This is a genomic window from Vibrio sp. SSH13-20 (assembly GCF_040104475.1).
Taxonomy (GTDB): Bacteria; Pseudomonadota; Gammaproteobacteria; order Enterobacterales; family Vibrionaceae; genus Vibrio; species Vibrio harveyi.
The window spans coordinates 633,071-690,741 of the sequence record NZ_JBECOU010000003.1; the positions used below are offsets into that span (position 1 = coordinate 633,071).

A 57,671-nucleotide genomic window follows, 5' to 3' on the forward strand; every position below is an offset into this window, starting at 1 on the left:
ACCTTTAGGTGTCAGCCTAATTCCTCGCGAATGGCGTTCAAACAAAGTAAAGCCTAGTTGCTCTTCCAATTGGATAATTTGCTGGCTAATTGCGCCTGTCGTCAAGTGCAATGCCTTTGCTGCACTAGTAAAACTGTTGTGTTCCGCTACTTGGCTAAATAACCACAATCCACTTACGACACTACTTTTCATCCTGAGCCTATAGTTTTTCTAAACGCTGGATGTAATTTATATCGATTGTTAACAAAAGGTAAAGAAGACAAACTGCGCACATCGAAAATGTGTGGAGCACATCAATGGAAGTCATCGTATTAGGTAGTGGTGTTATCGGTTTGACCTCAGCTTGGTATCTAGCTCAAGCAGGTTATCAGGTCACCGTGATCGATCGCCAACCAAGCAGTGCGATGGAAACCAGCTTCGCCAATGCAGGACAAATCTCTTACGGCTACTCCTCACCATGGGCAGCCCCAGGCATTCCACTCAAAGCCGTGAGATGGCTAACCGAAGAGCATGCCCCACTCAAAATAAAACCTTCTCTCAGCCCAGAGCTTATCCGCTGGGCTACGAAAATGGTGTCTAATTGCACCTTATCTCGCTATCAGATCAACAAAGCACGAATGCTATCCATCGCCAATCACAGCCGCACTTGTTTAGAGCAGCTAAGACGTGATCATGCGATTGAATACCAAGGTCGCCAACTCGGAACGTTACAAGTATTTCGATCTCAACAGCAGTTAGACGCCATAGAAAAAGACCTTAAGTTGTTAGAACAAAGCGGTACACGTTTTCAGCTAATGAACGTCGAGCACTGCATCAAACAAGAGCCTGGGTTAGCGTTAGTAAAAGAAAAACTGGTCGGTGGGTTGTGCCTACCCGATGATGAAACCGGAGATTGTTTCCAGTTTTGTCAGCAGTTAACTAAGCTGGCGAAAGCTTATGGTGTCAGGTTTGAATTCAATACAGAGGTAAGTAATTGGGTTACCGTAGGCAAAAAGGTCATGGGTGTCCAAACGGATCGTGGTTTATTTAAAGCAGACCAGTTTGTACTTGCTTCGGGCAGTTACTCAACGGCGTTACTCAAGCAGCTTGAGATTGATATTCCGATCTATCCCGTCAAAGGGTATTCACTGACGGTTCCGATTGAATGTGAACAATTTGCACCGCGATCTACCGTCATGGATGAGACCTATAAAGTGGCAATGACACGCTTTGACGATCGCATCCGGGTCGCAGGGACCGCTGAACTTGCGGGCTTTGATCCTTCATTACCGCAAAAGCGCAAGAATACGATTGAAATGGTGATTCGAGATTTATTTCCGCAAAGTGCCGATTTCACTCAAGCCGAATTTTGGACAGGATTTCGCCCCATGACGCCCGATGGTACACCCATCATTGGTGCGACCCCTTACGACAATTTATTCACGAATACCGGACATGGAACGCTAGGTTGGACCATGGCTTGTGGGTCAGGACAACTCCTTGCCGACATTATGATCGGTGCAGAAAGCAAAGTAACAAATCACTCAGAATTGAGCCTAAGCCGTTACGCCTAAACACCTGCAAACCATTTCAAATAGAACATTACTCCACATGTTGAATAGCATTCAGAAGATATGACTTCCATATCTCGCAGCACATTTTCATGACAATATGCTGCATATTCAATCAATTCATTGTCATTTCCAATAAAAACCACACACAAACATAACAAGAACCAATTTTTAACAATATTTAACCATTCTGTGTTCACCATCACGCTACAAAGGATTTCTAGTCAAAAAGGTTAACAATTACATTACAAAAAAGGGTAATGTGTTGTACGAAAAACAACCACAACCATAACAAACAGGGAAAATACTCATGCAGTCATTAGTTGATTTTCTGAATGGAATTATCTGGAGTCCGGTACTGATTTATTTGTGCCTTGGCGCTGGTTTGTTCTACTCGATCATGACGCGCTTTGTGCAGATTCGTCACTTCTTTGAAATGTGGCGCTTGCTACTTTCTGGTAAGAGTTCAACCAAGGGGATTTCATCATTTCAGGCTTTGGCCGTTTCACTATCTGGCCGTGTAGGTACAGGTAACATTGCAGGTGTTGCAGCCGCTATCGGTTTCGGTGGTCCAGGTGCTGTTTTCTGGATGTGGGTTGTCGCCTTCTTTGGCGCAGCAACCGCATACGCAGAATCAACACTCGCACAGATTTATAAAGAAGAAGACGAAGGTGAATTCCGCGGTGGTCCAGCTTATTACATCGAAAAAGCAATGGGTCAAAAGTGGTACGCTTGGATCTTCGCTATCGCAACCATCTTTGCATGTGGTGTTCTGCTTCCTGGCGTTCAATCGAACAGTATTGGTAACGCAGTAGAAGCAGCATTTGGCTCAGGTGACATGATTGAAACCGCTATTGGTACCTTCAGTTTCGCTAAAATTTTCACTGGTACGGTTGTCTGTGTCATTCTTGCTTTCATTATCTTTGGTGGTGTGAAACGAATCGCGAACTTCACTCAAATCGTAGTTCCGTTCATGGCTCTGGCGTACATCATCACAGCATTCGTTATCATCCTACTTAACATCGGTGAAATTCCACGTATTGTTGGCATGATCATTGGTGATGCATTCACACCAATGGCGGGTATTGGTGCTGCGATTGGTTGGGGTGTAAAACGTGGTGTTTACTCTAACGAAGCAGGTCAAGGTACTGGTCCTCACGCTGCAGCAGCAGCAAGTGTTGATCACCCAGCACAGCAAGGTCTGGTTCAATCATTCTCTATCTACATCGATACACTGCTAGTGTGTTCAGCAACCGCATTTATGATTCTTATCACGGGTGCGTACAACGTACACGGTGCAGTCGAAGGTGCGTTCTTAGTACAGAACCTTCCAGCAGATATCGGTGCAAATGGTCCTGTATTTACGCAAATGGCGATTGAAAGTGCCCTTCCGGGTGTGGGTAAACCATTCATCGCGATTGCTCTGTTTTTCTTCGCCTTTACAACGATTTTGGCGTACTACTACATCGCAGAAACCAACATCGCTTACATCCGTCGCACAGTAAAAGTAAACGGTCTGATGTTTATCTTGAAGGTCATTCTGATCTCAGCGGTATTCTACGGTACGGTTAAAACAGCTAACCTTGCGTGGGCAATGGGTGACGTAGGCGTAGGTCTAATGGCATGGCTAAATATTGTCGGCATTCTGATCATCTTCTTCATGTCTAAGCCAGCACTAAAAGCTCTAGCTGATTATGAAGAGCAGCAAAAACGTGGGGTTACAGAGTACACATTCAACCCTGTTGCGCTTGGTATCAAAGGTGCTGACTACTGGGAAGAAAAGTACAAACGTAAAACAGGCAAGGCGCCTACAGCGGATAGTGACACGGCAGAAACAGTAGAACAACCATCTACCTAATGCCTCATTAACCTCCTCCCCCAGCAGGTTGGCGGGTATATAAGAAAAAGCAGTGGTCCGAAAAGGACATTAAAAAAGGGTTAGCCAGTGGCTAACCCTTTTCTTTTGCATTCAATTCGAAGCGATTATGCTGCGATTTCTTGCGTTGCAACTTGAGGCTTTTGCTTTTCGCCGATTGGAAGAACCGTGCGACCGTACTCGTTGTTTAGTACTTGAGCCATTGCGAAGTAGATTGCGCTTGCACCACAGAAGATACCTTCAAAGCCTGCGATAGTGCCGATCAGCTCACTACCAGTAAAGTCACGTGCAGCTAGTAGGAAGAATAGGATAGTAAGAGAACCAAATACGACTTGCTTCGCTACTGGGTAGCATAGAGAACCAATAAACATGAAGCCAGTGAAGATGCCCCATAGCAGTAGGTACCAACCCATAAAGTGTGCTGGGCTTGCAGGAAGACCCATGTAAGGCATTACGATTAGGCCAACCAGTGTTAGCCAGAACAGACCGTAAGACGTAAATGCAGTCGTACCGAAAGTATCACCACGTTTGAAGCACATCATGCCAACAAGAACTTGGCTAAGACCACCGTAGAAGATACCCATTGCTAGGATCATTGAGTCAATTGGGAAGAATCCTGCGTTGTGGATATTAAGCAGAATCGTGGTCATACCGAAACCCATTAGGCCTAGCGGCGCTGGGTTAGCCAGTTTAGTAGACATGTAAGCGTACCTGTTTTCAAAAATGTTGATAAAAATTGCGCGCGAATTTTAATGGACTAAAAAACAAAAGAGAAAAGACGTTATTGGAAACTTAGATTGCACAAATAGGCAATCAAATGAATAAAAAAAGACCCTACTAAAAAGCAGAGTCTTTATAGATACTTAGACTATTTATTGTTCAATCACTGGCAAGAGATCTCATCCCAGAACCAGTTACTCTGGGTTGGCGTTTCCCATACACCCGGACCGTTTTTCGCAATAAAACACTTACCTTGATAAGTCACTTTGTCACCATTGGCTACTTGAGTGACACCTGGTTCCCATGCGATAAAGTCCCCTGAAACAGGAGGCTCCGTCACCGGTGGTTCGGTTACTGGAGGCTCAGTTACTGGTGGCTCTGTCACAGGAGGTTCAGTCGTTGGTGGCTCGGTTGGCGTGCCCGAAACGAGCTTCCAAGGGTCACCTTTGGTCGGCTCATTGCCTTGTGACCACCACTTAGCTTCATATACCGCCCCCTTGTAAGAGACTTGGTCGCCTGTGTTATAAACCTTGCCAGCATCCCATGCAGCAACACCACCTACAGGTGGGTCAACCGGATCGACTGGGTCTAGTTTGTCGACAATGCGTACTTCAGGCCAACCCGCGTGAGATTGGTAGAAGTTGGTAACACATTTCTCGTAATCTCCTGCTACCAGAGCCGAATATGCGGTTTGGAAGCCAACCAATTCACACTCAAATGAATGACCCCCAGGGCGATCTGAGTAGTACTTCCAGTTACCATCCCAGTTGGTGTAAAGCACATCAGTCGCACCGTTAAGGTTTAAGCTACCGTACGGCGTTTGTTGCCAACAAGTATTGGTTTCATCAGCTTCGATAGGAATTTGATAATGCGCTGCTAAACCTTCCCAGTAACGAATACGGTTAACAGGCTGACCTTTGTCTTTGTTTTGCTCGCCACATTCAATACCGCCATTGATGACGTTGATAGTGGTACCAAAACCGTAACCAATGCCCGCATCGATCTCACGTTGCGATGGCACCCATGTACGATCAATTACGTGTAACATCGCTGGTTTTGGCGCTTGAGGGGTTAAGAAGAACCAAATTGCAGAAGCCAAGTTCAACCAAGAGTCAGCGACTAAACCCGGATTCTTCAGCAGCACCGATGCATCGCCATCAAACATTACTTCAGAGAATGCGCCATAGTTAAAGTGGTAAGAAAGCTGTTTGGCACCACGCCCAAAATACCCTTGACCAGGTTCGCATGGCCAGCGCTTATTTTGCCAATCGTTCTGACCACAGCCTGTGGTGTAACCCTCTTGACCTTCAGACCATCCCATTTCGCGTACATGCACGAGTGCCTGCTGCCACTCTTCTAATGCAAGTGGGTTGTCTGATACGTTATCAACCGCAATGTGACCACCAGTTTCTTGAGCAAAATGCGCAAATGCTGTCACGATGGATTTCTTACAGATTGCGTCAGAGTCTCGACCATCGGTGTACTCACCACAGAATGCAGGGAACTTACCTATCGCACGTAAGAAACGAGTATAAGTGTATTCAGGCGCAGCCATTTGCGTTAGGAAGTCCCACTCACTTTCGGGGAATACACGTTCAACACGTTTAACGTTTTCTGGGTTACCTGCTGCGCCCGGTACGATAGCTTCTACAACGCTGTTCGGACGAGTCTCTAACGCCTGTGCCCAGATGGCATACATTGGGTCAGATGTTTTGCTTTGCTCAACCGCTTGAATGTCACCACGAGCGATCACGTAGCCATTCGGGTTTTGAGGATCAGGTTGGATATTCATACTGGCATGAGCTTGTGCCGCGAGCACACAGCTTAATGCAAGAGGCAGATGTTTGAGTGCAAACATGTCTAATCTCCGTATTTATCAATACAATATACAAGGAATAACTAGACACATAGTGGATCATGTAGAAAAAACGCCGAGTAAAGCCCATTCATTCTGCGACGCAAAGTTTATAAATAAATACTGTTACACAGCGGGTATCACAAAAACTGTTACCTTGACTCAAAACAAAACGGGAGAACCTTCCCCCGTTTTTATTCTTGGTTATTGGTTGGCTGTTATCGACTCTAAAGCCTGCGAAGATTTCTGTTTAGAAAGCAATAAATAGACAGCAAACTGAACCACAACCGCCACCAGTACAATCACAGGCGAAGCCATTACCCCAGCGACAAGAAAACTTGCTAGGACAATGGCACCATTAAGCACCGCATAAGGTAATTGAGTTCTAAAGTGTTCGTACTGCTCGCAACCAGCACCAGTCGAAGACAAGATGGTGGTTTCAGAAATTGGCGAACAGTGATCACCAAATAGACCGCCAGACAGAACCGCACCAATACACACCAACAATGGTGCATCAATCGCAACTGCAGTTGGGATAACCAACGGCATCATAATAGCGAATGTCCCCCACGACGATCCTGTTGCGAACGAAATAATACCAGCTAACAAAAATGCCACCGCTGGCAATAACCAATAAGGGAAACCAGCCTGCGCTTGTTCTGCAATGTACGCCGCTGCGCCAAGCTCCTTGCCAACCGAACTCAATGACCAAGCAAGAACCAAAATCACCGCAACGGACATCATGTTCGACATCCCTTTTAGGTAAACCTGAATGCCATCAGAGAACTTTCTCACGCCATAAAACGCCATCAAGCTAATTAGGGTAATTGCCGCAAAGAAATACGCCGACGACAATGCAGCACGGAAGGTCGAGCCTGCGACTTTCTGAAATGGAAAACCGTGAGGCACTAGAATCGAGCAAAGCACAACTAGCATGACGAGCAGCGGTGCCCAAACAAAACTTGTTTTTGCATTTTTATGCTCAAACACATTTAATGAATCTTGCACTTTTCCAAAATCAGAACCCTGCTCTGCAAGCTGTTCGGCTTTCGCCATTGGTCCAAAATCCAGTTTGAAGAAAGAGACAATCGGAACAATCGCGATCGCTAAAAAGGCATAAAACTGGTAAGGAATCGCACCAATAAAGGCATCCCAATCACTGATACCCACATCCAGTGCAGCAAACTCTTTTTGAATCAGGCTCATAATGTAAACGCCCCAACCGATGAAAGGGATGAGGATTGCCACGGGGGATGAAGTTGAATCGATGATAAAGGCTAGCTTCTGGCGAGAGACTTTCAGTTTATCAAAAAGAGGACGAAAGACAGGACCAACAATTAACGGTGTACCAAGGTCTGAAAAGAAAATAACAACGCCGCCAAACCAAGCAGAAAGCTGTGCTTGGCATTTGCTTGCAACCCACTGAGTGACCTTTTTAGCGAACGCCACGCCACCGCCAGATTTCTCCATTAGAGCAACAAAGCCACCAATGAAAACCAAAAGAAGGATGACACCTGCGTTGTAACTGTCAGTCAGTTGCGGCAACAGGTAACTTTTCATCAGTGCGCTAAACGAATCGAGCGGACCTTTGTCAACGAATGTGCCTTCTAACATAGCCACACCGCTAACAACGCCAGCAAAAAGACCGACAACAACGTTTCTTGTAGTTAGCGCGAGGACTAACGTAATAATGATGGGGATGAGGGAGGTAACTTCTGCCTGTTCCATAGCAATACCAACTTTAATATTTAAACACTAAAAATGAATATACATTCAACAATCTCGCATGTATATATTTTCTAATAAAAAAGTTGAGACCTGCGTTCACACTTTTCAGGCATAAAAAAACCAGCCCGAAGGCTGGTTTTACTATTTTAATCTTTACGTCAAGTACTCCAACTAATTCCCAAAATAGTTGGAGTTGCAACTAGGCGACAAGCCATTTCAGCCCTATGAGCATAGGTTTACTATGTGATTAGGGTGAAATGGAGAAATCAACAACGTTGCTACTTCAAATATGAAGGGAATATTATTCCCATTCGATTGTCGCTGGTGGCTTACCAGAAATGTCGTAAACCACGCGAGAAATACCGTCAACTTCGTTGATGATACGGTTAGAAACCTTACCTAGGAAGTCGTATGGTAGGTGTGCCCAATGCGCAGTCATAAAGTCGATAGTTTCTACCGCACGTAGAGATACAACCCAATCGTACTTACGACCATCACCCATTACACCTACAGAGCGAACTGGTAAGAATACCGTGAACGCTTGAGATACTTTGTTGTATAGGTCTGCAGCGTGTAGCTCTTCAATGAAGATAGCGTCTGCACGACGTAGCAAGTCACAGTACTCTTTCTTGATTTCACCAAGAACACGAACACCTAGACCAGGACCCGGGAATGGGTGGCGGTAAAGCATGTTGTACGGAAGACCAAGCTCTAGGCCAATCTTACGAACTTCATCTTTAAACAGCTCACGTAGTGGCTCAACAAGACCCATTTCCATGTCATCTGGAAGACCGCCCACGTTGTGATGTGATTTGATCACGTGCGCTTTACCAGTCTTAGATGCAGCAGATTCGATAACGTCTGGGTAAATCGTACCTTGAGCTAGCCATTTCGCGTTTTTCAGCTTCTTAGACTCTTCATCAAATACGTCTACGAATACGTGACCGATTGTCTTACGCTTCTCTTCTGGATCCGATTTGCCTTCAAGTGCTTTTAGGAAACGTTCTTCAGCGTCAACTTTGATGATGTTCAAACCAAATTGGTCGCCGAACATATCCATTACTTGTTGACCTTCGTTTAGACGAAGAAGACCGTTATCTACGAATACACACGTTAGCTTGTCGCCGATTGCACGGTGAACTAGCATCGCTACTACCGATGAATCAACACCACCAGATAGACCTAGGATAACTTCGTCGTCACCCACTTGCTCTTTAATACGAGCAACCGCGTCTTCGATGATAGATTCAGAAGTCCATAGACGCTCACAGCCACATACGCCAAGAACAAAGTTCTCTAGCATTTGTAGACCGCCTTTCGTGTGCGTTACTTCTGGGTGGAACTGAACGCCGTAGTACTTCTTCTCTTCGTTCGCCATCGCAGCGTACGGACATGTGTCTGTCTCACCAACTTTCACGAAGTCAGCAGGAATTTCTACTACTTTGTCACCGTGGCTCATCCACACGTCTTGAGTTAGCTCAAGATCTTTAAATAGTGCAGATTCACCAGAAACTTTAACTTGTGCGTAGCCAAATTCACGTTCTGTAGAACCCGCTACTTTACCACCTAGCTGCTCAGCCATAGTTTGCATGCCGTAACATACACCTAATACTGGCACACCAGAGTCAAATACATATTGAGGAGCGCGTGGAGAGTTATCTTCCGTTACGCTTTCTGGACCACCAGAGAGGATAATACCGTCTGGATTGAATTCACGAATATCCGCTTCTTCAACGTCCCAGCTCCACAGTTCACAGTAAACACCGATTTCACGTACACGGCGCGCTACTAGCTGAGTGTACTGAGAACCGAAGTCCAAGATCAGAATACGTTGGTCATGAATATTTTTAGTCATTTTGAGCAGTCTTATAAGCTAGGTTATTAAAACGGAGGCGAGTGTACTCGCCTCTTATTAATGCTTCAAGGAAAAAAGCAAACGTTTACGTCGAGTGTATAGGTTTTATTTTTACAACAGTAAAAATTAACCGCGACGGTAGTTTGGAGCTTCCTTAGTGATTTGAACGTCGTGTACGTGTGATTCAGCCATGCCCGCACCTGAGATACGAACAAATTCAGCTTTAGTACGCATATCTTCAATCGTTGCAGAGCCAGTAAGACCCATGCTTGAACGTAGACCACCCATTTGCTGGTGTACGATTTCTTTTAGACGACCTTTGTATGCGATACGACCTTCGATACCTTCTGGTACTAGCTTGTCTGCTGCATTGTCAGACTGGAAGTAACGGTCAGATGAACCTTGAGACATCGCACCAAGAGACCCCATGCCACGGTAAGACTTGTAAGAACGACCGTTGTAAAGAATCACTTCACCCGGTGCTTCTTCTGTACCTGCGAACATTGAACCAACCATCACACATGATGCGCCAGCTACGATTGCTTTACAGATGTCACCAGAGAAACGGATACCGCCGTCAGCGATAACTGGGATACCGAATGAGTTCGCCACTTCTGCTGCGTCTGCGATTGCTGTAACTTGAGGAACACCAACGCCCGTTACGATACGAGTAGTACAGATTGAACCAGGACCGATACCCACTTTCACAGCGCTAACGCCCGCTTCGATAAGTGCTTTAGCACCAGCACCTGTCGCAACGTTACCGCCGATGATGTCTAGATCTGGGTAAGCTGCGCGAGTTTCGCGGATACGGTTTAGTACACCTTCAGAGTGACCGTGTGAAGAGTCGATAAGTAGAACGTCAACGCCCGCTTCAACTAGAGCAGCAACACGCTCTTCGTTACCAGCGCCAGCACCAACGGCTGCGCCAACACGTAGACGACCGCGCTCATCTTTACATGCGTTTGGTTTACGTTCTGCTTTGTGGAAGTCTTTCGCAGTGATCATGCCGGTTAGTTGGAACTCATCGTTCACAACCAATACTTTCTCAACGCGTGCTTCGTGCATCTTCTCTTGCACTTCTTCACGTGTTGCACCTTCTTGTACTGCTGCAAGGTTTTCTTTTGCCGTCATTACTGAAGACACTTTCTTAGAAAGGTCAGTAACAAAGCGCACATCACGACCAGTGATAATGCCTACAAGCTCGTTGTTCTCTGTGATGACAGGGAAACCAGCGAAGCCGTGTTTTTCAGTCAGTGCAACCACGTCAGCGATAGTCGCTTCAGGGCTAACAGTTACTGGATCAGAAACGACACCAGCTTCAAACTTCTTAACTTTACGAACTTCAGCAGCTTGCTGCTCAATAGACATGTTTTTGTGGATAAAGCCAATGCCACCCTCTTGCGCTAGCGCGATAGCTAGACGAGCTTCTGTAACAGTGTCCATAGACGCTGAAATCATTGGGATGTTTAGGGTGATGTTCTTAGTCAACTGAGTGCGAAGATCAGCTGTGTTTGGGAGAACGGTGGAGTGAGCTGGCACGAGTAGTACGTCATCGAATGTCAGCGCTTCTTTGGCAATTCTTAGCATTTGCAATATCTCACAATTAGAGGAGTAAAAAGACAATCCAATCTCATCGTTTCGCATAATGAGGGTAACCAGTTTTAGGTTGTTGGCTACATTTGGATTAGATATTGCGGAGGGATTATACGGTTAACGCAATCGCTTGACCACAAATTTTTTAATTTTTTTCTTGCAATTACCCCCTTGATATGTATTATATTGCCGCTAATTTCCATACTCACGTCTACGGAATTAGCTGTGCTCTCCCAGACCAATCAAAACATCTTCACTGTTTCTCGTCTCAATGCCGAAGTGCGTCTGCTGCTCGAAAACGAAATGGGGATCGTCTGGCTTGTCGGAGAGATATCCAACTTTTCAGCTCCCGTCTCTGGTCACTGGTACCTCACTCTTAAAGATTCTCGCGCTCAAGTTAAATGTGCCATGTTCCGTGGTAACAATCGTCGCGTCACTTTCAAACCTGCTAACGGCAATCAAGTATTAGTTAAAGCACGTCTGTCTCTGTACGAGCCTCGTGGTGACTATCAATTGATCATTGAGAGCATGCAGCCTGAAGGTGATGGTCGTCTGCAACAAGAGTTCGAAGCACTTAAGATGAAATTGGCAGCAGAAGGTTTGTTTGCTCAAACCAATAAGCAGCCTTTACCTGAGCACCCAAAACGCGTTGGTGTGATCACCTCAAAAACCGGTGCAGCACTGTACGACATCTTAGACGTATTGAAACGTCGTGATCCTTCCCTACCCGTGGTGGTTTACCCAACCATGGTGCAAGGTGAAGAAGCCGCGATTCAAATTGCGCAGGCAATCGGCCGTGCAAACAGTCGTGACGAATGTGATGTATTGATTGTTGGTCGTGGTGGCGGTTCGTTAGAAGACCTTTGGTGCTTTAACAACGAAATCCTTGCTCGCACTATTGCTGCAAGCCAAATTCCTATCATCAGTGCAGTTGGTCATGAGGTTGATGTGACAATTGCTGACTTTGTAGCGGACATGCGAGCGCCGACTCCATCAGCCGCGGCTGAATTGGTAAGCCGCGATAACAGCCACAAAGATCAAGCTTTGGTGACTCGCCAACATAAGCTAGCCAGTGCAATGCGTTACTACCTAGCGCAACAAAAACAGCAATCGGCTCAACTGATGCACCGTTTAGAGCGCCAGCATCCAAGCTATCAATTGCAGCGTCAGACGCAACAACTTGATGAGTTGGACATGCGCCTACAACGCGCAATGCAACGATTTATCACGACACGCCAACAAGCGGTAGAACGCAAACATCATCGCCTACAACTGAACTCACCAGTAAAACATTTGGCTGAGCAGAAGTCGAAGCTTGACCGCGTTGAGCAAAAGCTAATGGATGCAATGGATCGCAAGTTACTGACTATGCGTCACCAACTGGCAATCGCGGCAGAGAAGCTAGATACGGTAAGCCCACTGGCAACACTAAAACGTGGCTACTCAATTACTCAGACTGAGCAAGGTCAGGTTGTTACCCAAGCAAAGGATGTAAAAACGGGCGACGTTTTAGTCACCCGCTTATCTGATGGTGAGCTTCGCTCAACGGTTAATTAACTGACTTTTTGAAACTCAAATCGAACACGTGATTTCGATTTGAGTTCATTACAACTATTGCAGAAATAGTTTGCCGCACCACAAGCTTGTAGTTTTTCTAACTCCGCATCGCAATCTGGGCAAAACCCTACCTTCTTATAATCTGAGTCGCACTGATTACAGTGATATTGCCCAGTCCATTCCAGTTCTACGTCGCAAGTTGGGCAAATATTTGGTTGCATAACTTCCTCTAAATAACTTCAATTCACTGACTTACAGTCTAATCATAAGCCAGCTTAACGCCTTGATCTTTATCACGCTCGCTTAGCACGCTTGTTCTGATACATAGCAACAGCAGCTTGTTGAATAAGCTGCTGCAACACTGCACGCTCACTAGCTGTACTACAAGAAGCGCCAATGCTGGCTTTGACTTGATATTCTTCTAATTGGTAAATCTGATTAAGCTCATCCGCTAAACGAGAAACAAAGTGAAAGTAGGTCTGCTCATCTGGGAAACAACAAAAACCGACAAATTCATCACCACCGTAACGTCCGATCACCGAGCAAGAGCGAAAAGCTTGTTTTAAATGTTCAGCTACTAGTACTAAAACTTGATCACCAGTCTCATGACCAAATCGGTCATTAATATACTTAAACTCATCAATATCAACGAAGAAACAGGCGACTAAGGCATTGCGACCACATTTACCGTTTATTTTCCGGTCAACTTCTGACAACAAAGCACGACGGTTAAAGCAGTGCGTGAGAGGATCTCGACTGGCATGAAAATGAAGCTGTTCTTCTAAACGGTATTTCTCTAGCGCAACGGCATACAAGGCAGCTAGCATTTCGAGCACTTCAAGTTCATAAGGGTGAGGCTTGGAAGGGGCGTTACTGTAAATAGCAAATGTACCCAGAACATGACCATCCGATGCAATAATCGGCACTGACCAGCACGCATGAAGTTGGGCTTGTTGAGTGAGTTTAAGAAAAGGTGCCCAGTTAACATGATGATCGATATCGCTAACAACCACAGTTTGTTTTAAGAATGCAGCAGCACCACAAGACCCGACCTTTGGTCCAATGGGGACTCCTTCAATAGCTTGGTTGTAGAAATCAGGTAAATGCGGAGCAAACTCCAAGTGCAATGTATTGGTATCGGGGTGCAATCGAAGTATGGAAGCTTGCCTCTTACCGAATAGGTGTTCACTTAACTTAATAACCTCATTGTTGAGGCTATCGCGTTCCATTCCCAGAGCAAGCTTACCTAAAAGACGATTGACTGCTCGGTGAGCATCTAACAGTCTATCTTTATCCATAATGGCGTAATCATATCGTTATTATGTTTATTAACCTGAAATATAATAAATCTATTAATATGACACAGGTAACTAACTCACATTATGCGAACGCGGCACTATAAAAGATCGCATGCTGATCATCGGATATTACCCTTTTGATCAGCGATCACCCCTTAAAAGAATATTTATATAACCACACACCGAAAGCATAAGTTACATATTCTGTTCCTCAATTTAAAACAGAATTTAAAACCACACTTCCGCACAAAAAAACACACAAACAGAATATAATAAAAAGATCAAAAAGCTAAATTAGCGAATTACATCGGTGTGCATTTCGATGGTTTGTGAGTCTATCTCCACCAGTGTTACTTGGATGGAACCAAAGTCATTCAAATGGCTCGCATGCGTTCCCCCACAAGGGATGACAGCGATTTCACCTTCGCCTAAATCACACTGCCAGTAACGTGAATCGGTAAGGTGTTCACCATGGCAATCGATGGTGATCGCAACGTCCCTTTTTAGCCAATCTCTCAACAGAACATTCACCTGTTGTTCGATGCTTTTTAGGTCAGACAGCATATCTGCACTGTTTAACCCCCTTTTACGGAGTGTTTTACCTAAACGATAGGTATCCAAACATTTATCTGAGGTAACAAAGCTGGTCTCTTGGGCATAGCTGTTGAAGTCATAATTACCATGTGGGTCTTTACGATCTGCATCTTTTCGCCAATAGTTTTGTGCAAGTACCTTGTTGAGCGCAAGGTATGCGATGTGCCCAGCACTATGACCACGACTCAGTGACAGTTGGTATTCCTTATCTACTTCTAGTAATGCAGCATCACCAACGGCAACAGCTTCTGTACGTGGCAACACATGTACCACAACAAACACCCACCCTTCCGTATCACGTTTTACCGGAATTTCAGTACCGACGAACAACTTTCCACTCGCAAGTTCTACCGCACCAACTTGGCAATCGACCACTTCAAAGCTCATGCCCTTAATAGTTAGTGTGCCTTTGTCAGCAGGATGATCTGACCAAATGTGGCTGACAGGATGAAAAGGGGTCTCCTCAGTAACAACGTAAGTGACTTCTTCAGTGGAGTGAGAAAGTTGTACTGGTGCTTCCAGTTGCCAAGTTTGATGACAGAAGCGAGTTTTGGTAGCTGTGATCGTCATGTTAGTCATACTTCTAATGCATTGGTTCGAGCAAAAATCTGCTTATAAAAAAATACCCAAGTCGAAACTTGGGTATTCAGAAAATCTTAGCGATTACTTGTTGCGGTTTTTCACCGCAGACATCATACGCTTGCGCTTACGTTCTTGAGACAGCGTTAGCTTGTTTGTACGGTTCTCGTACGGGTTATCGCTGTTCTGGAAGTTAATACGGATTGGTGTACCCATGATTTCCAGAGACTTGCGGAAGTAGTTCATCAAGTAACGCTTGTACGAATCTGGTAGATCGCGAACCATATTACCGTGAATAACTACGATTGGTGGGTTGTAACCACCCGCGTGCGCATATTTCAGTTTGATACGGCGACCACGAACCATTGGCGGTTGGTGATCGTCTGTTGCCATCTTCATGATACGAGTTAGAACAGAAGTACCAACACGTGTCGTTGCTGACTTGTACGCTTCTTGAATCGATTCGAACAAGTGACCAACGCCTGTACCGTGAAGCGCAGAGATAAAGTGAATACGTGCAAAATCAACGAAACCTAAACGGCGGTCGAGTTCTTTCTTCACGTTCTCTTTCACTTCGTTATCTAGACCATCCCACTTGTTCACGGCTAGTACGATTGAACGACCTGCGTTCAATGCAAAGCCAAGTAGACTCAAGTCTTGATCAGAAATGTTTTCGCGCGCGTCGATAACCAATAGAACCACGTTTGCGTCTTCTACGGCTTTCAGTGTTTTAACAACAGAGAACTTCTCTACTGTTTCGTTGATACGACCACGACGACGTACGCCTGCAGTATCGATCAACACGTATTCACGACCATCACGTTCCATTGGGATATAGATAGAGTCACGAGTGGTGCCTGGCATGTCGTATACCACGACGCGCTCTTCACCAAGAATACGGTTTGTTAGTGTTGATTTACCAACGTTAGGACGACCAATGATTGCCAATTTGATTGGCTGGTCTTGCAAACGTTTGAACTCCGCTTCAGCATCTTCTTCGGTGTAATCTTCAATCGCTAGCTCTTCATCTTCGAATTCAGTCAGATCTTCAATCTCACCTTCTTCAGATTCGCTTGCCAGAAGATCATCGAAAAATGGCGCTAACGCTCGTTCCAACAATGCTGTCACACCACGACCGTGTGCCGCAGCGATTTGGTACATGTCATCAACACCAAGTTGCCAGAAATCGGCACAAGCAGCATCAGCATCAATACCATCGATCTTGTTTACTACCAGCATTGCTGGTTTTTCGATTTTACGCAGATGCGCGGCAATCGCTTCATCAGATGGTGTTAATCCAGCACGACCGTCAACAAGGAATAGCACTACGTCAGCTTCATCAATCGCTGCTAACGATTGTTCCGCCATCTTTGTTTCTACACCTTCTTCCGTGCCATCAATACCGCCGGTATCAATAACGATGAATTCATGTTCTTCGCCAAGGCGAGCTTGGCCATATTTACGGTCTCGCGTTAGGCCAGGGAAGTCCGCAACCAACGCATCACGCGTACGTGTCAATCGGTTAAATAGTGTAGATTTACCTACGTTCGGACGCCCCACAAGAGCAACAACAGGTACCATAACAACCTCTACAATAATCTTTCTTCTGTAGTTATAGGTAACGACTTGCTTGATGCCAAATCAAACCAGCTTTTTACCTATAACCACGTCAGGAATAACGGTTAATAAATAAAAATTTCAAACAACAAAACGGCTCCTAACTGTTACCAGCCAGGAGCCGAATGTGAATTATATCACGATATTATTCGTTGATGGTTAGTTTCTTTACATCGCCATTGCGAGTTGTAATCACGTAACCATCAGACAATAGTGTCGGACCAACAGCAAAACCACTGTCATCGACATATTGTTGTGCAACGAATTCGCCAGTCGAACGATCCATCCAGTGTAGGTAACCTAATGTGTCGCCTACCACTAGATAGTTATCAACAATCACTGGAGCAGTAAGCTGGCGGTATTCCAACTTGCTGTTTTCCCAAAGCTCTGTACCGCTGCGTGCATCTACTGCAACTACGTGATCTTTTTCTGTGATCACGAAGATACGGCTACCATCTGTAGCAATATCAGTTGCTGACGAGTAGTTACGCTTCCAAATTGGATTTGCAGAACGTAAGTCGATTGCAATAAGTTGACCGTTGTAACCAACAGTGAAAAGAGTGCCGCCCAGTACAATCGGTGAAGAATCAACGTCTACAAGACGATCGATTTCCGTTGCACCTTTTGGAGTACCTACTGGTTGTTGCCAGATCAATTGACCACGTTCAACAATTGCCGCAGCTAGTCGACCGTTTGCTGTCCCCCAGAATACACCACCACCAATAGCCGTTGGCGTGCTATCGCCACGCAGCGTTAGGTTTGGAACTTCTGTGCTCAGCGCCCAGCGTTGCTCACCAGTACTTTCATCCAAAGCAATCAAAGTGCCTCGGCTAGTATTTACAATGATCAAACCAGAGTCAGCGACGGGTTTCGCTAACACCTCACCACCTACTTCGATACGCCAGATGATGTCACCGGTTTCTTGGTCAAGTGCAATCACTTCACCATTTTCAGAACCAATGTAAAGGTGTTCATACGCAGCTGTGATACCACCAGAAAGGCGTGCAATCACATCTTCTTCTAGATCAGTTTGCCATTTGAGCTTACCGTTTTCTGGATCTAATGCTTTGACTAGACCATCACGACTTGCAACAAACAATGTGTCGTTAGCAACAACAGGAGACAGCTTCGAGAAATAATGACTTACGCCATCACCAATCGACGTTGACCATTCCGCACTTGGCGTAAACTGACTATCTACCTGAGGCAATGGAGCCATGACAATGGTGTCTTCCTCGCCAGCACAACCAGCCAGAATTCCCACTGTTAATGCCCCTAACAAGGCTTTCTTAAAGACTCTTTTCATCCAATGCGGTCCTTATTTCGCCAGGTCGTCCAATTTCATTTGTAGTGCAGGGCTAGCATCTGCAGCTTGTTGAGCTTCAGTGTATGCCGTGTATGCTGCCTCTTTGTCACCTTGACGAAGAGCGATATCACCACGAAGTTCTGCAATACGACCCGTCCATGCAGCGTCAGTTACTTTGCCTAGTTCTGCATTTGCAGCGTCAAAGTTACCCATTTCTGCTTCAATACGCGCAATACGGTAGCTGATAAGTGGAGTTAGCGCGGCATCTTTAGTGTTGTTTTGAGCCCACTTAAGTTGCTCAAGTGCAGCTGAAAGATCTTTGGCATCTACTTGTACTTTTGCTAGCTGAAGCGCAGCAAGTACTGAGTATTCTTTAACTTTGTTTGAGTCGATGAACGCTTGAATATCTGCTTGTGCGTCTGCACCTTTGGTTTGCAGGGCGTTCATTACTGTTGTGTAGCTTTGAGAAGCTGCTTCACTCGCCTGAATCACAGAATCCTGGTAGTAACGCCAGCCAAATAGACCACCTAAACCAACAACCGCACCGATGATGACGGCTTTGCCGTTTTCCTTCCACCAGTCTTTAATGGCTTCAACTTGTTGTTCTTCAGTATCGTAAAGTTCCACTTCCTGTCCTCTTAAAACATGTAAATGACAGCGAGGCTGCCATTGTTCCTATTTCGTCGAAAGGCTCCTATCTTGGGAGCCTTACTATTACGAATTAGGATTTTAATCTTTAGCTTATTAAAAGACTTAAATCAGTGCTGCGATCTTCTCAGCAACTTCTGTTTGGTTGTAAGTCTCTTGCTCACCACCCACCAAGTCTTTTAGTACTACGGTGTTTTCTGCAACTTCGTTTTCGCCCAGAACCAATGCTACTACAGCACCGACTTTATCTGCGCGCTTAAACTGTTTCTTGAAGTTACCACCACCGAAGTGACTCATCACACGAACGCCTGGAATAGCTTCACGAAGCTGTTCTGCTAGCTTCATACCAACCATCATTGTGCCTTCGCCTGCTGTCACAACGTAAACATCTACACTGCGACGAACGTCTGTTAGCTCTAGCGTTTCTAGCATCAGTACAAGGCGCTCTAGACCCATAGCAAAGCCAACGGCTGGTGTTGCACTGCCACCCAATTGTTCTACAAGACCATCGTAACGACCACCGCCACATACTGTACCTTGAGCACCTAGGCTCTCAGTGATCCATTCAAATACCGTGCGGTTGTAGTAATCCAGACCACGAACTAGACGCTCGTTAACTGTGTATTCGATACCTGCAGCGTCTAAAAGTTCACATAGACCTGCGAAGTGTGCTTTAGATTCTTCACCTAAGTACTCAGAAAGGCGAGGTGCATCACCTAAAATAGCCTGAACATCAGGGTTCTTCGTATCCAGAACTCGCAGCGGGTTCGTGTGCATGCGACGCTTACAATCTTCGTCTAGCACATCGATATGTTGCTCAAGGAATGCAACCAGTGCCGTGCGGTAGTCTGCGCGATCTTCTTGAGAACCGATAGAGTTAAGCTCAAGACGAACATGCTCATTGATACCCAGCTCACGCCATAGACGTGCAGTCATCATGATAAGCTCAGCATCAACGTCTGGACCATTTAGACCGAACACCTCAACACCACACTGGTGGAATTGACGGTAACGACCTTTCTGCGGACGCTCATGGCGGAACATAGGTCCCATGTACCACAGACGCTGTTCGTCACGGTTGATCAGACTGTTTTGAATACATGCACGCACACAACCCGCCGTACCTTCAGGGCGAAGTGTTAGGCTGTCTCCGTTACGATCATCAAAAGTGTACATTTCTTTTGAAACGACATCAGTCTCTTCACCAACCGCACGGCTGAATAGGTTTGTTTCTTCAACGATTGGCATGCGCACTTCGTTATAGCCGTATGCGCTCACAGTACTTTTTACTGCGTTTTCAAGTTTTTGCCACAGCGGAGACTGAGTTGGAAGGCAATCGTTCATGCCTCGGATTGCTTGGATTTTCTTTGCCACAATTATTACCGTCGCTTAGTAACCCGAGCACACTTAGTGTGCTCAAGCTATGAGATTAATCTTCTTGTTTGATATCGATGCGGTTAGCTTGATCTAATACAGATGCTTTCGCACGGATTTTCGCTTCTAGCTGATTCACTAGATCATCGTTGTCAAAACGCTCTTTCTGACGTTTGCCGTCTTCGTAGAATGCGCTCTTCTTGTTGCTGCCTGCCAGACCTAGGTGTGAAACCTCAGCTTCACCTGGGCCGTTTACGACACAGCCGATGATAGACACATCCATAGGTGTGATGATGTCTTCTAGGCGCTCTTCCAATGCGTTTACTGTGTTAATCACGTCGAATTCCTGACGTGAGCAGCTTGGACAGGCAATAAAGTTGATACCACGTGAGCGAATACGCAGAGACTTAAGAATATCAAAGCCAACTTTGATCTCTTCTACCGGATCTGCCGCCAACGAGATACGTAGCGTATCACCGATGCCTTCAGCTAAAAGCATACCAAGACCAACCGATGACTTCACAGCACCAGCTCTTGCACCACCAGCTTCGGTGATACCGAGGTGTAGTGGCTGGTCAATCTGCTTTGCCAATAGGCGGTATGAATCCACCGCTAGGAATACATCCGACGCTTTCACACTAACTTTGAACTGGTCAAAGTTAAGGCGGTCTAGATGATCCACATGACGCATCGCCGATTCCACCAATGCTTCTGGCGTTGGCTCACCGTATTTCATCTGCAGATCTTTTTCTAAAGAGCCACCGTTGACGCCAATACGGATTGGGATGTTTTTGTCACGGGCACAATCAACAACCGAACGAATACGCTCTTCGTTGCCAATGTTACCTGGGTTAATGCGCAAACAGTCAACACCGTACTCTGCCACTTTCAGTGCAATACGGTAGTCGAAGTGGATGTCCGCAACGAGCGGCACTGACACTTGCTGTTTGATAAGCTTAAAGGCTTCCGCCGCATCCATGGTAGGAACAGAAACACGTACAATGTCTGCACCCACTTTTTCTAATGCTCGGATTTGTGCGACTGTGGCTTCCACATCAGTCGTGCGAGTGTTTGTCATTGACTGTACAGCAATTGGTGCACCATCACCAATTGGCACATCACCCACATAAATACGCGTCGATTTACGACGAATAATTGGAGATTCGTGTTGCATAATATTTATAACGGTAAAGTGAATCTAGCTACTTTGCCTGAAGTATACCCAGAAAGGTCGACAGGTTCACTTGCAAATGTCATTGTTACGCCTTCAGGTGCGCCTAATATCACTTTAAACGGTGCTTTTCCGGCAAGTTCTACATCTTGACCCGGTTTGCGAGTACCACTTACCAGTGTTTTGCCGTTTGCGTCTTTAACTTGAATCCAGCAATCAGCTTTAAATTTCATAGTCAGTAACGTCATGCCTTCTGGAATAACTGGAGTTACTGGCTCTTCTGCCGCTTGAGCATCTTCGATAACCGCAACAGGCTCTTGAGCGGTTTCCTCAACAGCTTCAGCTGTCGGAGTTACTGTTGACTCAGCCATCCCCTCATCAGTCGCGCTCATTGTCGTATCAGCTTCAGAAACAACCGCTGGCGCAGCAGATACAGGAGCAATTTCAGCTGGAGTGCTTGCGATTAGCTCATCTGCGCTCATCTGATCGATATCAGCATCATTGGCAACATGTTCTGTTTCTGCCGTTTCAGAACTCAACTGTGCAAGGCTATTCTCTTGTTGGTTTTGCCACCACCATGCCGCGGAGATACCGGTAATCACGATCGCGATGGCCCAAGTCAGCAACATAATTCGGCTGTTGTGTTTCTCGTGCTTGGTTTTACGAGAGAAGCTTTGCATCTCTGTTTCTTGCGGCTTCACATGAACTTCAGATGTTTGCTCTAAAGCTGCCAAAACAATCTTTTCATCAAGACCAACGAGCTTTGCATACGAACGCAAATAGCCACGCGTGAATGTTGTGACCTGTTGTTCTTCAAATCGATTGTTTTCAATGTCTTCAATAACAGAAACGCGAAGTCTAAGGCGATCAGCAACGTGCTTCTGAGTCATGCCTAGAGATTCGCGTTTGTTTTTTAGTATTGTGCCTGCTTCCATAGAAAGCGGCACTTCATTAGTCTTTTCGTGTTCTGTCATAATGGCGGTATTTAATCTGTTTGGTGGCTAACGCAGTTATTTATTTTCGTTTTTGTTCTAATTAAGCCTCACTTAAAGATAGCTAGCCTAAACGCGTTAACCAAAAATAATCTTTTAGAAATTCTCAGTAGTCAGAGTAAGAATGCTCGTCTTGCAATGGTTCAGCAAAGCGTATTGGAAAAAATACTGAGAATAGTCAATGTCGTAGTTATATTTCACTCACCATGATAAGCGAATGTTTAACGAAGACAAAAACTCTTTGCTCTCAAATTAACAGATAGCTCAAGCTTTTGTCCAAAAATTGACACAGCAAAGTAAAATTAGCACCGTTCAGTCTGTCAGCATCAAATGACAATCCACTTGTAATAAACAAAATAGCCAGAGCATAAGGCTCTGGCTATTTCTTTATTCTTGGCGTCTTAAACCGCTTTTACATCGATAGTTTCAGCACCACGTGCTGCTTTTAAAGCTGCGGTACGTTTCGTACGGTCAATAACATCACCGACTAACTGACCACACGCAGCATCAATATCATCACCACGTGTTTTACGAACCGTTACGGTGTGGTCATATTGCATCAATGTTTTTTGGAAACGGTCAATACGTGAGTTACTTGGTTTCTTATAAGGTGAACCTGGGTACGGGTTAAATGGAATCAGGTTGATCTTGCATGGCGTATCTTTCATCAGCTCTGCCAACTCACGTGCGTGGTCCATGTCATCGTTCACATGATCAAGCAACACGTACTCTACCGTAACTTTACCGCGGTTAGCATTTGAAGACGCGATGTAACGGCGAACAGACGCGAGAAAATCTTGGATATCCCAACGGTCGTTGATCGGCATGATTTCACTACGTAGCTTGTCGTTTGGTGCATGAAGAGAAATCGCCAATGCTACATCAATTTTACCGGTCATCTGATCAAGACCAGAAACAACACCTGACGTTGATACGGTAACTCGACGCTTAGAAAGACCGAAACCAAGATCATCAAGCATGATTTCAAGCGCAGGGATAAGGTTCTTCATGTTAAGAAGTGGCTCACCCATCCCCATCATCACTACGTTAGTGATTGGACGGCGACCCGTTTCTTTCTGTAAGCCGATTTCACGTGCAGCACGCCATACCTGACCAATGATTTCAGATACTTTTAGGTTACGGTTGAAACCTTGTTGAGCGGTTGAACAGAACTTACACTCCAGCGCACAACCAACCTGAGAAGACACACATAATGTTGCGCGGTCATCTTCTGGGATGTAGACCGTTTCTACGTCTTGGTCACCCACCTTCATCGCCCACTTAATTGTGCCGTCTGAAGAATGTTGAGCCTCTGCTACCGTTGGTGCTTTGATTTCACACTTGTACTGCAGTTTTTCACGTAGTTTCTTGTTGATGTTCGTCATGTTATCGAAGTCATCAACACCGAAATGGTAGATCCACTTCATAACCTGATCAGCACGGAACGCTTTTTCGCCTAGCTCTTCCGCGAAAAATTGACGCATGCCCTTGCGATCAAAGTCGAGTAGATTGATTTTTTCAGTGGTCATGTTGCCTCTCAATGACTGAAACAAGAATAAGGGCGCGAATTGTACAGCCTTTATGCAGCTACAACAAGGGCTGTAAGACCCCGACTTCGCTAAGGCATTAAAATCTTGATGGTTAAATTTTAGTCAATTATTATCATTCATTCTTTCTAAGTAACAGATAAGAAAAAGCCCCGGAAAGATCCGAGGCTTAGGAAGCAAATTAGTACAAGATTAGCGAGGGCAAATCTCTGACTCTGGGAAGAAGTACTCGATTTCACGAGCTGCTGACTCAGGGCTATCCGAACCATGAACAGAGTTATGGCGCATGCTTAGTGCGTAATCGGCACGGATAGTGCCACATGCTGCTTCTTCTGGGTTTGTTTTGCCCATTAGCTCACGGTAGCGTGCGATTGCATCTTCACCTTCAAGAACCTGAACCATGATAGGACCAGATGTCATGAACTCTTTCAGTGCAGGGAAAAAAGGTTTGCCTTCATGTTCTGCGTAAAAACCGCTCGCCTGTTCTTCTGTCAGATGAACCATTTTTGCAGCAACGATACGTAGACCCGCCTTTTCGATACGGTGGTAGATTTCACCAATCAGGTTGCGTTCTACAGCGTCGGGCTTAACAATTGAAAACGTTCTTTCTAGAGCCATAAAGTTTCCTTTTTTGTACTTGTAATAATAGTTTTATATGAGTGACTTGCGTCTCTCTTAGTTATACCAGTACAGACGGGGTGTCTGCACTGGTAAAAGTCTTATTTTGCTGCTTGTTCGTTCAAGAAACGAGCAAGTGTGCGAACACCCATGCCTGTTGCGCCTGCAGCCCACTTATCAGACGCTGACTTACGGTACGTGCCTGCACAGTCAAAGTGCAACCAACCTTTCTTGTAATCCTCGACAAAGTAAGACAAGAATGCTGCAGCTGTACTTGCGCCAGGTGAGTAATCGCCAGAACTGATGTTAGATAGGTCAGCAAAGTTTGACGGCAGCATGCCACGGTGAAAATCAGCAAGAGGCAGTGGCCACAGACCTTCTTTCTCTTGGTTTGCCGCCGTTAGCGCTTGATGAGAAAGCTCATCATCAAAGCTCATTAATGCATGGTAATCGTTCCCTAGTGCATTCTTCGCTGCGCCCGTTAGGGTCGCACAGTCAATGATCAGTTCAGGGTTTTGCTCACTTGCGTAAATAAGACCATCAGCAAGAACCAAACGACCTTCTGCGTCGGTATTCATGATCTCAACGGTCTTACCATTTTTGTAAGTGATGATGTCGCCCAGTTTAAGTGCGCGACCAGAGACCATGTTCTCCGCACAACAAAGGATAAGCTTTACACGCTTATTAAGACCACGAAGAATAGCAAGACCAAGACCGCCAGTAATCGTACCTGAACCGCCCATATCCGCTTTCATTGCTGTCATGAAGTTTGATGGCTTCAAGCTGTAACCACCTGAATCAAAGGTGATGCCTTTACCTACTAGACATGCAAAGACTGGTGCGTTTTCATCGCCTGTTGGGTTGTAATCAAGTTGCAGCATTGCCGATGTGCGCTCAGAGCCACGACCTACGGCATAAATACCTTCCCAACCTTCAGAAAGCAGATCTTTATCTTTAACGATACGAGCCGTTACTGTACCTTGTGGCGCGATAGATTTGATGAATTCAGCTGCCATGGTTGCCAATTGACGTGGCGCCACTTCTTCTGCAGTTTTGTTGATGATATCGCGAGTAAAGTCCGTAGAAGTGATGCGAGCGTGAAGCTCTGCTTGGTCTTGCTCAGAAAGCTCAACCCATTCTAGTGTGCCGTGTTTTTTCGGGTTGCGGTAACCTTGGTGGAATGCCCAAACGCTCTCCAAATCCCAGTTATCACCAGCAAGTAAAACTGAACGAATTCCTTGGCCATCGAGTTGACGCGCTGCACGTTGAATCGCACCAAGATCGTGACCTTCACCTAGGTGAATGGTTGCGCCATTCTCAGCGAAAGAAAGCAGTGCTTTGTCGCCCCAATGTGGTGCCGCTGGTTCTTGGCTAAGAAATACAGACATCTGTGTAGACATGGTTTCTCCTTGTCTTATAACGGCGTTGCCTACGCCTCTTCTTTTTTAATAACTAACGGATGTTAGCATTATGTAGGGTAAAAATGTCAACTTGATAAAAAAACGGACCTAAAGGTCCGCTTTTTTTAGTGAGAATTGTTAACTCTGCTGCGTTTTACCGCCGAATTGAGCATTAATCTGCTTCGTCCATCCAGCACAAGATAACCGCTTCTAGAATCTTTTCATTACAATGGTTTGGCTCATCGTCAAACTCATCCAACTCCATGATCCATTGGTGAAGATCGGTAAAACGTACGGTTTTAGGATCTAAGTCGGGAAACTTGTCACAAAGCTCAATCGCGATATCGCGAGAATCTGTCCATTTCATTGCTCATCTTCCTTTTGCTTCGCCCCTATGTTGGGGAGATAGTATTAGTGATCTTCCGACGCGTGGTTTAGCGTGTATTTTGGAATTTCAACAACCAAATCTTCATCCGCTACTTTTGCTTGGCAACCAAGGCGAGATTCAGGCTCAAGGCCCCATGCTTTATCTAGCATGTCATCTTCTAGCTCTTCACTCTCTTCTAGCGAATCAAAACCTTCACGAATGATCACGTGGCAGGTAGTACATGCACATGACTTTTCACATGCGTGTTCGATACCAATGCCATTTTTTAGCGCTACGTCTAGAACGGTGTCACCAGTGTTTGCTTCCAACACTGCACCCTCTGGGCACAAATCTTCGTGTGGTAATACAATAATCTTAGGCATAACTACTTATCTCTTATATATCATTAACTGACTGACCTGACAGTGCAGCTCGAATCGATTTATCCATACGGCGCGACGCAAAATCTTGGCTTGCTTTGTCGGTGTCTTTGATGCCTTGCTCGATAGCGTCCGCATCTTCGCCGTTGCGCAGTTCAATCAGCGCTTCAATCACTTTTAATAGGTCTTGTTTCTCTTGGTCTGATAGTAGTTCATCACCATCAGCTTGCATCGCAGCAATCAAACCTTCAATCACACGATCCGCTTCTACGCGCTGCTCAGCCAGTGCACGAGCTTGCATGTCTTCTTTCGCGTAAGTCATCGAGTCACGCAGCATGTTTGCGACTTCGTCATCGCTTAAACCGTAAGAAGGTTTCACTTGGATTTCAGCCTGAACACCCGTGCTCTTTTCCATCGCAGTGACAGACAACAGACCATCAGCGTCCACTTGGTACGTCACGCGAATGTGTGCAGCACCAGCCGCCATCGGTGGAATGCCTTTTAATGAGAAACGAGCCAGTGAACGACAGTCATCCACCATTTCTCGTTCACCTTGTACGGTGTGCACGCTCATTGCCGTTTGACCATCTTTGAACGTCGTAAACTCTTGCGCACGAGCCACAGGAATAGTGGTGTTACGTGGAATGATTTTCTCAACCAAGCCGCCCATGGTTTCAATACCAAGAGATAAAGGAATAACGTCCAGAAGCAGCATCTCAGAGTCAGGTTTGTTACCCGCTAGGATATCTGCTTGAATACCCGCGCCGATTGCAACAACTTCATCTGGGTTAATGCTTGTCAGTGGTGTACGACCGAAGAATTCACCTACCATTTCACGAACAAGCAATGTGCGAGTTGAACCGCCAACCATAACCGCTTCAAGTACGTCTTCCGCATCCACATCCGCATCTTTCAATGCACGACGGCAAGACATCAGGGTTTTCTTCACTAGCGGACGAATCAGATCTTCGAACTGCTCGCGAGTCACAGAACCTTTCCAACCAAATACATCAACATCAACACTGTCTTGCTCAGAGAAAGCAATCTTAGTTGCTGTTGCAATGTTCAGCAGTGCACGGTTTTTCTCAGCAGAAAGCGGCGCTTCTAGACCAGCTTGCTCCATTAGGTAATCCGCTAATAGGTGGTCAAAATCATCACCGCCTAGCGCAGAATCACCACCTGTTGCTAATACTTCAAATACGCCTTTTGACAAACGTAGGATGGAGATATCGAACGTACCGCCACCTAGATCGTAAACCGCAATCACGCCCTCTTGACCAGAGTCTAGGCCGTAAGCGATCGCTGCAGCTGTCGGCTCGTTAAGCAGACGTAGCACATGAAGCCCCGCCAATTTCGCCGCATCTTTTGTACCAGCACGTTGAGCATCATCAAAGTAAGCAGGAACAGTAATAACCACGCCAGCTAACTCGCCGCCGAGTGTATCTTCTGCACGTTTTCCTAGTGCTTTAAGAATATCGGCAGACACTTCAATCGGGTTCTTGTCACCTTGTGCAGTTTGCAAAATAGGCAGACCGTTGTCGCTTTCTTTAAATTGGTAAGGCAAAGATGGGTAGCGAGCTTGAATGTCTTTTAGTGAACGACCAATCAGACGTTTTACCGAAATAATGGTGTTTTCTGGTTCTTGCTCTGCTTTTGCTTTTGCCTCGTAACCAACTAAAGCCGAGTCCTGTGCGTAGTTCACCACAGAAGGCAAAATGCTACGACCTTGATCGTCTTTCAGTGTTTTTGCGTCACCGCTGCGAACAGACGCAACCAAAGAGTTGGTAGTACCTAAGTCGATACCCGCTGCTAACTTGTGCTCATGAGGTGCCGAGCTTTGGCCCGGTTCTGCGATTTGAAGTAATGCCATGATAGGTCCTTGTCGCGCTAACTAGCCGAGGAGCTTGTCTTCAACCAGTTCAATTTCGTTCTTTAGCTTGGCAATGAATTTGAGTTTACGAACTCGGTCTGCAGCTTCCGCCCAAAGACCTTGGTCAAGTTCTTGTTCTACACTCGCCAAATGCTGTTTGTACATTTTGCTGACCTTAGAATCGAAGTCAAAAAGCGCTGATTCAGGATCAGAGCTGTCAGCAATGTCTTCCAGTTCTTCACGCAGTTCCATTTGTTCCATTAGGAACATCGGGTCTTGCATGGTTTGTTGCTCACCACGAATTTCTGTGCCGTTTTCTGCCAATATGTATTCAGCGCGAGAGATTGGATGCTTAAGTATTTGATACGCATCGTTGATTTGCGCTGCTTTTTGAACAGCCATCAAGCGATCACGCTCTGAGGCAGTCGCAAAGTTGTCTGGGTGGAAGCGTTTTTGTAGTTCTCGGAACTGAGAAGAAAGAAGGCTACCATCCAGCTGAAACTGACTTGGTAGCCCAAATAATTCAAAGTGATTCATTAAGATCGGGTCCTAGTAAAGCCTTCTGGACTCGCTTGCCCAGAAGGACAGTCAATTAGACGTTGAAGCTTTCACCACAACCACATTCACTTTTCGCGTTAGGGTTGTTGAATTCAAAACCTTCATTCAACCCTTCCTTAACGTAATCCAGCTCAGTACCGTCTAGGTATACTAGGCTTTTCTTATCAATGATGATCTTTACATCCGACAGTTCAAAAACTTCATCTTCTTCGTTTAGATCATCAACAAACTCAAGAACGTAAGCCATGCCGGAACAGCCTGTCGTCTTCACTCCAAGACGCAAACCGATACCTTTACCTCGGTTATCTAGGAATGCTTTTACGCGACTTGCCGCTGATTCTGTCATTGTGATGGCCATACTGCACCTTAGTCTGTCTAAATTACGTTTTGGAATGGGAGCATTTCAAGGGCTCCCATTATATACGGAATAATTATTCCTGGTGTTTTTTCTTGTAGTCAGCAACCGCTGCTTTGATTGCGTCTTCCGCAAGGATTGAGCAGTGAACTTTCACTGGTGGAAGCTCTAGCTCTTCTGCAATCTCAGAGTTTTTGATAGATGCCGCTTCGTCGATAGACTTGCCTTTTACCCACTCAGTTACTAGTGAGCTTGAAGCGATTGCACTACCACAACCGTATGTTTTGAATTTCGCGTCTTCAATGATGCCTTCTGGCGTCACTTTGATTTGAAGCTTCATTACGTCACCACAAGCTGGTGCGCCAACCATGCCGCTGCCTACTGATGGGTCTTCTTTATCGAACGAACCAACGTTACGTGGGTTCTCGTAGTGATCAATTACTTTTTCGCTGTATGCCATGATAAATTACCTCGAATCCTCTATTCAGTCCGTGAGATTAATGGTGAGCCCATTCAACAGTGCTCAGATCAACCCCTTCCTTGTACATATCCCATAGAGGAGACATGTCGCGTAGCTTAGTCACTGCAACGCGGATTTGTTCAATTGCGTAATCAATTTCTGCTTCAGTCGTGAAACGACCAAATGAGAAACGTACTGAGCTGTGCGCCAATTCGTCGTCTAGACCAAGTGCACGAAGAACGTAAGATGGCTCTAGGCTCGCTGATGTACAAGCACTACCAGAAGATACTGCTAGGTCTTTCAGTGACATCAGTAGAGATTCACCTTCTACGAATGCAAAGCTCACGTTTAGGTTGTGTGGAACACGCTGTTCAAGATCACCGTTCACCGTTACTGCTTCTAGATCTTTAACGCCATCTAAAAGACGGTTACGAAGTGCTAGCGCGTGATCGTAATCTTTTTGCATGTCTTCCTTCGCTACACGGAACGCTTCACCCATACCCACGATTTGGTGAGTTGGAAGTGTACCCGAACGGAAACCACGCTCATGACCACCACCGTGCATTTGCGCTTCCAGACGGATACGAGGCTTACGACGTACGTAAAGTGCGCCAATGCCTTTAGGACCGTATACTTTGTGCGCAGACAGTGAAATTAGGTCAACTTTCAATTCTTGAACATCGATTGGCAGTTTGCCCGCAGACTGTGCCGCATCCACGTGGAACACAATCTTACGTTCACGACATAGTTCGCCGATTGCAGCGATGTCTTGGATTACACCAATCTCGTTGTTAACATGCATGATTGATACCAAAACAGTGTCTTCTCGCATCGCTGCTTGAAGTTTGTTTAGATCGATCAGACCGTTTGATTCTGGCTCTAGGTAAGTCACTTCAAAGCCTTCGCGTTCTAGTTGACGACATGGGTCAAGAACCGCTTTATGCTCTGTTTTACAAGTGATTACGTGTTTACCCTTCTTAGAGTAAAAATGTGCTGCACCTTTGATAGCAAGGTTGTCAGACTCTGTCGCACCAGATGTGAATACGATTTCGCGAGGATCTGCATTTAGAAGGTCAGCAATTTGCTCACGAGCAGTATCTACAGCTTCTTCTGCCTGCCAGCCGTAACGGTGCGAACGCGAAGCTGGGTTGCCAAATGTGCCATCCATTGTCATGTACTGAACCATTTTTTCAGCAACACGAGGATCTACTGGACATGTAGCGGAATAATCAAGATAAATCGGCAGTTTCATTCTCTACTCCAATGTAAAATGCTGACCGCTAAGAGCGGACGTTTACACCGATGGGCGCGGCGGTTGTATTTTTGTTTGAAAGCCCATGAGTTACCGCCAGATCAATGTCCTGACGATCAGAAATTTCTAAAACTTCATTGTCTGTCATTAGCTCACCGAGCGTAATGTTATTCAAGAAGTCACTAATACGAGAGCTCAGGTCACGCCATAGGGTGTGAGTTAAGCAACGAGTGCCACCCTGGCAATCGCCTTTGCCTTGGCATTTGGTTGCGTCTACTGACTCATCAACCGCGGCAATCACAGTGCCAATGGCAATGCTGTGCGCGTCTGCTCCAAGTCGGTAACCACCACCAGGACCACGAACGCTGGCTACAAGACCTGCTTTACGCAATTTTGAAAAAAGCTGCTCTAAGTATGAGAGCGAGATCCCTTGACGCTCTGAGATATCTGCAAGAGGTACTGGGTTTTGTTGCGAATGCAGTGCCACATCCAGCATGGCTGTCACCGCATATCTTCCTTTAGATGTAAGTTTCATACCACACCGTATCCACATGGTTTGTAATGATTAGGATTTTTCCATACCCGACTAAAACGGTCAAGTATTTATTTGACTATTTTAGTCAGGTATTCATCCTTACACCTAAAGTGGTTATTATTTGTTCAGAGTTTCTTTTCGATCGCCGTCAAAACACCGCGCAGAATATTCAACTCTTGCGCCTCTGGTCGTGCACGTGAGTACAAACGACGCAGCTTGTTCATCACCTGACCCGGCTGTTCTTTGTTGATAAATTGGGTATCAACCATCACCTTTTCAAGGTGCTCAAAGAACATTTCTAGCTCTTTATGACGTGGATACTCTTCAGGCTCACTTGGGGCGTATTGACTTTGCTCTAGGTTGAGGTGTGCAACACGAACTTCATAGCTCAACGTTTGGACGGCCATCGCTAAGTTAAGCGAACTGTATTCAGGGTTAGCAGGAATGCAAACATGATAGTGACACTTTTGCAGTTCATCATTCGTTAGACCGGTTCTTTCTCGACCAAAGACCAATGCGACTGGGTGCTTTTGCCCTTCAACTGCAAACTTTTCTCCACACTCACGTGGCTCAAGCATTGGCCATTCAAGTGTACGTGAGCGAGCACTTGAACCCACAACAAGACCGCAATCTTCAATGGCTTCTTCAAGCGTACTTACTACAGTGGCATTTTGAGCAATATCACCAGCACCAGCAGCAAGCGCAAGGGTTTGATCATCGACTTCACATTGCGGATCAACCAATACTAGTTGGCTTAAACCCATGACTTTCATTGCTCGAGCTGCCGAGCCAATGTTGCCTGAATGAGAAGTTCCGACGAGTACGATTTTTACTTGATCCAACATCTGTGTTTGCTACCTGAATTAAAACCGAGGGATATTATCATAATTTTCTAATACACCCTAGAGTGAAGCGGGCTTCTATTCGCATTCTCATCAATTGTTTTCTTCTCTATCGACATAGCTATCACAACTCGTTTTTCTTGCGCACAAAAAATAACCACTTCCCTTTTCGTTTGACTCTGGTATACTCGCCGCCGCTTTAAATTGTTCTTTAACATCCGTTGGGAAATTCGTATGCATCCAATGCTAAACATTGCTATTCGCGCTGCGCGAAAGGCAGGCAATCACATTGCTAAATCATTAGAAAACACAGATAAAATTGAATCTACGCTAAAAGGCACTAATGACTTTGTTACTAATGTAGACAAAGAAGCAGAAGCTATCATCATCGATACTATCAAGCACTCTTACCCAGAGCACTGCATCGTTGCTGAAGAAGCTGGTCTTATCGAAGGTAAAGATAAAGACGTACAATGGATCATCGACCCAATGGATGGCACTAATAACTTTGTAAAAGGTTACCCAACTTTCGCAGTATCTATCGCGGTTCGCTTCAAAGGTAAAACTGAAGTGGCTTGTGTATACGATCCAATGCAAAACGAGCTATTCACTGCACAACGCGGTGCTGGCGCTCAGCTAAACAACGCTCGTATCCGTGTTACTCAACTTAAAGACCTACACGGTACTGTTCTTGCGACTGGTTTCCCATTCAAACAGAAGCAACACTCTGAGTCTTACATTAAGATCGTAGGTTCTCTATTCACTGAGTGTGCTGACTTCCGTCGTAGCGGTTGTTCTGCTCTTGACCTATGTTATGTGGCAGCTGGTCGTGTAGATGGTTACTTTGAGCTAGGTCTAAAACCTTGGCAGATGGCTGCAGGTGAGCTTATCGCTCGTGAAGCTGGCGCAATCCTAACTGACTTCGCTGGCGGTACTGACTACATGAAGTCTGGTAACATTGTTGCTTCTAGTGCTCGTGGCGTGAAATCTATCCTTAAGCACGTTCGCGAAAACGGCAACAGCGCGATCCTTAAGTAAGATTCTGAAGTCATACTAAGCCCGTCACGCTGATGACTTTTGAATAGCCCCGCTCATTGAGCGGGGCTTTTTTATATCGAACAATCTGCCTGTTTATAGAAACGGTCGTAGTCAGGTAAGTGGTCTATTTTTACGTGCTTAACCTTCCATACTTGTTCCTTCATTAGAAACTGCAACGAAACCGTGACTGGCTGGTATACATCTCCAAATCCGTTTACGGAAAGACACCCAACGCCTCCATCCTCAGTGTATGCTTCAAAGTAAGACGGCTCCGTAACCAAACTTGATGGGATGGATGATAAAAATGGAAATTGATGACCAAATTTTATTGGGTGAGATTTAATACTATTTAGGTCTTCAATCGATAGGTTTGGTCCTGCCATAGCTTCTACCACCTCGATATACTGCATCTTGTATAAATTATTGCGTATATCAAGGTAAGTATCGTGGAGTGGACTTGCTATGCAGGGCCCTGAAACACTGAGTAAAACCGGAATAGGTAGAATTCTATTTAGCATAATCAACTAAACCCCAGCTTCACGGAGCGCTTGATCAATTTTACTCACTTAAATCTGTACTTACAAAACCCCCACTCGCACTGCTCTAAAAGCTCTCGGACATTTACCTGCCCAGTAACTAGCTTGGTGGTAACGCCTTTATTGTGTTTGTAAGAAATCTCTACAAACTTCAGCAACTGTACTTTTATTTCAGCTTGCCTTGACATTACTTCCTCCCGAAATTGTTGAACATACTTCCGATATTCAACTCAATCAAAAAACTACAATTCAAGCTGGAAATACTTCAAAGAAAAGTGAAACAATCAAATCTATCAAGCATAAAAAAACCGCTGACTGCTCAGCGGTTTTTGTTTTCGGTTCTCAATCTGCCTTATGGCATCTCGTCGAACTCTGCACCTTCTTTTTCTACTTGAGGTGGCATCAAGTGCTCTTTCTGGATACCCAGTTTTAGCGCAAGTGCTGATGCTACGTAGATAGAAGAGTAAGTACCTACAGTGATACCTAGTAGAAGCGCGGTCGCGAAACCATGAATCATCGCACCACCTTGCATGAACAGTGCAATTACCACGAACAACGTCGTACCAGACGTAATCAAAGTACGGCTCAATGTTTGAGTAATTGAAGCGTCCATGATGTCCGAAGGTTCACCCTTACGCATCTTACGGAAGTTTTCACGAATCCGGTCGAATACAACAATGGTATCATTGAGCGAGTAACCGACTACCGTTAGTAGCGCCGCTACGATGGTAAGGTCAACTTCGATTTGTAGGAATGAGAATACACCCAGCGTGATGATGATATCGTGTGCCAGTGCCATTACCGCACCAGCCGCTAGACGCCATTCAAATCGCATTGATACGTAGATCAGGATACAGATTAGCGATACAAGGATCGCCAGACCGCCCGCTTCTGTTAGCTCATCACCAACGTTTGGACCTACGAATTCAATACGACGCATTTCTACGCTTTCGCCAGTACCTTCTTTGATCGCACCAATGATTTGGTTGCCTAGCGTTTCACCTGAAACGTCGTCACGTGGACGAAGACGAACCATCACTTCACGAGCACTACCGAAGTTTTGAACTGTCGCATCGCCGAAGCCTTTTGAATCTAGTGCTGCGCGAATTTCTTCAAGGTTTGCAGGTTGTTCAAAACCTACCTCGATTAGCGTACCACCAGTAAAGTCTAGACCCCAGTTCAACCATTTGGTTGATAGCGTGAAGATAGAAGCAGCGATCATAAAGATGGAGAATACGAACGCGACTTTCGACCAACGCATAAAGCCGATCGTGTTTTCTGCTTTTAGAATTTGAAACATATTAATTCCCAGCCTTAGATCGACAATTTATCAACGCGTTTGCCACCGTAAATCAGGTTCACGATACAACGTGTACCCACAATAGCGGTGAACATTGAAGTTAAGATACCGATAGATAGTGTTACCGCGAAGCCCTTCACTGCGCCTGTACCCACTGCAAATAGAATGATTGCAGTGATAAGCGTTGTGATGTTCGCATCGGCAATGGTACTGAATGCGTTTGCGTAACCTTGGTGGATCGCTTGCTGAGGACTGCGTCCATCTCGAAGCTCTTCACGGATACGCTCGAATATCAGCACGTTCGCATCGACCGCCATACCGACGGTTAAGACGATACCGGCAATACCTGGCAACGTCATGGTAGCGCCTGGAATCATCGACATTACACCAATGATAAGAACCAAGTTTGCCATCAACGCAATGTTAGCAATCAGACCGAAGCCACGGTAGTAAAGCAGCGTAAACAGCATTACCGCAACCATACCCCAGATACATGCTTGGATACCCATATCGATGTTTTGCTGACCCATTGATGGACCAATGGTACGTTCTTCAACGATAGAGATCGGTGCGATTAGTGCACCAGCACGAAGTAGAAGTGCTAGGTTGTGCGCTTCTGCTGCAGAGTCGATACCCGTGATACGGAAGTTACGACCAAGAGCCGATTGAATCGTTGCTTGGTTGATAACTTCTTCATGCTTATCAAGGATAACTTTGCCTTCAGGCGTACGACGACCACTGTCTTTGTATTCTGCAAACACGGTAGCCATTAGCTTACCGATGTTCTTCTTAGAGAACGCGGACATTTTGTTGCCACCTTCGCTGTCTAGCGAGATGTTAACTTGTGGGCGACCGTATTCATCAACACTTGAACTTGCATCCGTGATGCTTTGACCACCAAGAATAACGCGCTTCTTAAGCACAACTGGGCGACCATCACGGTCCATCTTGATTTCGCTACCTGCTGGCGCGCGACCATTTGCCGCCGCTGATAGGTCAGCTTTATCGTCAACTTCGCGGAACTCTAGTGTTGCTGTAGCACCTAGAATTTCCTTCGCACGAGCTGTGTCTTGAACACCTGGTAGCTCAACTACGATGCGGCTAGCACCTTGACGTTGAACCAATGGTTCAGCAACACCCAGTTCGTTAACACGGTTACGAAGAATCGTGATGTTTTGTTCAACTGCGTAGTTACGTATCTCTTGTAAACGTTGCTCGGTAAAGGTGGCAATCAACGCGTAACGACCATTAGAATCAGAGTCGACAAAGTTCATGTCTGGGTGATTCTTTTCTAGCGTTGCTTTCGCTTCCGCTAGCTGCTCCTCATTACGTAGCAGAACTTCCACACCTTCTGTACCAGAAGGACGGATTGCACGGTAACGGATCTTAGCTTCACGAAGTTCGCTACGGAAAGCTTCTTCTTGTTGACCAACCAACTTCTCCATCGCCGCGTCCATGTCAACTTCCATTAGGAAGTGAACACCACCGCGCAGGTCAAGACCTAGCTTAAGTGGCGACGCACCGATTGCTTCTAGCCAATCTGGCGTAGATGGAGCAAGGTTTAGTGCAACAATTTTATCTTTGCCAAGCGCTTCGCTGATGATATCGCGGGCACTGATTTGAGTGTCAGTGTCATTGAAACGAACAAGGATTGATCCATTCTCGAGAGCAATGGATTTATGAGAGAGATGCTCTTTATCAAGAGCTTTGGTGACAGCATCCAGCGTTGACATATCTACAGAGGCGCCACGCGCCCCTGTAACTTGAATAGCCGGATCTTCACCGTAGATATTTGGAAGTGCGTACAACGCAGCGGTGATGATGGCAAAAAATACCATCAAGTACTTCCATAATGGATAACGGTTTAGCACAGCGAGGATCCTTTAGCTGTTTTATAGAGACTTCAGCGTACCTTTTGGTAGCACTGCAGTTACGAAGTCTTTCTTGATTACAACTTCATTGTTTGCATTTAGCTCAATTGAAATGAAATCGTTGTCTTCAGCAATCTTAGTGATTTTACCCACTAGACCGCCGCTTGTTAGAACTTCATCACCTTTGCCCATAGAAGACATTAGGTTCTTGTGTTCTTTAACACGCTTAGATTGCGGACGGTAGATCATGAAGTAGAAGATCACCGCGAACATGCCTAGCATGATTAGCATTTCAAAACCGCCGCCTGCTGGTGCGCCTTCTGCTGCTGCGTGAGCTTGAGAAATAAACATTAAAACATCCTCATTATATTTTATTGATAATCCAACAAGTTGGGCTTTCGTAATTTAGATTCAAGTTTGAGATTAAGTAATAGAGATCACCTTCTCAAAAATAACGTACGTTAGCCTACTTTATTAGCAAAAGCCTCTGGCAACATGCCAAAGGCTTTAATTCTTTTAATCTGTCAATTACTGCTCTTTTGCAAGCGGTGGCACTTCACGACCACGACGCTCATAGAATTCAGTAACAAACTCATCGAAACGATCTTCATCAATCGCCTTACGAATGCTTTCCATCAGACGCTGGTAGTAGCGTAGGTTGTGGATAGTGTTCAGACGAGCACCTAGGATTTCGTTACAACGCTCTAGGTGGTGAAGGTACGATTTGCTGTAGTGCTGACAAGTGTAACAGTCGCAATGCGGATCTAGCGGAGTTGTATCCGTTTTATGTTTCGCATTACGGATCTTGATCACACCACCAGTCACAAATAGGTGACCGTTACGCGCGTTACGCGTTGGCATTACACAGTCAAACATGTCGATACCACGACGAACACCTTCAACCAAATCTTCCGGTTTACCTACACCCATTAGGTAACGAGGCTTATCTTCTGGAAGTTGTGGACATGTGTGTTCAAGAATACGGTGCATGTCTTCTTTCGGTTCGCCTACTGCAAGACCACCAACTGCGTAACCATCAAAGCCGATTTCTGTCAGACCTTTGATAGACACATCACGTAGATCTTCGTAAACACCGCCTTGAACGATACCAAATAGGTTGTTCGGGTTTTCTAGTTTGTTGAAGTGATCACGTGAGCGTTGTGCCCAGCGTAGTGACATTTCCATCGATTTTTTCGCTTCGTTGTGTGTCGCCGGGTATGGCGTACACTCGTCGAAGATCATTACGATGTCAGAACCTAGGTCTTTTTGGATTTCCATCGACTTTTCCGCGTCCATGAAAATCTTGTCACCGTTTACAGGGCTACGGAAGTGAACACCTTTCTCAGTGATCTTACGCATTTTGCCTAGACTGAATACTTGGAAACCGCCTGAATCGGTAAGAATAGGACCGTGCCAGTTCATGAAATCGTGCAGGTCACCGTGCATTTTCATCACTTCTTGACCAGGACGTAGCCATAGGTGGAAAGTGTTACCTAGCAGGATTTCTGCACCAGTACCTTTCACTTCTTCTGGTGTCATGCCTTTAACGGTACCGTAAGTACCTACTGGCATGAACGCAGGAGTTTGAACAGTGCCACGTTCGAAGGTCAATTGACCACGACGTGCATTGCCGTTTTTCTTCTTAAGATCGAATTTTAATTTCACGATGCCTCCGGGTGTCAGAGAAACAGTCTGACTATGTATCCAGGGTGGTAAACCCTATTTTAAGGAGCGGTCGCTTTTCCGTGCGAGAGACAAAGCAGAGATTCCACTTTATTTCCTAGCTTACTGCTAGCACTCGTAAATCGTTAGCTTTCTCCCCCTCCTAGCCTCCCCCTTTTTTGAGAGGAGGGCTAGAAAAGGGTCAAAACATTATGCAGTCTTCTTTTTAATAAACATTGAATCACCGTACGAGAAGAAACGGTATTTGTTTTCCACCGCGTGCTTGTAAGCATTCATGGTGTTCTCGTAACCTGCAAACGCACTTACCAACATGATCAGGGTTGATTCAGGTAGGTGGAAATTGGTGATCAAGCAATCCACCAACTGGTACTCGTAACCAGGGTAGATAAAGATTTCAGTATCGCCAAAGAATGGAACCAGTTCTGTGCCTTTCTTGAGCGCGTCTTGCGCTGCACTTTCTAGTGAGCGAACAGACGTTGTACCTACAGCGATGATGCGACCACCGCGCGCCTTAGTTGCGTTAATCGCATCCACTACGTCTTGTGGTACTTCAACGTATTCTGCGTGCATGTGGTGATCATTAATGTCATCCACTTTAACTGGCTGGAACGTACCCGCTCCCACATGCAAAGTAACGTATGCAAACTCAGCGCCTTTCGCTTTGATTTTCTCAAGCAGAACATCATCAAAGTGAAGACCCGCCGTCGGTGCTGCAACCGCACCTGGCTTTTGGTTATAAACCGTTTGGTAACGCTCTTTATCCGCGTCTTCATCTGGGCGGTCGATGTATGGAGGAAGTGGCATGTGACCAATTTCTTCCAGAATCTCGAGTACCGTCTTATCAGAGTTAAATTTCAGTTCAAACAGTGCATCATGACGAGCGACCATTTGCGCTGAGTATTCATCGTTTTCACCAACCAAGATCGTTGTGCCTGGTTTTGGCGATTTAGAGCAACGAACGTGTGCCAGGATGCTTTTCTCATCGAGCATACGCTCCACCAGCACTTCTAGCTTGCCGCCTGACTCTTTGCGACCAAACAAACGCGCAGGAATAACGCGAGTATTGTTGAAAACCACTAGGTCACCGGCTTGAACTTGCTCCAGCACATCGGTAAACGTGCCATCAATAAGTTCACCAGTATTGCCGTCCATTTGCAGCAGTCGGCTAGCGGTACGCTCTGGTTGAGGGTAGCGAGCGATGAGTTCATCTGGAAGGTCGAAATGGAAATCTGATACTTGCATGTTACTTGTCTTATCTATTGGTCAAATCACGTCAAAGACGACGATAAAATTGCGACGAGTTTTTCGCAGCAGACTAGTATATGTTTACATGCTGCAATAGCAAGCAAATCCCCTTAGATTGACTGTAAAAGCTTTCACTAAGAGTGTAATAAAACGTGAAAGGTGCAGGATACACACACATAAAAAAAGCAGCGAAGTTCGCTGCTTTTTAAAATGTTTATCAGTCGTTGACCGTTTAACTTTTGCGTCGGCGCGCCCACACCAGTGGAACCAATAAGCCGAATAGCCAAGCGCCTAGGCTACCACCGTCGTCCTCAGAACCTCTGAAATCACAATTGTTGGTCGCAATGCCATCGTGGCACTCCTCTTCCCCACCACCACCACTTCCACTATTCGCTTCTTTGATGAAATTCGGCTCAATGATGTAACTGCTCGGTGGGTCACCGGCGGTGATGTAAGACTGTACCCAATCGTAATATTGGCTCACTTTGGTGTAGAAGCTTGGGATCGTCAAAGAGCCACACGTAGGCAGAACAAGAGGCGCACCACTAACAATTCCAATCTGTTTGCCCGTCGCCACATCCACCAGCGGACCACCACTATCACCTTTACACGCGGAGTTGCCATACTGAGTGTGGCTATCCGGTTCTAACACTCGGTTTTTCGTTGGTAGTGTACAGATTTTGGTTTGGTTCTCTCTGGAATCAATGATCCCCGGAAAACTGCTGCCAATTTCTAAACGCTCATAACATTTATCGATAGGTAAAAATGTACTGATGGTAGTTTTGAGCGTATTGGAAGGTTCAGATGCATCCGGCTGAGTGGTTCCCCATCCAAATACTTGCACGTTTTCGACACGTTGATTGGTCAGGTCGTTATCGTTCCAATCCGCTGCCAGACGCACTTCGATATTCTCCATATCAGTTTTATTCGCTAAGTCAGCAAAGCGTGCATTTGCTACTGGGCGTGTGAGATACAATAACGCGATGTCTGAGTCTAAACCCGTTTGGATAGGTTTCACATTGCCATTGCTGTCAATCTCAGCCTTTGAAATCCGCGTGTAGTCGGGGTGAACCACAACGTGAGACACAGGATAGAAGTTATCCAGCCCAGCAGAGTTAAGTTCATAAACGTTGGCATTCACCGACAGTTCTCCCGGCGGAGTCACATAGTAGCTCGCTTCGTTGGTTCCCTGCCCCATCACCACACAGTGTGCCGCAGTCAACACCCATCGTTCAGTCAGCATAGTGCCGCCACACAACGGGAACTCTGCCATGTTACTTGCTCGTAAAGTCACGCGATCTACCGGGTCGGTTTGCTCATCTCCTAGCACAATTGCCTGAGCAGATTGCATGCTGAATGCCGCTACTGTCAGCGCAATGAGTTTGTTACACGTTGTTCGTTTCATTTAGGTTGTTATCTTCAATCTGGTAAGCCTGAGCGTATCTTCTTCCACAGGCTTATCTTGGAAAATCAAGCAAGTAAAAATGTGCGATTCAATTCATTGGATTAACTGCGGTCTACACACCTTATCAGTCAAAAGTGCAAACTGACTCGCATTGAGTTTCCACCCTGCAATTACCAATTAAAAACAAACTTATCAATAGAGATAAGGGCGACTATATTGAGAGTGAGCGATACGCTCTTTGATGATAAATTGAGGTAAGTATGAAGATCTTTCTAGCCACTTTAAGTGCTTCAATATTGTTGTTTTCTGCCAGCAGTTTTGGCGATGAGAGAACAGATTTGTTTCGAGCTCAGCAACAAGCTTGTGCCTTAAAACAAGTCCCTCGCCACTGCGCTGTGAACGTACCTGGTAAAGACTACATTGGTCGCTGTGTCGATGCGAAAGCGTATGGTCTTATCTGTGTGCATTTCAAGCAACGTTAAGAGTAACCAAAGCTAAGGTTTCAACGCCTTAGCTTTGGTTATTTATGATAGCGCTTACATCCTAACATCGCCCTAAATGAGTAGCTGGATTTATGGAAAACACCAGTCCATTTTCACCTCTGATTGATCTCCATCTAATCGTATTATTTTATTAGTGAAAAACGAGTTAGCTCCCAGATATACAGCAAAATATTCTCTATATTTAAGAGAAGGACAATGCCGCTGGAGGTCTCTATGATCAAGGTTGAAGACATGATGACTCGCAACCCTCATACCTTGCTGCGTGAGCACACATTGCGTGACGCAAAAAGCATGATGGAAGCGCTTGATATTCGACATATTCCGGTTGTTGATGCCAATAAACACTTAAAAGGCTTGGTGACTCAACGCGATATTCTTGCTGCACAAGAATCCTGCTTGCACCCAGATGAGGCTGAACAATCTTTTACCCTCGATACTCCGCTTTACCAAATGATGCACACTAACATCATGACTGCTGAACCAAGAGCAGGTTTAAAGGAAAGCGCTATCTATATGCAAAAGCACAAAGTTGGTTGTTTACCTGTGGTCAATAAAGGTCACTTGGTGGGCATCATCACCGATACAGACTTTGTAACCATTGCGATTAACTTGCTAGAACTGCAAGAAGAAACAGAACCAGAAGAAATCGAAGCAGAGTAATAAGCAACGAAACGTTAGTTGCCCAGGTTACAGGCAAAAAAAGAGCGGCTCAATCGCCGCTCAAAGATGTCATTACTAACGTAGTAATTGTGGACTCTATGCTGATTAGAATTGGTCTTCTTCAGTAGAACCTGTCAGTGCTGTCACTGATGAGTTACCACCTTGAATTGTGTTGGTCATTCTATCGAAGTAACCCGTACCAACCTCTTGTTGGTGCGCTACGAACGTGTAGCCTTTTTCTGCCGCTTCAAACTCAGGACGCTGAACTTTCTCAACGTAATGACGCATGCCTTCGCCTTGTGCGTAAGCGTGTGCCAGTTCGAACATGTTGAACCACATGTTGTGGATACCTGCTAGCGTGATGAATTGGTACTTGTAGCCCATGTTAGCCAGCTCTTGTTGGAACTTAGCAATGGTTTCAGCGTCTAGGTTCTTCTCCCAGTTGAATGAAGGCGAACAGTTGTATGCCAACAATTGGTCTGGATACTCTGCATGAATCGCTTCTGCAAACTTGCGTGCTTCTTCTAAACAAGGCGTTGCTGTCTCACACCAGATTAGATCCGCATATGGCGCGTAAGCTAGACCACGAGAGATAGCTTGGTCGATACCTGCACGTACACGGTAGAAACCTTCTTGAGTACGCTCACCTTCGATGAAGTCTTTATCGTATGGGTCACAATCAGACGTTAGTAGGTCTGCTGCGTTTGCATCGGTACGTGCAATTACCAGTGTTGTCGTACCAGCAACGTCCGCTGCTAGGCGAGCTGCGACCAGTTTTTGCACTGCTTCTTGAGTTGGAACCAGTACTTTACCGCCCATGTGACCACACTTCTTCACGGATGCCAGTTGGTCTTCAAAGTGAACACCTGCCGCACCTGCGTCGATCATCGATTTCATTAGCTCGTAAGCGTTCAATACACCACCAAAACCTGCTTCCGCATCCGCTACGATTGGTAGGAAGTAATCAATACCGCCTTCGTCTTCTGGTGACTTGCCTGCTGACCACTGAATTTGGTCTGCACGACGGAATGAGTTATTGATGCGTTTTACTACCGACGGCACAGAATCTACTGGGTAGAGAGATTGGTCTGGGTACATCGTCGAAGCGGTGTTGTTGTCCGCCGCTACCTGCCAACCTGATAGGTAAATCGCTTCAATACCTGCTTTTGCTTGCTGTACGGCTTGACCACCCGTCAGTGCACCAAGACAGTTTACGTAGCCTTTCTTTGAACTACCGTTGACCAGTGACCAAAGTTTGTCAGCACCACGTTGTGCGATTGTGTTCGCAGGCACCATAGACCCGCGCAGTTCTACCACTTCTTCTGCTGTGTAAGTACGCTTTACATTTTTCCAGCGTGGGTTGGTTGCCCAATCTTTTTCCAGAGCTTCAATTTGTTGGCGGCGAGTTAAGTTAGTCATTGGTCTATCCCTCTTATAATGTGCACTTGTGCATGTGCGTTGAGTTTTCCGTTCTTAGGCAGTACATCCTTATCTGCCTCGAATCTTTCACGTAGTCGTTAAACAAACACGTATTAGTTAAATGAACATGTATTAGTTAAATAAATTGAGTGTTCTAAATCTTTGGGTTAATCCAAGTAGTCATAACCTGGAATGGTTAAAAAGTTGGTCAGCTCATCACTGGTGGTGAGCCTTGCCATCAAGTCTGCCGCTTCTTCAAATCGACCTGCTTGGTAACGCTGCTCGCCAATTTCTTGCTTCACGACTTCAATCTCTTCTTTCAGATAGAGTTCGAACAGATCTTTAGTGACCTTCAATCCGTTGTCGAGCGACTTGCCGTGTTGAATCCATTGCCAGATAGAAGCTCGTGAGATTTCTGCTGTTGCTGCGTCTTCCATCAGTCCGTAAATCGGCACACAACCGTTGCCAGAGATCCAAGCTTCGATGTATTGCAGCGCAACGCGGATGTTATGGCGCATGCCCTCTTCTGAACGTTCACCTTCGCACGGTTCAAGCAGCTCTGCGGCGGTGATTGGTGCGTCTTCTGAGCGGCTCACGTCCAATTGGTTGGTGCGCTGCCCCAGTGTGGCACTGAACACTTCCATTGCGGTGTCTGCCAACCCCGGATGAGCAACCCAAGTGCCGTCATGACCGTTGTTAGCTTCTAGCGATTTATCGTTGTGGATCTTATCCAGTACTTTTTGGTTTTCTTGTGGGTCTTTAGCCGGAATAAAGGCTGCCATGCCGCCCATCGCAAATGCGCCACGTTTATGACAAGTACGCACCAACAATCTTGAGTAAGCGTTGAGGAATGGCTTATCCATGGTCACCACTTGGCGATCCGGAAGTACGCGATCTGGGTGGTTTTTCAGTGTTTTGATGTAGCTAAAGATGTAATCCCAGCGACCGCAGTTCAACCCAACGATGTGCTCTTTCAATGAGAACAGAATCTCATCCATTTCGAATACGGCTGGTAAGGTTTCAATCAGTACAGTCGCTTTGATGGTGCCTGTATCCAAACCGAAATACTCTTCGGTGAAATGGAATACTTCGCTCCACCACTTCGCTTCATGATGCGATTGCAATTTCGGAATGTAGAAGTAAGGAGCGCTTCCCTTTTTCAGTAGCGCTTTATAGTTGTTGTAGAAGTACAGAGCAAAATCAAATAGCGCACCTGGAATGATCTGACCGTGCCACGTTACGTGTTTTTCTTTTAGATGCAGTCCGCGAACACGGCAGATCAACACCGCTGGGTCTTCTGCCAGCTGATAGTGTTTACCATTGCCAGGGTTGGTGTAGCTGATGGTGCCATTAACAGCATCGCGCAAGTTAATTTGACCATCCAGAACTTTACTCCACGCAGGGGACATCGAATCTTCGAAGTCTGCCATGAACACTTTTACATTCGCATTCAGTGCGTTAATCACCATCTTGCGATCGGTTGGTCCCGTGATTTCCACTCGGCGATCTTGCAGATCTTGCGGGATTCCAAGGATCTTCCAGCTTCCTTCACGAATGTCTTGTGTCTCTGGTAGAAAGTCTGGCAGTTCACCAGCGTCGATGCGTGCTTGCTTCTCTTCTCGTGCTTCCAGTAACTGTTCAACACGTCCGGCAAATTTTTCACACAGTAGAGATAAAAAGGTTTGGGCTTCAACAGGGAAAATTGCTTGATGTTCAGGAGCAACGACTCCATTCACCTCAAGCATGCCTTGGGTTTGCTTTAGTTGTTGTGTTTTTTGTTCTGTCTGAGCAAGCATAATCATTCATCCTTAACGTGCTTTATCCATCTTGGGCAGTCAGCCTAAAGCTACATTTGTAAGTTATGAACAACAAATTACATCCTTAGATTTGGTGTCCACTTCGTTTCGTTGTGTCTATACCTTGCGCAACCTGAATTGCTTTTTCAATCTAGACATAAGTCTTACAAGCCTTTAATTAAGCTAACCCAACAAAGGTTTAAGCGAAACCCCTCACGTAAACAAAACGTTAAATTCAAAGTTTTATTCGGTATCAAACAAGTGTTTGATTTTTGAGTTCAATTTGTAAGTTATTACGTAATTTAATTACACAAATTTTATAGGCTATTTTTGAATTCAAACAAGTGTATGAATAGTGAGGCAGGAGAAAAATCCTTGTATTCACAAGGGCTAGGAAGAGGAAATTAAACACGACTTAAACGCGTTACACAGGCAGTTGTGTAAAATTAACATTGTGAAATTTCACTATTTTATGAAAGCTTCATGAAAGTTCATCTGTAAAATTTTACAAGTCAAAGTTCACGCACAGAATAAAATGCTAAAAAGCGCACCATTTCTAGTGCGCTTTTTGATATTAGATCGGGAGTAGCAGGCTAATACTAATAGCTAAAGCAGTTCAGAGACGACTTCTGCCAATTGATTGAAAGTGTTTGATCGTGACGAGCTTGGACGCCAAACCAAACCAATATCGCGATATGCTTGCTGACCAGGAGGGTCGATTACCACCAAGTTCTGGTTGTGAAGCAAACCATGATCAATCGCCATTTGCGGAATAAACGTGGTGCCCAGACCATTCGCCACCATTTGCACCAAAGTATGAAGACTGGTTGCGGTAAATGGGTTTATCTTCTCTTTATCAGTCAACTTACACGCCGACACTGCGTGCTCTGTAAGACAGTGCTCTTTCTCTAATAAGAAGACGGATTCATCTGGCAAGTCCGCATAACGGATCGGCACCGGTACGGAATCCGCTTGATTGGCACTGATCACCATGCGGAACGGGTCTTGTCCCACTACTCGGCTTTCCATTCCTTCTATCTCTACAGGCAGAGCCAGAATCAACACGTCCAACTCACCGTGGCGAAGTGCTTGCAGCAAGTTAGTCGTCGTGTCTTCTCTTAATAGAAGGTTTAATTGAGGGAAGCGGTAGTTCACCTCCTGAACAAGGTCGCACAATAAGAACGGAGCAATGGTCGGAATACAGCCTACTTTAAGCTGCCCTTCCATATCATCGCCTTGGCATAGACGCCCCAGTTCAACAAGATCTTGCCCTTTAGCGAGCAGTTCTCGACCATGTTGCACCACCATCTCACCAGCTTGGGTGAAAACTAATGGGCTTTTTTTATCTTTCTTTTCATAAAGCGGGCAACCAATCAACTCTTCAAGGTTTTGGATGCCTTTACTTAAGGTAGATTGACTGACAAAACAACGCTCAGCAGCATCACTAAAATGTCGAGTTTCATGCAGAGTGACCAAATAGTGTAACTGCTTCAAGCTAGGCCATTTATTCATAATTCTATTTGTATCTATTGCTGTTCCAGTGATCGAGATAATAGTTTCGTTATTATCGCTTTTTTCGATGAACTCAATCTATTTATTTCGCTTTTTTCAATACTACAATCTGTACTATAGTTTGTCTCGCACAAACAAGGACCAAACCTAAATAACTGAATGTAGGTTTGGATCAAACCAAATTTTTTAGGAGCAAAAAAATGGTACTAGTAGGTCGTCAAGCCCCTGACTTTACTGCAGCAGCTGTTCTAGGTAACGGCGAAATCGTTGAAAACTTCAACTTTGCAGAATTCACTAAAGGTAAGAAAGCAGTAGTATTCTTCTACCCACTAGATTTCACTTTCGTTTGCCCATCTGAGCTAATCGCATTCGACAACCGTCTAGCTGATTTCCAAGCTAAAGGTGTTGAAGTAATCGGTGTTTCTATCGATTCTCAGTTCTCTCACAACGCATGGCGTAACACTGCTATCGAAGATGGCGGTATCGGTCAAGTTAAATACCCTCTAGTTGCTGACGTTAAACACGAAATCTGTAAAGCGTACGATGTAGAGCACCCAGAAGCAGGCGTTGCTTTCCGTGGTTCTTTCCTAATCGACGAAGAAGGTCTTGTACGTCACCAAGTAGTTAACGATCTACCACTAGGTCGTAACATCGACGAAATGCTACGCATGGTTGATGCACTAAACTTCCACCAGAAGCACGGCGAAGTATGTCCTGCACAATGGGAAGAAGGTAAAGCAGGTATGGACGCATCTCCAAAAGGTGTTGCAGCGTTCCTATCTGAGCACGCAGACGACCTAAGCAAGTAATAGACTACATAGCCCAAGCTCAACGGGCGTGTTGGTTGGATGTATATATAAAGCAAAAAGCTATAGCGGAAAAACCGCAAACGCCAATCAGTCTAAGTAAAGTCATAAAAAAGCCCAGAGTTCACTCTGGGCTTTCTTTTTATCTGCATTTTTGAAAAGCAAAAGAGGCAAGCATCACGCAAAAAGTTTACCTCTATTTCCCTCCGTCTCAGTACAGATTCTCCCCTTTTGTCCTGCTAGTATTTGCTGTAATTACAATAATTCAGGACAACCTAGTGAACACTCAACTTGAAGTCTGTATTGATAACATTGAATCTCTCCACAACGCGATTGCCGGTGGTGCAACCCGCATCGAACTCTGCTCTTCACTTGCTTTGGGTGGCTTAACCCCAAGCTATGGCTTTATGCAGCAAGCCGCTAAACGCTCTACTATTCCGGTTTACGCGATGATTCGCCCTCGCCAAGGCGACTTCTTCTACAGTGAGGAAGAAATCGAAATGATGCGTTGGGATATTGAAGCCGCTAAACAAGCAGGCTTGAATGGTGTCGTACTCGGCGTGCTCACTCAAGACGGCAACATTCATATGCCGTACGCAACTGCGCTGTGTGAGTTTGCTCAAGCGCTTGGCTTAGGCGTGACCTTCCATCGTGCCTTTGACCAGTGTCGCGACGCTGAAAAAGCGTTAGAAGAAGTGATCAGCTTAGGTTGTGAACGTATTTTAACCTCCGGTCTTGCGCCTTCGGCACCGCAAGGTATCGATGTGCTTAAAACCTTAGTTGAACAAGCACAAGGACGCATTGCGATCATGGCGGGCGCCGGTGTGAATGCGGACAATGTTGGTCAGATCGTTGAACAAGCCAAAGTCACTGAAGTGCATTTATCTGGCAAGACAACTCGCCCAAGTCACATGACCTTTATTGCCGAGCAAAGCAAAATGGGCGCTGCCGATATAGATGATTTTTCGATTCCAGTCACCAACACCGATGCTATCGCGAACATGGTAACAGCTCTCAATTAAGAGCTTTCAAATCCCGTCTTTGGTTATTGAGTGCTAACATATTGATAACTAAGGACGGGAGGAAACATGGCGAAACTGAAGAAAAAGGAATACGAAGAAGCACTAGAACAACTGCAAATTGAGTTGGTTAAGCTCCAAGAGTGGGTCAAACACAAAGGGCTTAAAGTCGTGGTACTTTTTGAAGGACGTGACGCCGCTGGCAAAGGTGGCACCATCAAACGTATCACTGAAAAACTCAACCCTCGTGTCTGCCGTATCGCAGCCCTTCCCGCCCCAACAGAGAAAGAAAAAACACAATGGTACTTCCAGCGTTATGTGGCACACCTGCCTGCTGCTGGAGAAATCGTACTGTTTGACCGCAGTTGGTACAACCGTGCCGGCGTAGAGAAAGTCATGGGCTTTTGTACCCCAGATCAATATGAAGAGTTTCTCCGTTCTTGCCCGGAGTTTGAACGCATGCTTCAGCGCTCTGGCATCATCTTAATTAAGTACTGGTTTTCGGTCTCCGATGAAGAGCAAGAAAAGCGCTTTCTAGAACGCATCAACACCCCGATTAAACGCTGGAAGTTCAGCCCAATGGATTTGGAATCACGCAATCGCTGGGCAGAATATTCAGAGGCAAAAGATAAGATGTTTGCCTACACAGATACGAAAAACTGTCCTTGGTGGGTAGTCCCTTCTGATGATAAAAAGAAAGCTCGATTGAACTGTATCAGCCATCTGCTTAGTCAAGTCGAATACGAAGAACTTGAGCATCCAGTTATCGAATTGCCAGAGTTGAATAAAGAAGGTTATGTCCGTGCGCCTATCGACGATCAAACCTTCGTTCCTGATAAATATTAGAGATGTATCATGGCGAAAGACCTGTTTCACACCCTTGACCTGAATCTGCTCAAGACCTTTATGGTTTTGATGCAAGAGCGAAACATGCGTAAAGCATCACAGCGCTTGTTTGTCTCTCAGCCAGCGATCAGTCAGGCATTACAAAAGCTACGTAATCACTTCGATGATGAGCTGTTTGTGAAGGTCAAAACTGGTCTTGAACCGACACCGTTCGCCGAATCTCTTGCCAATGATATTACCCCCCATCTCGATGGTTTAGCTGCCGCAGTTAATCGCTCTCATCAGTTTGATCCTGCCGAAGTGGACAACAAAATTCGAATTGCACTGGCACCAATCACAATGACTTGCTTGCCCGGTTTCCTCTTCGAACAAATGAGAGCGTTAGCACCTAATGCTCAACTTGAATTAGTTGGTTGGTCGAACAGCACGGTTGATGAGATCTTGAAAGGTGAAACACTGATGGGAGTAAATTACGAGTTACTTCTGACCAATAAAGAGATCTACACGCCGAAGCTACTGGATTTGAAAGGGCGTATTTTTGTCCGTGAAGATCACCCAATCACCAAGACTCATGTTGAGCCACATGATCTTGGCGGATACCCAATTGCTTCTTTGATTTCCCCAGGTTGGAACGACAAGTTCAGTTACGCATCTGAGCTTCTTACCAAAATGGGCATTGAACACAGCATTGGCTTTCGCTCAGAAATGGTCTCTGCAATACTTGATGTCGTCAAACACACCGACATGTATTTACCTCACTCCAATTTACTTCCGGTAGAGCAATTTCCGGGATTAAGAGCCGTTGATGTCACGATTGATGGTCAACCACAAATGAAGTCTATTCACGCTCATATGCATGTGAGAAACCGGAATAACCCACTAGTAAAATGGTTAACAGAGCTTATTCAACAAGGTCTAAAATCACAGAGTGATAAGATTTAATTATCACTGAGATAACGATAGCCATTTGGTCATAAACCATACTTCTCAATAAGATAGCCCTGCTTTTAAGGGAAATGACAAAAAGCGATTGCTTACAGTAAGGATGCTGTCCCTCGTTTACTTATTGAGAGTTCAGACATGACTAAAAAAATTGTAAAGCTTACCGCTGCTTGCACCCTTCTTGCTTCTTTCAGCTCAATTGCAGCTGTTATCCCGGATCGTCCACACCCAGGCATTCCAACCAACCCAATTCAAGGTGTGCCAGAGCAACCTGTTCTACCAGAAGTTGATAACGGTGTTCCTGGAGTGCCAGATCGTCCACATCCAGATCAATCACCAACACCACCAATCGAAGCAGCACCAGAGCACCCAACGCTTCCTGAACCAGACAACGGTATTCCTGAAATCCCTGAGCGTCCAACACCGCAACTGCCATCAAATCCTATTGAAAATAACCCGACGGATGACCGTCTGAACCACTTAGAAGGCTTAGCCGCAGAATACGACTACCGCTTAAACCAACAAGCAGAACAAATGGATGGTATTCGCGCAAGTCTACACGCAGTCACCAACGCTCGCCCTTATGCAACCAATGGTGAACTGGCAATCGGTGCCGGTGTGGGTTTTTCTGGTAGTAAAGAAGCAGTAGCGATTGGTGGTGCGTACGGTCTAAGTGATCAAGTAAGCCTGTCGGGCACATTCCACTATGAATCATCAGGCAAATATTCTTCATCTGACGTTGCTGGCGGCGTTGGTGTTCAAATTAGCTTTAAGTAAAAACTGCACTCAATAAGTTCATAGCCAAGGAAGGCTTTTATTTAGGTAACTCTATGAAACGCAAATTCTTTCTCGCTGCCCTTATTCTCGCTCCTATTAGTGTCCAAGCTTCAGGTATTTATGTCTCTCCAGAAGTTAAGATTGGCTCATTTCGAGGGGCAGGTATCCAATTGGGGGCGACCGATATTGCGGGCTTTGATGCGCTGTATTTTGATTACTCTCAGATTACTTATAAGAGCGGTAATTATGATGAAACCATTGACGCCTACCGTATTGGCTTTCAACACTTATTTGGTCATCAACCACAGATGGGATTTCAAGCGAGCTTAGGATTAGCGCAGTACGATGGAACGTATCGCAATGAACGAAGAAATGCGAACGGATTGAGTATTGGTGGCGCTTACGTATATCAAGTTAACCCAATATTATCAGTTCGAGCAGGTGCGGATTTAGACGTTTTCATGAACGATAAAACACACACCTACACAGACACTGCCATTAACTTTTCTCTAGGCTTTGGTTTGCGCCTTTAAGACTTACTTCAGTACGTCATCGATGCTTTGATCACCTAGATGGCGTACATCTTTTCCTTTCACGAAGTAGATAATGTATTCACAGATATTTTGGCAACGGTCACCCACGCGTTCAATGGCACGCGCCGACCACATCACTTGCAGAATATGTGGAATGTTTTTCGGGTCTTCCATCATGTAAGTCATCAACTGACGAATCACCGCTTCGTATTCCGCATCCAACTTATCATCAAGCTTGTGTACTTCTGCTGCAGCTTCTACGTCCATACGCGCAAACGCATCGAGCACTTGGTGAAGCATTTGGATTGCTTGACGACATAAAGGCTCTAACGATACTTGGAATTGGCGCTCTTTCGATGATGGGCTTTCAATCGCCACATAGGCAATACGTGTTGCAACATCACCAATGCGCTCAAGATCTGTGATGGTCTTAATGATAGCCATGATTAAGCGTAAATCTTTTGCCGTAGGCTGACGCTTAGCGATGATGCGAGTACAAGCGTCATCAATCGACACTTCCATCGCATTAACTTTGTGATCATCACGCACAACTTTACGCGCCAGTTCGATGTCTTCCTTATGCAAGGCTTGGATAGCATACGACAACTGCTGTTCTACCAAGCCTCCCATGGTAAGTACATGGGTACGAATCGATTCTAGCTCTACGTTAAATTGTCCTGAGATGTGACGTCCAAAGTGCATGGCTTTCCTTTTAATCCTTGAAAGGTCGCGGCTTAACCGTAACGACCGGTAATGTAATCTTCGGTTTGTTTCTTCATTGGAGAGGTGAAGATCGAATCCGCATCCGAGTATTCAATCAACTTACCCATATGAATGAACGCAGTGTGGTCACTGACGCGCGCCGCTTGCTGCATGTTATGGGTAACGATAACCACAGTATATTGAGTCTTGAGCTCGTTGATAAGCTCTTCAATAGTTAAAGTTGAGATTGGATCCAACGCCGATGTCGGTTCATCCAATAATAGTACTTCTGGCTCAATCGCAACGGCGCGTGCAATCACCAAACGCTGCTGCTGGCCACCAGAAAGTCCAAATGCATTTTCATGTAGACGATCTTTTACTTCATCCCACAATGCCGCAGAACGTAGTGAACGCTCGACCGCATCGTCTAGCATGCGACTGTTCTTCACCCCTTGTAGACGAAGACCGTAAACCACGTTTTCGTAAATTGACTTAGGGAATGGGTTTGGGCGCTGGAATACCATGCCTACTCGGCGGCGCAGCGTGGCAACATCCACACTTGGGTTGTACACATTCTTACCGTGCAAGCGTACTTTCCCCGTCACCTTACAACCTTCGACTAAATCGTTCATGCGGTTGATACAGCGCAGCAATGTAGATTTACCACAACCGGACGGTCCGATGAATGCGGTTACGCGTCCTTTTGGGATGCGCATGGAAATGTCGTGCAGCGCCTGAGCCTGACCATAGAAAAGATTAAGGTTCTCGATCGAGATAGCCGTTTGTTCATCCGTCAGGTTGTGCACATCCAATGGCGGCTCATAACCTAATGTATTATCAAAGTTAAACATGCTTAATCTTGTCCTAAAGTTCGGTATTTCTCTCGCAGATTATTACGAATACTGATTGCTGTTAAGTTTAGTCCGACAATAACCGTCACGAGTAAGAAGGAAGTCGCGTAAACCAACGGACGCGCAGCTTCGATATTAGAGGTCTGGAATCCGACATCGTAAATGTGGAAGCCTAGGTGCATAAACTTTCTGTCTAAATGCACGTAAGGGAATTGCCCATCCACCGGTAAGCTAGAAGCTAACTTCACGACCCCCACCAGCATCAATGGCGCCACTTCCCCCGCAGCGCGAGCAATCGCAAGAATCAAACCTGTGATTATCGCAGGGGTTGCCATAGGCAAAACCACACGCCAAAGCGTTTCGAACTGCGTTGCGCCCAAGGCTAACGAACCATGACGAACGGAGCTCGGAATACGGGTTAAACCTTCTTCTGTGGTAACAATCACCACCGGTAGCGTTAAGACTGCTAGCGTCAATGCAGACCACAACAAGCCCGGCGTACCAAAGGTTGGAGCAGGTAATCGCTCGGCGTAAAACAGGTTATCGATTGAGGCACCAATGGTATAAACAAAAAAGCCCAAACCAAATACGCCGTAAACGATAGAAGGAACACCTGCAAGGTTAATCACCGCAATACGGATCACCCGAGTTAGGGCATTATTCTTGGCATATTCATGCAAATAAATCGCCGCAATCACACCCAATGGCATTACGATGATCGACATGATGATAACCAAGAAAACCGTCCCGAAAATCGCTGGGAAAACACCACCCTCTGAGTTCGATTCACGAGGGTCTTCGGATAAGAACTTCCAAACCTGTTTTCCCCAATGGGCAACCTTTTCAGGCAGTGACATTTGGTTTGGATACCAGTAGTCCAAAATGTCTTCTAATGGAATCGAAACTTGAGTCCCAGTCATGTCTTCGACAATCAGCGCATAATCAGAGAAGCCCAAGCGCAGCCCGTCAAGTTGCATGTCTAGCTTGGCTAACTCTGCTTCAATTTCTGCTTTACGCTGACTGTTGTTTGCTAAAAACTCTTCAGTGATGGTGTCGTTAAGCTCGTGCTTACGTTTATCTAAGCGAAGCTGCTCTAACTGCCATCCCAAGTCTTTTACTTGGTCATCCACCAGCATGTCGATTTCATGATGCAAGGTTTCGGCATCATCGAGCTTTTGATCCAAAAGCGTTTGAATGTTGTTTTCGTAACGCGTGTTACCATCTTGGAAGGCAACAAACTTACCGAAGAAGTAGCCACCGCTGCTGCGTTCAATCACTGCCCATTCGCCCGGCGTAGTTGGATCATCCAACTGCATTCTCAACACAGAAATAAAGTCCGCTGGGTACAATTCACGGTTGGCAATTTTGATGTTTAGGCGCGTCGCAAACTCTTCGTCATCCGCGAGTTTATTCGCCGCTTCTTCTGGTAGGTAACTTCTTGGCACAAAGCTGCGCTCGTAAACCTGACCAACCAGAATCGAATTTTCATGCAGCACTTCGCCCTGCACCGGTGTCAGTGCAGCAACATTCCATTGATAAAGTGGCGCCGGCCAGAAGTAAGTTAATCCCTTCCAGCCAATCAATAGCAATAAGCCGAGGACAGAAAGCAGACTGATGCTTACCGCTCCCCCGGTTAACCAAATCCAAGGTGCGCCAGAACGAATCCAATTTAACACGCTATTACTCGCTCTTTCGTTAACTGATTACAACGCACGATATTTATCTCTTAGTCTTTGACGAACCCATTCCGCCAAGGCGTTCACCGCAAAGGTGAAGACAAACAAAATTAATGCCGATAGGAACAACAATCGGTAGTGCGAACTGCCTACTTCCGACTCTGGCAATTCAACTGCAATGGTTGCCGACAAGCTACGCAAGCCTTCTAGTACGTTCCAATCCATTAATGGCGTATTACCCGTCGCCATTAATACAATCATGGTTTCGCCCACAGCACGACCAAGCCCCATCATGATTGCCGAGAAAATCCCCGGGCTAGCTGTCAGCAGAACCACATAAATCAGGGTTTGCCATGGCGTTGCGCCAAGTGCTAATGAACCGTCCGATAAGTGTTTCGGCACAGAGAAAATCGCATCTTCGGCAATGGTGAAAATCGTTGGAATAACCGCAAAGCCCATAGCCAAACCAACCACCAGTGCGTTACGTTGGTCAAAGCCAATGCCATGGTCAGTCAGGAACAAACGCATGTCCCCGCCAAAGAAGGCTTGTTCAAGCATTGGTGATACCCACACACCCAAACCGATCAACAGCAGAAGCAAAGGCATTAACACCAAAGCATGCCACCCGTTAGGAAGGCGGTTACGTATCGGTTGTGGGATCAGCGCCCATAGACCGCCCATCACCATGGTGCTCAGAGGCAGAACAAACAACATCACCACAACGGTAATCAAATGGTCTTCCACAATCGGGGCGAACCAAAGTCCGGCAAGGAAACCGATGATAACGGTAGGCAAAGCTTCCATTAACTCGATTGATGGCTTCACCACGCGACGCATACGTGGTGACATAAAGTAAGCGGTATAAATTGCGCCCAGTACAGCCAGTGGTACCGAGAACAGCATTGCGAACATCGCCGCCTTGATGGTACCAAACGCAATTGGCACTAAGCTGAATTTCGCCTCGAAGTCATCACTGGCTGAGGTGGATTGCCACACAAATTCAGGCTCTGGGTAACCTTCATACCAAACCTTTTGCCATAAGGAAGACAGAGAGACTTCTGGGTACGGGTTATCAACAAACGCAACATTTAATTCGTCGTTTTGCCATGTGATCAGGTAGCGCTCGTTATTCGACATCCCTGCCATCACTGGCGCTTGTTTGTAGGCACGCTTAAACAGTACCAATTTCTCACTGGTGGTGTAGTGGCTTTGCAACGTACCGTTGGTGTAAAAACTATAGAAACCTTTACGGTGTGAATCGGGAAGTAAATACTTCAGCTCAGACGCCAACTTAAAGTCACGAATGTGAGTCAAAGTTCGCTGGTCGCCCTGCAACGTATCAAACCATTGCGATACACGCCCATCGTTATGCGTAACAAGCAGGGAATACGCCCCAGCCAACAAATCCATCGTTCTCACTGAGTGCTTTTTATCACCCTGAGTCAAATCGATCACTTCACGCACTGAAAACTTGTTGTCACCTTTCACCAAGACAATCAGCTCTGATCCATTTCTCAAGTAAAGGTTATTGCCATCTGGCGTCAGCAACATTTGGTCTGGCGCATCAAAACCTGAAGAGAAGGTGTAATCATGGGTAACAGGTGATGCATCTAACAGTTGAGGAACCTGCCAACGCGCTTTTATTACGCCGCTTTGTGTTTGCCAAACAAGGGTTGGAGCTTGCGTGGAAGTACTAAAAACAAACTTCTTAACTGGATCGGATGCATCTGTCAGTTGCATGTCCATTGAAGTGCGAAACGGCACGACTTCTGGTGGGCGAGTGTTTTCGCGCAGCGTTGCGTTAAATTCTGGCTTGAAGATGTGCGCTTTGCCTTGGTCATCAACCAAACCATACCACCCTAACCCTGGCGCAGACTGAGAAAATGCCACTGGGTTGTTGGCTATCTGCTGAGTGTACAGCGCAGGCTTGCTGGAATCATCGAGAGGAAGAAAACGCACTTCACCGGATTGGGTTAACACCAGACCGATTTGAGAGTAATCATCAACGGAAATTGCGAGTGGCTTCCCGCTTTGGGTAGCACGAGTGGCAT

General features: G+C 45.7%; 53 protein-coding genes (2 of these 53 running past the window's edge). 12 read left to right on the forward strand and 41 right to left on the reverse strand.

What is annotated here, in order from left to right:
- Window positions 1-192, reverse strand: the start of a protein-coding gene (locus ABMY42_RS11710) for a LysR substrate-binding domain-containing protein (protein ID WP_009697682.1). The gene continues 705 nt to the left of window position 1, outside the view; the window shows 192 of its 897 coding nt (coding positions 1-192); its start codon is at window positions 190-192; its stop codon lies beyond the left edge, outside the window.
- Window positions 193-296: 104 nt separating this feature from the next.
- Here ABMY42_RS11710 and ABMY42_RS11715 point away from each other — a divergent pair, with 104 nt between their 5' ends.
- Window positions 297-1,553 (forward strand): D-amino acid dehydrogenase, encoded by a 1,257-nt coding sequence (locus ABMY42_RS11715; RefSeq protein ID WP_349266320.1) that lies wholly within the window; start codon window positions 297-299, stop codon window positions 1,551-1,553.
- Window positions 1,554-1,860: 307 nt separating this feature from the next.
- Window positions 1,861-3,408 (forward strand): alanine/glycine:cation symporter family protein, encoded by a 1,548-nt coding sequence (locus ABMY42_RS11720; protein ID WP_005447683.1) that lies wholly within the window; start codon window positions 1,861-1,863, stop codon window positions 3,406-3,408.
- Between the two features lie 125 nt (window positions 3,409-3,533).
- Here the strand turns inward: ABMY42_RS11720 and ABMY42_RS11725 are convergent, their stop codons facing one another.
- The 5 genes from ABMY42_RS11725 to guaB all read right to left on the reverse strand — a co-directional run bounded on the left by ABMY42_RS11725 (window position 3,534) and on the right by guaB (window position 11,174).
- Entirely contained in the window at window positions 3,534-4,127 is a 594-nt protein-coding gene (locus ABMY42_RS11725) for a GPR1/FUN34/YaaH family transporter (protein WP_005447690.1), read from the reverse strand.
- Window positions 4,128-4,309: 182 nt separating this feature from the next.
- Entirely contained in the window at window positions 4,310-6,004 is a 1,695-nt protein-coding gene (locus ABMY42_RS11730; protein ID WP_038898482.1) for a chitinase, read from the reverse strand.
- 201 nt (window positions 6,005-6,205) lie between these two features.
- Window positions 6,206-7,729, reverse strand: a complete 1,524-nt coding sequence (locus tag ABMY42_RS11735; protein WP_349266321.1) for a Na+/H+ antiporter NhaC family protein — start codon at window positions 7,727-7,729, stop codon at window positions 6,206-6,208.
- A gap of 301 nt (window positions 7,730-8,030) precedes the next feature.
- A complete protein-coding gene (gene guaA, locus ABMY42_RS11740; protein ID WP_005447693.1) occupies window positions 8,031-9,584 on the reverse strand; it encodes a glutamine-hydrolyzing GMP synthase in 1,554 nt (517 codons plus the stop codon).
- Window positions 9,585-9,710: 126 nt separating this feature from the next.
- Window positions 9,711-11,174 carry an IMP dehydrogenase gene (gene guaB / locus ABMY42_RS11745; RefSeq protein WP_349266322.1) on the reverse strand — a complete coding sequence of 488 codons (1,464 nt, stop codon included), beginning with the start codon at window positions 11,172-11,174 and terminating at the stop codon, window positions 9,711-9,713.
- Window positions 11,175-11,405: 231 nt separating this feature from the next.
- Between guaB and xseA the strand changes: the two genes are divergently transcribed.
- A complete protein-coding gene (xseA, locus tag ABMY42_RS11750) occupies window positions 11,406-12,737 on the forward strand; it encodes an exodeoxyribonuclease VII large subunit (protein WP_005447695.1) in 1,332 nt (443 codons plus the stop codon).
- Here xseA and ABMY42_RS11755 read toward each other — a convergent pair.
- The 21 genes from ABMY42_RS11755 to trmJ form a co-directional block, all read right to left on the reverse strand.
- Entirely contained in the window at window positions 12,734-12,958 is a 225-nt protein-coding gene (locus ABMY42_RS11755) for a zinc ribbon domain-containing protein (RefSeq protein WP_005447696.1), read from the reverse strand. The genes xseA and ABMY42_RS11755 overlap by 4 nt on opposite strands.
- 72 nt (window positions 12,959-13,030) lie before the next feature.
- Complete coding sequence (locus ABMY42_RS11760) at window positions 13,031-14,035, reverse strand: sensor domain-containing diguanylate cyclase (protein WP_349266323.1); 1,005 nt, start codon at window positions 14,033-14,035, stop codon at window positions 13,031-13,033.
- Window positions 14,036-14,329: 294 nt separating this feature from the next.
- Entirely contained in the window at window positions 14,330-15,199 is an 870-nt protein-coding gene (locus tag ABMY42_RS11765; protein WP_349266324.1) for an alanyl-tRNA editing protein, read from the reverse strand.
- Window positions 15,200-15,292: 93 nt separating this feature from the next.
- Entirely contained in the window at window positions 15,293-16,789 is a 1,497-nt protein-coding gene (der, locus tag ABMY42_RS11770; protein ID WP_009697676.1) for a ribosome biogenesis GTPase Der, read from the reverse strand.
- Window positions 16,790-16,970: 181 nt separating this feature from the next.
- Window positions 16,971-18,131, reverse strand: coding sequence for an outer membrane protein assembly factor BamB (gene bamB, locus ABMY42_RS11775; protein ID WP_349266325.1), 1,161 nt, complete (start codon window positions 18,129-18,131; stop codon window positions 16,971-16,973).
- Between the two features lie 12 nt (window positions 18,132-18,143).
- On the reverse strand, window positions 18,144-18,758 hold the full coding sequence (locus tag ABMY42_RS11780; RefSeq protein WP_349266326.1) for a YfgM family protein: 615 nt from the start codon (window positions 18,756-18,758) through the stop codon (window positions 18,144-18,146).
- Between the two features lie 126 nt (window positions 18,759-18,884).
- A complete protein-coding gene (gene hisS, locus ABMY42_RS11785; RefSeq protein ID WP_005447704.1) occupies window positions 18,885-20,153 on the reverse strand; it encodes a histidine--tRNA ligase in 1,269 nt (422 codons plus the stop codon).
- 55 nt (window positions 20,154-20,208) lie between these two features.
- Entirely contained in the window at window positions 20,209-21,327 is a 1,119-nt protein-coding gene (gene ispG, locus ABMY42_RS11790) for a flavodoxin-dependent (E)-4-hydroxy-3-methylbut-2-enyl-diphosphate synthase (RefSeq protein WP_005424674.1), read from the reverse strand.
- Between the two features lie 5 nt (window positions 21,328-21,332).
- The gene (gene rodZ / locus ABMY42_RS11795) at window positions 21,333-22,298 is read right to left on the reverse strand and encodes a cytoskeleton protein RodZ (RefSeq protein ID WP_017188502.1); all 966 of its coding nucleotides are present in this window, start codon (window positions 22,296-22,298) and stop codon (window positions 21,333-21,335) included.
- Between the two features lie 419 nt (window positions 22,299-22,717).
- Complete coding sequence (locus tag ABMY42_RS11800; RefSeq protein WP_005447708.1) at window positions 22,718-23,845, reverse strand: bifunctional tRNA (adenosine(37)-C2)-methyltransferase TrmG/ribosomal RNA large subunit methyltransferase RlmN; 1,128 nt, start codon at window positions 23,843-23,845, stop codon at window positions 22,718-22,720.
- Window positions 23,846-24,055: 210 nt separating this feature from the next.
- The gene (gene ndk / locus ABMY42_RS11805) at window positions 24,056-24,481 is read right to left on the reverse strand and encodes a nucleoside-diphosphate kinase (protein WP_005440311.1); all 426 of its coding nucleotides are present in this window, start codon (window positions 24,479-24,481) and stop codon (window positions 24,056-24,058) included.
- A gap of 101 nt (window positions 24,482-24,582) precedes the next feature.
- Window positions 24,583-25,881, reverse strand: coding sequence for an aminopeptidase PepB (gene pepB / locus ABMY42_RS11810; RefSeq protein ID WP_005447710.1), 1,299 nt, complete (start codon window positions 25,879-25,881; stop codon window positions 24,583-24,585).
- Window positions 25,882-26,053: 172 nt separating this feature from the next.
- Window positions 26,054-26,248: a Fe-S cluster assembly protein IscX gene (gene iscX, locus ABMY42_RS11815; protein WP_005424887.1), complete on the reverse strand. Its 195-nt coding sequence runs from the start codon at window positions 26,246-26,248 to the stop codon at window positions 26,054-26,056.
- Window positions 26,249-26,292: 44 nt separating this feature from the next.
- On the reverse strand, window positions 26,293-26,631 hold the full coding sequence (gene fdx / locus ABMY42_RS11820) for an ISC system 2Fe-2S type ferredoxin (protein WP_005424889.1): 339 nt from the start codon (window positions 26,629-26,631) through the stop codon (window positions 26,293-26,295).
- Between the two features lie 13 nt (window positions 26,632-26,644).
- Window positions 26,645-28,498, reverse strand: coding sequence for a Fe-S protein assembly chaperone HscA (gene hscA / locus ABMY42_RS11825; protein WP_349266327.1), 1,854 nt, complete (start codon window positions 28,496-28,498; stop codon window positions 26,645-26,647).
- Window positions 28,499-28,519: 21 nt separating this feature from the next.
- Entirely contained in the window at window positions 28,520-29,035 is a 516-nt protein-coding gene (gene hscB / locus ABMY42_RS11830) for a co-chaperone HscB (protein WP_005447715.1), read from the reverse strand.
- Between the two features lie 55 nt (window positions 29,036-29,090).
- Entirely contained in the window at window positions 29,091-29,414 is a 324-nt protein-coding gene (gene iscA, locus ABMY42_RS11835; RefSeq protein ID WP_005424893.1) for an iron-sulfur cluster assembly protein IscA, read from the reverse strand.
- A gap of 73 nt (window positions 29,415-29,487) precedes the next feature.
- On the reverse strand, window positions 29,488-29,871 hold the full coding sequence (iscU, locus tag ABMY42_RS11840; protein ID WP_005424883.1) for a Fe-S cluster assembly scaffold IscU: 384 nt from the start codon (window positions 29,869-29,871) through the stop codon (window positions 29,488-29,490).
- 37 nt (window positions 29,872-29,908) lie between these two features.
- Window positions 29,909-31,123, reverse strand: coding sequence for an IscS subfamily cysteine desulfurase (locus ABMY42_RS11845; RefSeq protein WP_005447719.1), 1,215 nt, complete (start codon window positions 31,121-31,123; stop codon window positions 29,909-29,911).
- A 28-nt stretch (window positions 31,124-31,151) separates the two neighbouring features.
- Window positions 31,152-31,658: a Fe-S cluster assembly transcriptional regulator IscR gene (gene iscR / locus ABMY42_RS11850; protein ID WP_005381720.1), complete on the reverse strand. Its 507-nt coding sequence runs from the start codon at window positions 31,656-31,658 to the stop codon at window positions 31,152-31,154.
- 125 nt (window positions 31,659-31,783) lie between these two features.
- On the reverse strand, window positions 31,784-32,503 hold the full coding sequence (gene trmJ / locus ABMY42_RS11855) for a tRNA (cytosine(32)/uridine(32)-2'-O)-methyltransferase TrmJ (RefSeq protein WP_009697671.1): 720 nt from the start codon (window positions 32,501-32,503) through the stop codon (window positions 31,784-31,786).
- A 231-nt stretch (window positions 32,504-32,734) separates the two neighbouring features.
- Between trmJ and suhB the strand changes: the two genes are divergently transcribed.
- Window positions 32,735-33,538 carry an inositol-1-monophosphatase gene (suhB, locus tag ABMY42_RS11860; RefSeq protein ID WP_005447724.1) on the forward strand — a complete coding sequence of 268 codons (804 nt, stop codon included), beginning with the start codon at window positions 32,735-32,737 and terminating at the stop codon, window positions 33,536-33,538.
- 71 nt (window positions 33,539-33,609) lie between these two features.
- Here suhB and ABMY42_RS11865 read toward each other — a convergent pair whose 3' ends face one another.
- From ABMY42_RS11865 to ABMY42_RS11895, 7 genes are all read right to left on the reverse strand, one after another.
- A complete protein-coding gene (locus tag ABMY42_RS11865; protein ID WP_230844711.1) occupies window positions 33,610-33,948 on the reverse strand; it encodes a hypothetical protein in 339 nt (112 codons plus the stop codon).
- Window positions 33,949-34,426: 478 nt separating this feature from the next.
- A complete protein-coding gene (secF, locus tag ABMY42_RS11870) occupies window positions 34,427-35,374 on the reverse strand; it encodes a protein translocase subunit SecF (protein ID WP_005447727.1) in 948 nt (315 codons plus the stop codon).
- Between the two features lie 14 nt (window positions 35,375-35,388).
- Window positions 35,389-37,245, reverse strand: a complete 1,857-nt coding sequence (gene secD, locus ABMY42_RS11875; RefSeq protein WP_005447728.1) for a protein translocase subunit SecD — start codon at window positions 37,243-37,245, stop codon at window positions 35,389-35,391.
- A 21-nt stretch (window positions 37,246-37,266) separates the two neighbouring features.
- Entirely contained in the window at window positions 37,267-37,596 is a 330-nt protein-coding gene (gene yajC / locus ABMY42_RS11880) for a preprotein translocase subunit YajC (protein ID WP_005424903.1), read from the reverse strand.
- Window positions 37,597-37,773: 177 nt separating this feature from the next.
- Window positions 37,774-38,910, reverse strand: a complete 1,137-nt coding sequence (gene tgt / locus ABMY42_RS11885) for a tRNA guanosine(34) transglycosylase Tgt (RefSeq protein ID WP_009697666.1) — start codon at window positions 38,908-38,910, stop codon at window positions 37,774-37,776.
- Window positions 38,911-39,117: 207 nt separating this feature from the next.
- Window positions 39,118-40,170 (reverse strand): tRNA preQ1(34) S-adenosylmethionine ribosyltransferase-isomerase QueA, encoded by a 1,053-nt coding sequence (gene queA, locus ABMY42_RS11890; protein WP_078607812.1) that lies wholly within the window; start codon window positions 40,168-40,170, stop codon window positions 39,118-39,120.
- Between the two features lie 235 nt (window positions 40,171-40,405).
- Window positions 40,406-41,578 carry a trypsin-like serine protease gene (locus ABMY42_RS11895; protein WP_349266328.1) on the reverse strand — a complete coding sequence of 391 codons (1,173 nt, stop codon included), beginning with the start codon at window positions 41,576-41,578 and terminating at the stop codon, window positions 40,406-40,408.
- Window positions 41,579-41,838: 260 nt separating this feature from the next.
- Between ABMY42_RS11895 and ABMY42_RS11900 the strand changes: the two genes are divergently transcribed.
- Window positions 41,839-42,060 (forward strand): hypothetical protein, encoded by a 222-nt coding sequence (locus ABMY42_RS11900; protein WP_349266329.1) that lies wholly within the window; start codon window positions 41,839-41,841, stop codon window positions 42,058-42,060.
- Window positions 42,061-42,294: 234 nt separating this feature from the next.
- Window positions 42,295-42,741: a CBS domain-containing protein gene (locus ABMY42_RS11905; RefSeq protein WP_009705566.1), complete on the forward strand. Its 447-nt coding sequence runs from the start codon at window positions 42,295-42,297 to the stop codon at window positions 42,739-42,741.
- Window positions 42,742-42,846: 105 nt separating this feature from the next.
- Here the strand turns inward: ABMY42_RS11905 and aceA are convergent, their stop codons facing one another.
- The 3 genes from aceA to ABMY42_RS11920 form a co-directional block, all read right to left on the reverse strand.
- Window positions 42,847-44,160 carry an isocitrate lyase gene (aceA, locus tag ABMY42_RS11910; RefSeq protein WP_005440333.1) on the reverse strand — a complete coding sequence of 438 codons (1,314 nt, stop codon included), beginning with the start codon at window positions 44,158-44,160 and terminating at the stop codon, window positions 42,847-42,849.
- Between the two features lie 167 nt (window positions 44,161-44,327).
- Window positions 44,328-45,956 carry a malate synthase A gene (aceB, locus tag ABMY42_RS11915; protein ID WP_349266330.1) on the reverse strand — a complete coding sequence of 543 codons (1,629 nt, stop codon included), beginning with the start codon at window positions 45,954-45,956 and terminating at the stop codon, window positions 44,328-44,330.
- A 606-nt stretch (window positions 45,957-46,562) separates the two neighbouring features.
- A complete protein-coding gene (locus ABMY42_RS11920) occupies window positions 46,563-47,468 on the reverse strand; it encodes a hydrogen peroxide-inducible genes activator (protein ID WP_005440336.1) in 906 nt (301 codons plus the stop codon).
- A 200-nt stretch (window positions 47,469-47,668) separates the two neighbouring features.
- On the opposite strand from ABMY42_RS11920, the gene ABMY42_RS11925 reads away from it, so the two are divergent.
- From ABMY42_RS11925 to ABMY42_RS11950, 6 genes are all read left to right on the forward strand, one after another.
- Window positions 47,669-48,277: a peroxiredoxin C gene (locus ABMY42_RS11925; protein ID WP_005445301.1), complete on the forward strand. Its 609-nt coding sequence runs from the start codon at window positions 47,669-47,671 to the stop codon at window positions 48,275-48,277.
- 275 nt (window positions 48,278-48,552) lie between these two features.
- Window positions 48,553-49,296 carry a copper homeostasis protein CutC gene (locus ABMY42_RS11930; RefSeq protein WP_047514992.1) on the forward strand — a complete coding sequence of 248 codons (744 nt, stop codon included), beginning with the start codon at window positions 48,553-48,555 and terminating at the stop codon, window positions 49,294-49,296.
- A gap of 66 nt (window positions 49,297-49,362) precedes the next feature.
- The gene (gene ppk2 / locus ABMY42_RS11935) at window positions 49,363-50,139 is read left to right on the forward strand and encodes a polyphosphate kinase 2 (RefSeq protein ID WP_005445296.1); all 777 of its coding nucleotides are present in this window, start codon (window positions 49,363-49,365) and stop codon (window positions 50,137-50,139) included.
- A 9-nt stretch (window positions 50,140-50,148) separates the two neighbouring features.
- Complete coding sequence (locus ABMY42_RS11940; RefSeq protein ID WP_050907736.1) at window positions 50,149-51,081, forward strand: LysR family transcriptional regulator; 933 nt, start codon at window positions 50,149-50,151, stop codon at window positions 51,079-51,081.
- A gap of 138 nt (window positions 51,082-51,219) precedes the next feature.
- Entirely contained in the window at window positions 51,220-51,858 is a 639-nt protein-coding gene (locus ABMY42_RS11945) for a YadA C-terminal domain-containing protein (protein WP_050907737.1), read from the forward strand.
- A 53-nt stretch (window positions 51,859-51,911) separates the two neighbouring features.
- Window positions 51,912-52,391, forward strand: coding sequence for a hypothetical protein (locus ABMY42_RS11950; RefSeq protein ID WP_050907738.1), 480 nt, complete (start codon window positions 51,912-51,914; stop codon window positions 52,389-52,391).
- A gap of 3 nt (window positions 52,392-52,394) precedes the next feature.
- Here the strand turns inward: ABMY42_RS11950 and phoU are convergent, their stop codons facing one another.
- The 4 genes in view from phoU to ABMY42_RS11970 are tightly spaced (at most 32 nt apart) and all read right to left on the reverse strand, a layout consistent with a single transcriptional unit that may run on beyond the window.
- Window positions 52,395-53,093, reverse strand: a complete 699-nt coding sequence (phoU, locus tag ABMY42_RS11955; RefSeq protein WP_005440349.1) for a phosphate signaling complex protein PhoU — start codon at window positions 53,091-53,093, stop codon at window positions 52,395-52,397.
- A 32-nt stretch (window positions 53,094-53,125) separates the two neighbouring features.
- A complete protein-coding gene (pstB, locus tag ABMY42_RS11960) occupies window positions 53,126-53,944 on the reverse strand; it encodes a phosphate ABC transporter ATP-binding protein PstB (protein ID WP_005424834.1) in 819 nt (272 codons plus the stop codon).
- A 2-nt stretch (window positions 53,945-53,946) separates the two neighbouring features.
- Window positions 53,947-55,620: a phosphate ABC transporter permease PstA gene (gene pstA / locus ABMY42_RS11965; RefSeq protein WP_049535716.1), complete on the reverse strand. Its 1,674-nt coding sequence runs from the start codon at window positions 55,618-55,620 to the stop codon at window positions 53,947-53,949.
- 27 nt (window positions 55,621-55,647) lie between these two features.
- Window positions 55,648-57,671, reverse strand: the 3' portion of a protein-coding gene (locus ABMY42_RS11970; RefSeq protein WP_349266331.1) for an ABC transporter permease subunit. Its footprint extends 181 nt past the window's final position; the window shows 2,024 of its 2,205 coding nt (coding positions 182-2,205); its start codon lies beyond the right edge, outside the window — the gene reads right to left on this strand; it ends in the stop codon at window positions 55,648-55,650.

What these genes read in the sequence shown, in the direction of transcription:
- der (WP_009697676.1), bottom strand. Translation starts at nt 16,789, where the DNA reads ATGGTACCTGTTGTTGCTCTTGTGGGGCGTCCGAACGTAGGTAAATCT.
- fdx (WP_005424889.1), bottom strand. Translation starts at nt 26,631, where the DNA reads ATGCCTAAGATTATTGTATTACCACACGAAGATTTGTGCCCAGAGGGT.
- ABMY42_RS11755 (WP_005447696.1), bottom strand. Translation starts at nt 12,958, where the DNA reads ATGCAACCAAATATTTGCCCAACTTGCGACGTAGAACTGGAATGGACT.
- ABMY42_RS11895 (WP_349266328.1), bottom strand. Translation starts at nt 41,578, where the DNA reads ATGAAACGAACAACGTGTAACAAACTCATTGCGCTGACAGTAGCGGCA.
- queA (WP_078607812.1), bottom strand. Translation starts at nt 40,170, where the DNA reads ATGCAAGTATCAGATTTCCATTTCGACCTTCCAGATGAACTCATCGCT.
- secF (WP_005447727.1), bottom strand. Translation starts at nt 35,374, where the DNA reads ATGTTTCAAATTCTAAAAGCAGAAAACACGATCGGCTTTATGCGTTGG.
- ABMY42_RS11950 (WP_050907738.1), top strand. Translation starts at nt 51,912, where the DNA reads ATGAAACGCAAATTCTTTCTCGCTGCCCTTATTCTCGCTCCTATTAGT.
- ABMY42_RS11730 (WP_038898482.1), bottom strand. Translation starts at nt 6,004, where the DNA reads ATGTTTGCACTCAAACATCTGCCTCTTGCATTAAGCTGTGTGCTCGCG.
- ndk (WP_005440311.1), bottom strand. Translation starts at nt 24,481, where the DNA reads ATGGCTCTAGAAAGAACGTTTTCAATTGTTAAGCCCGACGCTGTAGAA.
- ABMY42_RS11940 (WP_050907736.1), top strand. Translation starts at nt 50,149, where the DNA reads ATGGCGAAAGACCTGTTTCACACCCTTGACCTGAATCTGCTCAAGACC.
- ABMY42_RS11900 (WP_349266329.1), top strand. Translation starts at nt 41,839, where the DNA reads ATGAAGATCTTTCTAGCCACTTTAAGTGCTTCAATATTGTTGTTTTCT.
- guaB (WP_349266322.1), bottom strand. Translation starts at nt 11,174, where the DNA reads ATGCTAAGAATTGCCAAAGAAGCGCTGACATTCGATGACGTACTACTC.
- ABMY42_RS11845 (WP_005447719.1), bottom strand. Translation starts at nt 31,123, where the DNA reads ATGAAACTGCCGATTTATCTTGATTATTCCGCTACATGTCCAGTAGAT.
- iscA (WP_005424893.1), bottom strand. Translation starts at nt 29,414, where the DNA reads ATGGCCATCACAATGACAGAATCAGCGGCAAGTCGCGTAAAAGCATTC.
- ABMY42_RS11720 (WP_005447683.1), top strand. Translation starts at nt 1,861, where the DNA reads ATGCAGTCATTAGTTGATTTTCTGAATGGAATTATCTGGAGTCCGGTA.
- ABMY42_RS11765 (WP_349266324.1), bottom strand. Translation starts at nt 15,199, where the DNA reads ATGACGATCACAGCTACCAAAACTCGCTTCTGTCATCAAACTTGGCAA.
- ABMY42_RS11715 (WP_349266320.1), top strand. Translation starts at nt 297, where the DNA reads ATGGAAGTCATCGTATTAGGTAGTGGTGTTATCGGTTTGACCTCAGCT.
- ABMY42_RS11800 (WP_005447708.1), bottom strand. Translation starts at nt 23,845, where the DNA reads ATGACCACTGAAAAAATCAATCTACTCGACTTTGATCGCAAGGGCATG.
- suhB (WP_005447724.1), top strand. Translation starts at nt 32,735, where the DNA reads ATGCATCCAATGCTAAACATTGCTATTCGCGCTGCGCGAAAGGCAGGC.
- iscX (WP_005424887.1), bottom strand. Translation starts at nt 26,248, where the DNA reads ATGAAATGGACAGATTCTCGCGATATCGCGATTGAGCTTTGTGACAAG.
- ppk2 (WP_005445296.1), top strand. Translation starts at nt 49,363, where the DNA reads ATGGCGAAACTGAAGAAAAAGGAATACGAAGAAGCACTAGAACAACTG.
- yajC (WP_005424903.1), bottom strand. Translation starts at nt 37,596, where the DNA reads ATGTTTATTTCTCAAGCTCACGCAGCAGCAGAAGGCGCACCAGCAGGC.
- hscB (WP_005447715.1), bottom strand. Translation starts at nt 29,035, where the DNA reads ATGAATCACTTTGAATTATTTGGGCTACCAAGTCAGTTTCAGCTGGAT.
- pstB (WP_005424834.1), bottom strand. Translation starts at nt 53,944, where the DNA reads ATGTTTAACTTTGATAATACATTAGGTTATGAGCCGCCATTGGATGTG.
- pepB (WP_005447710.1), bottom strand. Translation starts at nt 25,881, where the DNA reads ATGTCTACACAGATGTCTGTATTTCTTAGCCAAGAACCAGCGGCACCA.
- iscU (WP_005424883.1), bottom strand. Translation starts at nt 29,871, where the DNA reads ATGGCATACAGCGAAAAAGTAATTGATCACTACGAGAACCCACGTAAC.
- ABMY42_RS11920 (WP_005440336.1), bottom strand. Translation starts at nt 47,468, where the DNA reads ATGAATAAATGGCCTAGCTTGAAGCAGTTACACTATTTGGTCACTCTG.
- trmJ (WP_009697671.1), bottom strand. Translation starts at nt 32,503, where the DNA reads ATGTTGGATCAAGTAAAAATCGTACTCGTCGGAACTTCTCATTCAGGC.
- bamB (WP_349266325.1), bottom strand. Translation starts at nt 18,131, where the DNA reads ATGAAAAGAGTCTTTAAGAAAGCCTTGTTAGGGGCATTAACAGTGGGA.
- ABMY42_RS11735 (WP_349266321.1), bottom strand. Translation starts at nt 7,729, where the DNA reads ATGGAACAGGCAGAAGTTACCTCCCTCATCCCCATCATTATTACGTTA.
- guaA (WP_005447693.1), bottom strand. Translation starts at nt 9,584, where the DNA reads ATGACTAAAAATATTCATGACCAACGTATTCTGATCTTGGACTTCGGT.
- hscA (WP_349266327.1), bottom strand. Translation starts at nt 28,498, where the DNA reads ATGGCATTACTTCAAATCGCAGAACCGGGCCAAAGCTCGGCACCTCAT.
- ABMY42_RS11865 (WP_230844711.1), bottom strand. Translation starts at nt 33,948, where the DNA reads ATGCAGTATATCGAGGTGGTAGAAGCTATGGCAGGACCAAACCTATCG.
- ispG (WP_005424674.1), bottom strand. Translation starts at nt 21,327, where the DNA reads ATGCAACACGAATCTCCAATTATTCGTCGTAAATCGACGCGTATTTAT.
- ABMY42_RS11905 (WP_009705566.1), top strand. Translation starts at nt 42,295, where the DNA reads ATGATCAAGGTTGAAGACATGATGACTCGCAACCCTCATACCTTGCTG.
- aceA (WP_005440333.1), bottom strand. Translation starts at nt 44,160, where the DNA reads ATGACTAACTTAACTCGCCGCCAACAAATTGAAGCTCTGGAAAAAGAT.
- iscR (WP_005381720.1), bottom strand. Translation starts at nt 31,658, where the DNA reads ATGAAACTTACATCTAAAGGAAGATATGCGGTGACAGCCATGCTGGAT.
- ABMY42_RS11760 (WP_349266323.1), bottom strand. Translation starts at nt 14,035, where the DNA reads ATGGATAAAGATAGACTGTTAGATGCTCACCGAGCAGTCAATCGTCTT.
- ABMY42_RS11945 (WP_050907737.1), top strand. Translation starts at nt 51,220, where the DNA reads ATGACTAAAAAAATTGTAAAGCTTACCGCTGCTTGCACCCTTCTTGCT.
- aceB (WP_349266330.1), bottom strand. Translation starts at nt 45,956, where the DNA reads ATGCTTGCTCAGACAGAACAAAAAACACAACAACTAAAGCAAACCCAA.
- phoU (WP_005440349.1), bottom strand. Translation starts at nt 53,093, where the DNA reads ATGCACTTTGGACGTCACATCTCAGGACAATTTAACGTAGAGCTAGAA.
- ABMY42_RS11725 (WP_005447690.1), bottom strand. Translation starts at nt 4,127, where the DNA reads ATGTCTACTAAACTGGCTAACCCAGCGCCGCTAGGCCTAATGGGTTTC.
- ABMY42_RS11925 (WP_005445301.1), top strand. Translation starts at nt 47,669, where the DNA reads ATGGTACTAGTAGGTCGTCAAGCCCCTGACTTTACTGCAGCAGCTGTT.
- rodZ (WP_017188502.1), bottom strand. Translation starts at nt 22,298, where the DNA reads ATGACAGAACACGAAAAGACTAATGAAGTGCCGCTTTCTATGGAAGCA.